General features: G+C 52.2%; 41 protein-coding genes, 1 tRNA gene and 3 rRNA genes. 25 read left to right on the top strand and 20 right to left on the bottom strand.

The window, feature by feature from the left end:
• The 4 genes from ABVM99_RS23280 to rrf (ABVM99_RS23265) all read left to right on the top strand — a co-directional run.
• Nucleotides 1-691 (top strand): 23S ribosomal RNA (locus tag ABVM99_RS23280); the annotation flags it as partial.
• Between the two features lie 195 nt (nt 692-886).
• Nucleotides 887-1,002, top strand: a 5S ribosomal RNA gene (gene rrf / locus ABVM99_RS23275).
• A 14-nt stretch (nt 1,003-1,016) separates the two neighbouring features.
• Nucleotides 1,017-1,092 (top strand) — tRNA-Thr (locus ABVM99_RS23270).
• 39 nt (nt 1,093-1,131) lie between these two features.
• Nucleotides 1,132-1,247: ribosomal RNA gene (rrf, locus tag ABVM99_RS23265) — 5S ribosomal RNA — on the top strand.
• 784 nt (nt 1,248-2,031) lie between these two features.
• Here rrf (ABVM99_RS23265) and ABVM99_RS23260 read toward each other — a convergent pair.
• From ABVM99_RS23260 to ABVM99_RS23250, 3 genes are all read right to left on the bottom strand, one after another.
• Nucleotides 2,032-2,253 carry a membrane protein gene (locus ABVM99_RS23260; RefSeq protein ID WP_000825645.1) on the bottom strand — a complete coding sequence of 74 codons (222 nt, stop codon included), beginning with the start codon at nt 2,251-2,253 and terminating at the stop codon, nt 2,032-2,034.
• A 236-nt stretch (nt 2,254-2,489) separates the two neighbouring features.
• Nucleotides 2,490-5,603, bottom strand: coding sequence for an efflux RND transporter permease subunit (locus ABVM99_RS23255; protein WP_001273283.1), 3,114 nt, complete (start codon nt 5,601-5,603; stop codon nt 2,490-2,492).
• Between the two features lie 11 nt (nt 5,604-5,614).
• A complete protein-coding gene (locus ABVM99_RS23250) occupies nt 5,615-6,772 on the bottom strand; it encodes an efflux RND transporter periplasmic adaptor subunit (RefSeq protein ID WP_023194503.1) in 1,158 nt (385 codons plus the stop codon).
• Nucleotides 6,773-7,185: 413 nt separating this feature from the next.
• Between ABVM99_RS23250 and envR the strand changes: the two genes are divergently transcribed.
• Nucleotides 7,186-7,848, top strand: coding sequence for an acrEF/envCD operon transcriptional regulator (envR, locus tag ABVM99_RS23245; protein ID WP_001085721.1), 663 nt, complete (start codon nt 7,186-7,188; stop codon nt 7,846-7,848).
• Nucleotides 7,849-7,850: 2 nt separating this feature from the next.
• Here envR and ABVM99_RS23240 read toward each other — a convergent pair whose 3' ends face one another.
• From ABVM99_RS23240 to ABVM99_RS23180, 13 genes are all read right to left on the bottom strand, one after another.
• Nucleotides 7,851-9,950 carry a bifunctional diguanylate cyclase/phosphodiesterase gene (locus tag ABVM99_RS23240; RefSeq protein WP_001145336.1) on the bottom strand — a complete coding sequence of 700 codons (2,100 nt, stop codon included), beginning with the start codon at nt 9,948-9,950 and terminating at the stop codon, nt 7,851-7,853.
• A 149-nt stretch (nt 9,951-10,099) separates the two neighbouring features.
• A complete protein-coding gene (locus ABVM99_RS23235) occupies nt 10,100-10,264 on the bottom strand; it encodes a DUF2556 family protein (RefSeq protein ID WP_000620015.1) in 165 nt (54 codons plus the stop codon).
• Between the two features lie 82 nt (nt 10,265-10,346).
• The gene (gene yhdJ / locus ABVM99_RS23230) at nt 10,347-11,231 is read right to left on the bottom strand and encodes an adenine-specific DNA-methyltransferase (RefSeq protein ID WP_023194502.1); all 885 of its coding nucleotides are present in this window, start codon (nt 11,229-11,231) and stop codon (nt 10,347-10,349) included.
• Between the two features lie 85 nt (nt 11,232-11,316).
• Nucleotides 11,317-11,613: a DNA-binding transcriptional regulator Fis gene (gene fis / locus ABVM99_RS23225; RefSeq protein ID WP_000462905.1), complete on the bottom strand. Its 297-nt coding sequence runs from the start codon at nt 11,611-11,613 to the stop codon at nt 11,317-11,319.
• 25 nt (nt 11,614-11,638) lie between these two features.
• A complete protein-coding gene (gene dusB, locus ABVM99_RS23220; RefSeq protein ID WP_001219664.1) occupies nt 11,639-12,604 on the bottom strand; it encodes a tRNA dihydrouridine synthase DusB in 966 nt (321 codons plus the stop codon).
• A 661-nt stretch (nt 12,605-13,265) separates the two neighbouring features.
• Nucleotides 13,266-14,147 carry a 50S ribosomal protein L11 methyltransferase gene (gene prmA, locus ABVM99_RS23215; RefSeq protein ID WP_001145851.1) on the bottom strand — a complete coding sequence of 294 codons (882 nt, stop codon included), beginning with the start codon at nt 14,145-14,147 and terminating at the stop codon, nt 13,266-13,268.
• An 11-nt stretch (nt 14,148-14,158) separates the two neighbouring features.
• Nucleotides 14,159-15,610, bottom strand: coding sequence for a sodium/pantothenate symporter (gene panF, locus ABVM99_RS23210; RefSeq protein ID WP_001175684.1), 1,452 nt, complete (start codon nt 15,608-15,610; stop codon nt 14,159-14,161).
• Entirely contained in the window at nt 15,600-15,842 is a 243-nt protein-coding gene (locus ABVM99_RS23205; RefSeq protein WP_000340016.1) for a YhdT family protein, read from the bottom strand. Before ABVM99_RS23205 ends, panF begins: the two co-directional genes overlap by 11 nt.
• A 108-nt stretch (nt 15,843-15,950) precedes the next feature.
• Nucleotides 15,951-17,300 carry an acetyl-CoA carboxylase biotin carboxylase subunit gene (gene accC, locus ABVM99_RS23200; protein WP_023194501.1) on the bottom strand — a complete coding sequence of 450 codons (1,350 nt, stop codon included), beginning with the start codon at nt 17,298-17,300 and terminating at the stop codon, nt 15,951-15,953.
• Between the two features lie 10 nt (nt 17,301-17,310).
• Nucleotides 17,311-17,781, bottom strand: coding sequence for an acetyl-CoA carboxylase biotin carboxyl carrier protein (gene accB, locus ABVM99_RS23195; RefSeq protein WP_000354626.1), 471 nt, complete (start codon nt 17,779-17,781; stop codon nt 17,311-17,313).
• A 392-nt stretch (nt 17,782-18,173) separates the two neighbouring features.
• Nucleotides 18,174-18,773 (bottom strand): protein-methionine-sulfoxide reductase heme-binding subunit MsrQ, encoded by a 600-nt coding sequence (gene msrQ / locus ABVM99_RS23190; RefSeq protein WP_001240053.1) that lies wholly within the window; start codon nt 18,771-18,773, stop codon nt 18,174-18,176.
• Nucleotides 18,774-19,778: a protein-methionine-sulfoxide reductase catalytic subunit MsrP gene (gene msrP, locus ABVM99_RS23185; RefSeq protein WP_000723876.1), complete on the bottom strand. Its 1,005-nt coding sequence runs from the start codon at nt 19,776-19,778 to the stop codon at nt 18,774-18,776.
• Nucleotides 19,779-19,890: 112 nt separating this feature from the next.
• Nucleotides 19,891-20,865 carry an MDR family oxidoreductase gene (locus tag ABVM99_RS23180; RefSeq protein WP_001148246.1) on the bottom strand — a complete coding sequence of 325 codons (975 nt, stop codon included), beginning with the start codon at nt 20,863-20,865 and terminating at the stop codon, nt 19,891-19,893.
• Between the two features lie 203 nt (nt 20,866-21,068).
• On the opposite strand from ABVM99_RS23180, the gene csrD reads away from it, so the two are divergent.
• The 8 genes from csrD to tldD all read left to right on the top strand — a co-directional run bounded on the left by csrD (nt 21,069) and on the right by tldD (nt 33,530).
• Entirely contained in the window at nt 21,069-23,009 is a 1,941-nt protein-coding gene (csrD, locus tag ABVM99_RS23175; protein WP_001241381.1) for an RNase E specificity factor CsrD, read from the top strand.
• Between the two features lie 307 nt (nt 23,010-23,316).
• Nucleotides 23,317-24,360 carry a rod shape-determining protein MreB gene (gene mreB, locus ABVM99_RS23170; protein WP_000913396.1) on the top strand — a complete coding sequence of 348 codons (1,044 nt, stop codon included), beginning with the start codon at nt 23,317-23,319 and terminating at the stop codon, nt 24,358-24,360.
• Nucleotides 24,361-24,424: 64 nt separating this feature from the next.
• Nucleotides 24,425-25,477: a rod shape-determining protein MreC gene (gene mreC / locus ABVM99_RS23165; protein ID WP_000802536.1), complete on the top strand. Its 1,053-nt coding sequence runs from the start codon at nt 24,425-24,427 to the stop codon at nt 25,475-25,477.
• A gap of 2 nt (nt 25,478-25,479) precedes the next feature.
• Nucleotides 25,480-25,968: a rod shape-determining protein MreD gene (gene mreD / locus ABVM99_RS23160; protein ID WP_000179403.1), complete on the top strand. Its 489-nt coding sequence runs from the start codon at nt 25,480-25,482 to the stop codon at nt 25,966-25,968.
• Nucleotides 25,969-25,976: 8 nt separating this feature from the next.
• Nucleotides 25,977-26,570, top strand: a complete 594-nt coding sequence (locus ABVM99_RS23155; protein WP_023194500.1) for a nucleoside triphosphate pyrophosphatase — start codon at nt 25,977-25,979, stop codon at nt 26,568-26,570.
• Nucleotides 26,560-28,029 carry a ribonuclease G gene (gene rng, locus ABVM99_RS23150; RefSeq protein ID WP_000123188.1) on the top strand — a complete coding sequence of 490 codons (1,470 nt, stop codon included), beginning with the start codon at nt 26,560-26,562 and terminating at the stop codon, nt 28,027-28,029. The genes ABVM99_RS23155 and rng overlap by 11 nt, the downstream gene beginning before the upstream one ends.
• A gap of 110 nt (nt 28,030-28,139) precedes the next feature.
• Nucleotides 28,140-31,940, top strand: a complete 3,801-nt coding sequence (gene yhdP, locus ABVM99_RS23145) for an AsmA2 domain-containing protein YhdP (protein WP_023194499.1) — start codon at nt 28,140-28,142, stop codon at nt 31,938-31,940.
• A 144-nt stretch (nt 31,941-32,084) separates the two neighbouring features.
• Nucleotides 32,085-33,530, top strand: a complete 1,446-nt coding sequence (gene tldD / locus ABVM99_RS23140; RefSeq protein ID WP_000055940.1) for a metalloprotease TldD — start codon at nt 32,085-32,087, stop codon at nt 33,528-33,530.
• Nucleotides 33,531-33,651: 121 nt separating this feature from the next.
• On the opposite strand, the gene aaeR is transcribed toward tldD, so the two are convergent.
• The gene (gene aaeR / locus ABVM99_RS23135; RefSeq protein WP_023194498.1) at nt 33,652-34,581 is read right to left on the bottom strand and encodes an HTH-type transcriptional activator AaeR; all 930 of its coding nucleotides are present in this window, start codon (nt 34,579-34,581) and stop codon (nt 33,652-33,654) included.
• A 181-nt stretch (nt 34,582-34,762) separates the two neighbouring features.
• On the opposite strand from aaeR, the gene aaeX reads away from it, so the two are divergent.
• The 4 genes from aaeX to ABVM99_RS23115 all read left to right on the top strand — a co-directional run bounded on the left by aaeX (nt 34,763) and on the right by ABVM99_RS23115 (nt 38,323).
• A complete protein-coding gene (gene aaeX / locus ABVM99_RS23130; RefSeq protein ID WP_000051840.1) occupies nt 34,763-34,966 on the top strand; it encodes a p-hydroxybenzoic acid efflux pump operon protein AaeX in 204 nt (67 codons plus the stop codon).
• 7 nt (nt 34,967-34,973) lie between these two features.
• On the top strand, nt 34,974-35,906 hold the full coding sequence (aaeA, locus tag ABVM99_RS23125; protein WP_000855134.1) for a p-hydroxybenzoic acid efflux pump subunit AaeA: 933 nt from the start codon (nt 34,974-34,976) through the stop codon (nt 35,904-35,906).
• A 5-nt stretch (nt 35,907-35,911) separates the two neighbouring features.
• Complete coding sequence (gene aaeB / locus ABVM99_RS23120; RefSeq protein ID WP_023194497.1) at nt 35,912-37,879, top strand: p-hydroxybenzoic acid efflux pump subunit AaeB; 1,968 nt, start codon at nt 35,912-35,914, stop codon at nt 37,877-37,879.
• A 171-nt stretch (nt 37,880-38,050) separates the two neighbouring features.
• Nucleotides 38,051-38,323 (top strand): barnase inhibitor, encoded by a 273-nt coding sequence (locus tag ABVM99_RS23115; RefSeq protein ID WP_023194496.1) that lies wholly within the window; start codon nt 38,051-38,053, stop codon nt 38,321-38,323.
• A gap of 59 nt (nt 38,324-38,382) precedes the next feature.
• Here ABVM99_RS23115 and yhcN-B read toward each other — a convergent pair whose 3' ends face one another.
• The 3 genes from yhcN-B to argR form a co-directional block, all read right to left on the bottom strand.
• Nucleotides 38,383-38,649 carry a DUF1471 family stress response protein YhcN-B gene (gene yhcN-B, locus ABVM99_RS23110; RefSeq protein ID WP_000853277.1) on the bottom strand — a complete coding sequence of 89 codons (267 nt, stop codon included), beginning with the start codon at nt 38,647-38,649 and terminating at the stop codon, nt 38,383-38,385.
• Between the two features lie 103 nt (nt 38,650-38,752).
• Entirely contained in the window at nt 38,753-39,016 is a 264-nt protein-coding gene (yhcN, locus tag ABVM99_RS23105; RefSeq protein WP_000695693.1) for a peroxide/acid stress response protein YhcN, read from the bottom strand.
• A 364-nt stretch (nt 39,017-39,380) separates the two neighbouring features.
• A complete protein-coding gene (gene argR, locus ABVM99_RS23100) occupies nt 39,381-39,851 on the bottom strand; it encodes a transcriptional regulator ArgR (protein ID WP_001257852.1) in 471 nt (156 codons plus the stop codon).
• A gap of 414 nt (nt 39,852-40,265) precedes the next feature.
• Here argR and mdh point away from each other — a divergent pair, with 414 nt between their 5' ends.
• The 8 genes from mdh to ABVM99_RS23060 all read left to right on the top strand — a co-directional run.
• Nucleotides 40,266-41,204, top strand: coding sequence for a malate dehydrogenase (gene mdh, locus ABVM99_RS23095; protein WP_000861586.1), 939 nt, complete (start codon nt 40,266-40,268; stop codon nt 41,202-41,204).
• Nucleotides 41,205-41,323: 119 nt separating this feature from the next.
• Complete coding sequence (locus ABVM99_RS23090) at nt 41,324-41,953, top strand: GntR family transcriptional regulator (RefSeq protein ID WP_000723776.1); 630 nt, start codon at nt 41,324-41,326, stop codon at nt 41,951-41,953.
• Nucleotides 41,940-42,605 (top strand): GntR family transcriptional regulator, encoded by a 666-nt coding sequence (locus ABVM99_RS23085; RefSeq protein ID WP_001171581.1) that lies wholly within the window; start codon nt 41,940-41,942, stop codon nt 42,603-42,605. The genes ABVM99_RS23090 and ABVM99_RS23085 overlap by 14 nt, the downstream gene beginning before the upstream one ends.
• A 210-nt stretch (nt 42,606-42,815) precedes the next feature.
• Nucleotides 42,816-44,084, top strand: a complete 1,269-nt coding sequence (locus ABVM99_RS23080) for an SLC13 family permease (protein ID WP_017441461.1) — start codon at nt 42,816-42,818, stop codon at nt 44,082-44,084.
• Nucleotides 44,085-44,116: 32 nt separating this feature from the next.
• Nucleotides 44,117-45,016 (top strand): L(+)-tartrate dehydratase subunit alpha, encoded by a 900-nt coding sequence (gene ttdA, locus ABVM99_RS23075; protein WP_000045349.1) that lies wholly within the window; start codon nt 44,117-44,119, stop codon nt 45,014-45,016.
• On the top strand, nt 45,016-45,633 hold the full coding sequence (gene ttdB, locus ABVM99_RS23070; RefSeq protein ID WP_000162406.1) for a L(+)-tartrate dehydratase subunit beta: 618 nt from the start codon (nt 45,016-45,018) through the stop codon (nt 45,631-45,633). The genes ttdA and ttdB overlap by 1 nt, the downstream gene beginning before the upstream one ends.
• A 155-nt stretch (nt 45,634-45,788) precedes the next feature.
• The gene (locus tag ABVM99_RS23065) at nt 45,789-46,031 is read left to right on the top strand and encodes an oxaloacetate decarboxylase subunit gamma (RefSeq protein WP_000180123.1); all 243 of its coding nucleotides are present in this window, start codon (nt 45,789-45,791) and stop codon (nt 46,029-46,031) included.
• A gap of 15 nt (nt 46,032-46,046) precedes the next feature.
• A partial coding sequence (locus ABVM99_RS23060) for a pyruvate carboxylase subunit B (protein ID WP_393927400.1) occupies nt 46,047-46,903 on the top strand: 857 nt, incomplete at its 3' end.

Below are 46,903 nucleotides of genomic sequence, written 5' to 3'. Positions count from 1 at the left end.
CCGGGTTGCGGACAGTGTCTGGTGGGTAGTTTGACTGGGGCGGTCTCCTCCTAAAGAGTAACGGAGGAGCACGAAGGTTGGCTAATCCTGGTCGGACATCAGGAGGTTAGTGCAATGGCATAAGCCAGCTTGACTGCGAGCGTGACGGCGCGAGCAGGTGCGAAAGCAGGTCATAGTGATCCGGTGGTTCTGAATGGAAGGGCCATCGCTCAACGGATAAAAGGTACTCCGGGGATAACAGGCTGATACCGCCCAAGAGTTCATATCGACGGCGGTGTTTGGCACCTCGATGTCGGCTCATCACATCCTGGGGCTGAAGTAGGTCCCAAGGGTATGGCTGTTCGCCATTTAAAGTGGTACGCGAGCTGGGTTTAGAACGTCGTGAGACAGTTCGGTCCCTATCTGCCGTGGGCGCTGGAGAACTGAGGGGGGCTGCTCCTAGTACGAGAGGACCGGAGTGGACGCATCACTGGTGTTCGGGTTGTCATGCCAATGGCACTGCCCGGTAGCTAAATGCGGAAGAGATAAGTGCTGAAAGCATCTAAGCACGAAACTTGCCCCGAGATGAGTTCTCCCTGAGACTTAGAGTCTCCTGAAGGAACGTTGAAGACGACGACGTTGATAGGCCGGGTGTGTAAGCGCAGCGATGCGTTGAGCTAACCGGTACTAATGAACCGTGAGGCTTAACCTTACAACGCCGAAGATGTTTTGGCGGTTGAGAAGACAACAATTTTCAGCTCAGATTCAGAGTCCGAAGGATTTTGCGCTGAGACAAGGCGGCAAACGCGGCGACGGAAGGAGCATACAGAAGTATGTGACTGACGTTCGCAAGAGCAGCCAACGCCGTATCAGCGTAAAAGACACAGGACAGAGCACAAAGGATTTGCCTGGCGGCACTAGCGCGGTGGTCCCACCTGACCCCATGCCGAACTCAGAAGTGAAACGCCGTAGCGCCGATGGTAGTGTGGGGTCTCCCCATGCAAGAGTAGGGAACTGCCAGGCATCAAATTTAGTGTGCTGATATGGCTCAGTTGGTAGAGCGCACCCTTGGTAAGGGTGAGGTCCCCAGTTCGACTCTGGGTATCAGCACCACTTAATACGGTTAAAGTTCGGCATTTGAAAAAGAATTTGTCTGGCGGCAGTAGCGCGGTGGTCCCACCTGACCCCATGCCGAACTCAGAAGTGAAACGCCGTAGCGCCGATGGTAGTGTGGGGTCTCCCCATGCGAGAGTAGGGAACTGCCAGACATCAAATAAAACAAAAGGCTCAGTCGAAAGACTGGGCCTTTTGTTTTATCTGTTGTTTGTCGGTGAGTAGTCTCCTGAGGAGGACAAATCCGCCGGGAGCGGATTTGAACGTTGCGCAGCAACGGCCTGTAGGGGGGCGGGCAGGACGCCCGCCATAAACTGCCAGACATCAAATAAAGCAAAGGGCCCAATCGAAAGATTGGGCCTTTTTGCATTTATCTCTCTATGGAAAAAGTTATCGGTTAATGGCGCCGACGCGTTTTAAACATCTTCGTAGAGTGGATAAAAACCGTTTTAGTAAACGTGATTTCCCGCCATATATCCGCCTGAACCATCGAATGTGAACCGTGCTGAAGTAGATGTACAAACGGCTTTTACTTACGCCTCTAATAAGCAATAGAGATATTCGCTGAGGACTAAGAATCTGGCCCATTAGGCTATTTTATTTGCCAGTTTGGCCCTGGGGCAGTGCTCAAAATCCTCATGTATTACGTGTATGCTCCGGTTTATATCCAGACTGTCTGTAATAATTTACGCCTAATGACCACGCGCTAAGTCTTACTGTATAAAGCGTGTTTGTAATGCGGCTTACGATGCTATCAAGCTACAATTTTGTCTGCATCGGACAAGGAATAGAATAAATACCATCGGGATGGGCGAGTAAGAAAAGAGAGCGTTTTATCGTGTTAACTTTCGGGGGATAGGCTGAACAGATTACGTCGCTGAGTATCCTTACGACCTTTATATTATTACTGAAAGCGCGGCATTGCCGCGCCTGCATGTATCATTTAGAAAGCGCAATGATACCCATCGTCAACCCTGCTACCGCCGCAGCGCCGCCAGCAATAGCGCCTGCTGTCTCCCAGTTATCCTGCGTTGTACCTTTCATACATGTATTGGTATGAACCAGTCGCCCTTGATCGTCATAAACCGGTACGCAGGGAGAATCATGTGCACAACCTGCCAATAAGGTGGTAAGCAATGCAACTGGAATTAGTCTTTTCATGGTGTTACCTCATTAATCAGCGTTTCGCGAAGTACAGCAACGTAAATGCTGGCTCTAACCGCTGCGAAAACGAGAGTTATTTTACCACCACAGAAAAAATGGCCGACATGAGGAATCATCTCAATTCATGTGAATTGTAAAAACTATGGAGAATGCAGAGGTAAGCGGAGAGGGGGAATAGCGGAGATAAAGACATACCGTTTAAAAAGGCGTCCGAAGACGCCTCTGTTTACCGGTTAATCATGATGGCGATTAAATCGGCGTTTTACAACAACGAAGAATACTGGCACGAAGAAGATAGCTAATAAGGTTGCGGTTAACATTCCCCCCATAACCCCTGTGCCTACTGCGTTCTGTGCACCACTACCTGCGCCACGACTGATAACTAACGGCATTACCCCGAGAATAAAGGCCAGCGAGGTCATTAGAATAGGACGTAAACGCATACGGGATGCTTCCAGCGTCGCTTCAATCAATCCACGTCCTTCTTTCTCCATGAGATCTTTGGCGAACTCGACAATCAGGATGGCGTTTTTAGCAGAAAGGCCAATAGTGGTTAACAAGCCAACCTGGAAGTAAACGTCATTGTTCAGACCGCGCAATGACGCTGCAAGCAGAGCGCCAACCACGCCGAGCGGTACGACCAGCATTACCGAGAACGGAATTGACCAGCTTTCATACAGAGCGGCAAGGCAGAGGAAAACGACAATGAGTGAGATTGCGTACAGCGCCGGCGCCTGGTTACCTGACAACCGTTCCTGATACGACATACCTGTCCAGTCATAGCCAATACCGTTTGGCAGCTGTGAAGCCAGGTTTTCCATTAACGACATGGCTTCACCGGTACTTCGTCCGGGCGCTGCTTCACCGAGCAGTTCCATTGACGGCATCCCGTTATAGCGTTCCAGGCGTGGCGAACCATAAATCCACCGTGCTGAGCTAAAGGTAGAGAAGGGCACCATCTCGCCATTAGCGCTGCGAACATAAAGATTGTTGATATCTCCCGGCAGCATACGGAACTGAGCGTCAGCCTGAACGTATACTTTTTTCACTCGTCCGCGATCGATAAAGTCGTTAACGTAATAGCCGCCCAACGCCGCGGAGATGGTTTCGTTGATATCAGACAGCGAAACACCGAGCGCCTGCGCTTTTTCTTGATCGACATCCAGCTTGAACTGTGGCGTGTCTTCCAGCCCGTTCGGGCGTACGCGCACTAATAGGTCAGGATGCTTCGCGACCATACCCAGGAGTTGATTACGCGCTTTTGTTAACGCATCGTGACCGAGTCCTCCCTGATCAATCAGTTCAAAGTCGAAACCTGTCGCGGTACCTAACTCGACAATTGCTGGCATGTTGAAGGGGAACACCAACCCGTCGCGAATCTGGCTGAAGGCGCGTGTCGCTCTGGCGATAACGGCTTCGACGCTATTTTCTTCACCGTTACGCTCTTCCCAGGGTTTAAGGCTGACAAATGCCATCCCTGAGTTTTGTCCCTGACCGCTAAAGCTAAAGCCGTTTACGGTAAACACGCTTTCGACGTTCGCTTTTTCATTATTCAGGTAGTAATGAGTGACTTGATCCAGCACTTTCTGCGTACGTTCTTGCGTAGCGCCAGAGGGGAGCTGAATCATGGTCAGGAATACCCCCTGATCTTCTTCCGGCAGGAAGGAGGTCGGGAGGCGTAAAAACAGAACCGCCATTCCGACTACAATAAGTAGATAGATAATGAGATAGCGACCCGTATTACGCACGATGCCGCTTACGCTGTTAGTATAGTGGTTAACGCTGTGGTCAAACCTGGTATTGAACCAGCCAAAGAAGCCGCTTTTTTTCTCGTGATGTTCAGCAGATACGGGTTTAAGCAGCGTAGCGCATAGCGCTGGCGTCAGAATCAACGCAACCAGAACGGATAGCGCCATTGCTGAAACAATAGTAATAGAGAACTGGCGATAAATTGCCCCGGTCGAGCCGCCAAAAAAGGCCATCGGGATGAATACCGCAGACAGTACCATCGCGATACCAACCAGCGCTCCCTGAATCTGCGACATGGATTTTTCCGTCGCCTCTCGGGGAGAAAGGTTATCCTCCATCATTACACGTTCAACGTTTTCTACGACCACTATCGCATCATCAACCAACAGCCCTATCGCCAGTACCATGCCGAACATCGTCAGGGTATTGATGGAATAGCCAAAGGCGGCGAGTACCGCAAAAGTGCCTAGCAACACGACAGGAACAGCGATGGTAGGAATCAGGGTTGCCCGGATATTCTGTAAGAACAGATACATTACCAGGAACACCAGAATAATCGCTTCAAACAGCGTTTTTACCACTTCGTGGATAGATATTTTTACGAAGGGCGTTGTGTCATAAGGATAAACCACCTTCATCCCCTGAGGGAAGAAAGGCTGCAGTTCCGCCAGTTTCGCTTTGATTGCGGTTGCGGTATCCAGCGCGTTAGCGCCGGTCGCCAGTTTAATACCGAGACCGGAGGCCGGTTTACCGTTAATGCGCGCTACAACGTTATAGTTTTCACCGCCAAGCTCAATACGCGCGACATCTTTGAGATGGACGACAGAGCCGTCGGTATTGACGCGCAACGTAACTTTGCCGAACTCTTCCGGATCTTTCAGACGCGTTTGGGCGATGATTGAGGCGTTAAGCTGCTGGCCCGGTAATGCTGGCGTACCGCCCAGTTGGCCTGCCGCAATCTGGTCGTTCTGTACTTTTAACTGGTTGATGACGTCAACTGGCGTGAGTTGGTATTTATTTAGCAGATTCGCATCCAGCCAGATACGCATGGCGTACTGTGCGCCAAAGAGCTGAACGTCGCCCACACCATTCAGACGGCTGATAGAATCCTTAATGTTAGAGGCGACATAGTCAGAGATGTCGTCCTGGGTAGTGTTCGGATTATCCGAGACGAACCCGGCGACCATCAAAAAGCTGCTGCTGGACTTTTCAACGCTAATCCCCTGCTGCTGGACTTCTTGCGGCAGTAAAGGCGTGGCGAGCTGCAATTTATTTTGCACCTGAACCTGCGCGATATCCGGATCGGTTCCGGACTGGAAGGTCAGGGTGATGGTCACGCTACCAGCAGAGTCGCTGGTAGAGGACATATACATCAGGTTATCGATACCGTTCATATTTTGTTCGATAACCTGAGTGACCGTATCCTGTACCGTCTGCGCATCCGCGCCAGGATAGGTTGCAGAAATAGAAACCGCTGGCGGCGCAATGGTTGGATACTGCGCAACGGGAAGTTGCATTATTGCCAGTGCGCCAGCCATCATCAGGATAATGGCCAGAACCCAGGCGAAAATAGGACGTCTAATAAAAAAGTTTGCCATGTACGGTTACCTTATTGCGCCGTTTTCGCTGCAGGAGCATCGGTAGTGGCTTTCACCTGGACGCCCGGTCGCGCTTTTTGTAAGCCGCTGACGATGACTTTATCGCCCGGTTTTAACCCTTCGCTGATGAGCCATTTATCGCCAATAGCCTGCGCCGCCACGACATTGCGGGCTTCGACCTGGCTTTTATCGTTAACCACCATCACCATTGCGTCGCCGCGCGGCGTGCGGGTCACGCCCTGCTGGGGGACAAGGATGGCATTGGGCTGGACGCCTTCATCAATGCGTGCGCGAACAAACATACCGGGAAGCAGACTGTGTTGCGGGTTAGGGAAAACCGCCCTGAGCGTGATAGAGCCGGTGCTTTCATCTACGGTAACGTCGGAAAATTGCAGCGTGCCTTTAATCGGGTAGACCTGACCATTTTCCATTACCAGTTGAACCGTGCTACTGGCGCTGTCTTTATGCAGGTTACCTTGTTCGACGGATTGCTTGAGTCGCATAAAGTCGTTGCTTGATTGCGTCACGTCGACATAAATCGGGTCGAGTTGCTGCACGGTAGCCAGTTCAGTTGACTGACCATTAGTCACCAGCGCGCCTTCAGTCACATTAGATTTTCCTATACGGCCGCTGATGGGTGAGGTGACTTTGGTATACGCAAGGTTAATACGCGCGCTTTCAACAGCGGCTTTTGCCGCCACAACGGCGGCATCGGCCTGGCGGGCGTCGGCAATCGCCTGATCATATTCCTGTTGGCTGATATATTTTGTGCCGACCAGTGGAACATAGCGTTTGACCGTCAGGTGCGCGATAGCCGTAGCCGCTTCGCTTTTAGCAAGTTCGCCTTTAGCGCTGTCATAATCGGCCTGATAAGTGGCAGGATCGATCTGATAAAGCGACTGCCCGGCCTCTACATCGCTACCTTCGGTGAAGTTTCTTTTAAGCACGATCCCGCTCACCTGGGGGCGAACCTCCGCAATGCGAAATGCGGACGTACGTCCGGGAAGTTCGGTCGTTACGGCTAGCGGCGCTGTTTCGACCACATGGACGGTGACTTGCGGCTCGCCGGCATGAGCCTGGGTATCTCCCTGGTCATTACAACCGGCCAGCAGCGCAGCAGAGAATATGATGAATGAGGGCAGGAGTGAAAACCTGGCATGTTTCGTCATTACTGTTCCTTAAAAAACCGAAAGCTCGTTATTCACCGGATAACGGTAAGGCGTTAACGCGCGAAAAATAGAATAGCAGTGGGGTATCCTACAAATTATTAGCTTGTGATGTAAGCAATACTTATTTTGGGATGGGGTTCACGGCACATAAAAGCAAAAAAAAAGAACTATTCCCTGTCGTTTCATAATGTCCCGATTAGTAAAATCATGATGTTGAATAACATAATTAGAAATATATATTTTATATGAATATGTTTTATTAATTTATTTGTTTTTATTATTGATTTGGCGATATTGTGCGAAATAAAAATGGCTGTCTCTCGTCTGACTAAAAAGGACATGGTAAAGTTGTTTTTTGTGCTGAGTATTTTATCAGCGTATTTATCGTTTTTATGGTCCAGGATATCTTAATTATGGCGAAGAAAACGAAGGCGGATGCGCTTAAAACGCGGCAACATTTGATTGAAACCGCTATTGCGCAGTTCGCTTTGCGCGGCGTTGCCAACACGACGTTGAATGATATCGCTGATGCCGCTGATGTCACGCGGGGCGCCATCTACTGGCACTTTGAGAATAAAACGCAGTTGTTTAATGAGGTTTGGTTACAGCAACCACCTTTACGCGAACTTATTCAGGATAGGCTTACGGGATGCTGGAATGATAATCCTTTACAGGATCTACGAGAGAAATTTATTGCAGCCTTACAATATATTGCGGCAGTGCCTCGTCAGCAGGCATTAATGCAGATTTTATATCATAAATGTGAATTCCATAATGGTATGATATCGGAACAGGCCATTCGGGAGAAGATTGGTTTCCATCATCAGTCGCTGCTTGAAGTATTACAGCGATGTATGGATAAAAAGCTGATCTCAGGCAGTCTTGATCTGGATGTCATATTAATTATTCTGCATGGTAGTTTTAGCGGAATAGTAAAGAACTGGTTAATGAATCCCACAAGTTATGATCTTTATAAGCAGGCGCCTGCATTAGTCGATAATGTATTAAAAATGCTAAGCCCGGATGGCAGTGTGAGGCAATTAATGCCAAATGAACAACAGGCGGAAGAAGCCTGAGATTATTTTGAGTTGATATTATATATTGGCCTTGTGAATATATTGGCAGAGTCCCGAATATCGCGAGCAATTTCCTCTGCCGTACGCGGCTTGCCAAGCAGGAACCCCTGAAGCGTATGGCATCCTAACTGGGTCAAAAATTGTTGCTGTGTTTCATTTTCTACCCCTTCTGCCACAATTTGCAGATTTAACGCTTTCGCCAGCGCGACAATAGCCGCAACAATAGTCGCGCCGTCGCCTGCCTCGCTGAGTTCATGTACGAAAGCGCGATCAATTTTTAGTTCGCACGCCGGAAGACGTTTCAGATAGAGAAGGCTGGAATAACCGGTGCCAAAGTCGTCAATAGAGGCCTTAACCCCCATTTCCGTTAATCTGGTGAGTATAGCGACGCTTTGCTCTGGCTTGTTCATCGCCGTGGTTTCGGTGATTTCCAGAATCAATAAATCGGGACGGATACTGTGTCGGGCCAGGCTCCGCGTAATGGTGTCCACAAGCCCGGGCTGCTCAAATTGTAAGGCGGACAGATTTACCGCCACTGACCATAAGGCGTATCCCTGTAAGTGCCACTCGCGGAGCTGTCGACACGCCTCGTCTATCACCCAGCTACCGATAGTGACGATAAGACCCGTTTTTTCCGCCAGCGGTAAAAACTGGTCAGGATTCAGTACGCCTTGTTTTGGATGATACCAGCGCAACAGGGCCTCAAATCCTACAATGGGGCCGGCAGGAGCCTGAAATTTAGGCTGATACACCAGCCTGAGCTCTTGTCTTTCCAGCGCCAGCCACAGGTCATTCATTAGCTGAAGTTGGGTTTGCGCCAGCATATTCATTGATGGCTGAAAGAAATGGTATCCGTTACGCCCCGTATGTTTCGTGTGGTACATTGCGGCATCGGCGTTGAACATCAGTTCCCGTTCGTTTTTTCCGTCCAGCGGATAGAGCGCTATTCCCACGCTAAGGGTGACGACCAGTTCGTACGGATCTATCGTAAAGGGCGCATCTATCGAATGTACCAGCGCGCTGGCAAGGGAAGCCGCTTCGTCAGGCGCGCTGACTTCTGCAAGCAGCACAAATTCGTCGCCGCCAATCCGCGCCAGGGTAAACTGCCCGCTCAGCGGTTGGTTCAGACGATGCGTGACCGCTACCAGTAGCTTATCGCCGATATCATGACCATAAGCGTCATTAACGGCTTTAAAGCCATCCAGATCCATAAACAGTAGCGCGAAAGACGAGCTTTCCCGATTCGCTTTGCTGATGGCCTGTTCCAGACGATCCTCAAGGAGTACCCGGTTTGGTAAACGGGTGAGCGTATCATGCAGCGCCAACTGCGCCAGTTCCTGGTTCGCCTGCGCCAGCGAAGAGGCAAGTAGTGCGGTGCGGGCCTGAAGCCGGGCGTCAAATAAAGAAACCAGCAGAGTAATGCCCAGGATAGTCAGCGCGACCACGCTGACAAGAACAGCCAGCCAGTTGCTATCGACGCCACGATGCTCCATCGGCCAGTTTTGGGGAAAGTGTGCGGCCTTCATGCCGGCGTAATGCATGCCGGCGATAGCTATCCCCATTAATACCGCAGCGCCTGCTCGCCTCAGGGCGACATCTGTTCCCTCATGACGCAGGCGGAACGTGAGCCACAGCGCGCCGCAGGACGCCAGTAGCGCGATAATGATAGAGAGGGCAACCCATGCGCTATTCCAGACGATAATGGAAGCAAATTGCAGCGCCGCCATCCCGGTATAATGCATTGCGCTGATGCCCAGTCCCATCACCAGCGCGCCCGGCAGTAAACGGCGCAGGCGTAGTTTTTCAGCGCTAACCAGCCATAGCGCAAACAGGGAGGAGCCGATCGCGATCAGCATGGAGAGGCCGGTGAGGAACGGATCGAAGCGCATGTTCATCGCGTGATCCATCGCCAGCATCCCGACAAAATGCATCGCCCAAATACCGACGCCCAGCGCGAAGCCGCCGCCCATTAGCCATATTCTGGCGTTTGATCGGGCGCTTCCGGCTACGCGTCCGGCCATATTTAATGCGGTATAGGACGCAAAAATAGCGACAGCAAATGAAACCGCCACAAGGATGTGGTTGTACTCACTAACCGGCATGTATCATTAGCTCATTGGTTATGCAGGAAAAAAAAGGACGAGACAGTATCACCCCTTCTTTTATCCTCAACGTGTTTTAATTCCCTGTTTTTATAAGGGATAAAAGAAATCCGGGTGATAAATAATCATAGGTTAAATCGCCCGGTTCGCTACTCCAGATCGGTACAATTGATCAATTTGAGAGGGTTAACCGAATCCATGTTTCGGCACTTATCCTGTTCAGTTGCCATCAATTCGATCCATTGCATCAAAAGCGCATCAAAAAGAAAAACGGAGACGGCAAAAACAACCAGCCACCAATACTTACGTATCATCGTCAAATCCTGTGTATTCATGCCCATGCGTGCTGGGAATATACATGAAATTTTGACGCTGAAAAGCGGACTTACAATGCTTTTACTTCTCTGAAGATAGCGCGTTTATCCCGACATTTCGCTGCTTTTTGGACAGGTTTTGTGTTTTTCTCTTTTTGACTTTTGCAAGTTCATTTTCTGAATAATGCGAAGTGACGCTCAATCTTCTGAGCCCCATTTTTACGTACTCATTATTGAGTTCAATACCGATAAACTTACGACCTGACACCGCTGCGACAGCGCCTGTGGTGAAACTGCCCGCGAAAGGGTCCAATACGGTATCGCTCGGGTTAGAAGAGGCCAGTATGATCCGTTTTAACAGCGCGCTGGGCTTTTGCGTAGGATGGTTTTCATATTCATCCATCAGATAACGTACGCGAGGAAATGACCAGACGTTGCCCGGCACTTTTTTCTGATTGTATGGTTGGGGCGGGTTTTTTCGATAATCGATTAGCGCGCGCTTGGCGCCCGTGGTGGTCTCGACCAGAATCGCGTCACGGTTAAAGGTATAGCTTTTCGGGTTTTTTACCATCATCAGGATCGGTTCATACATAGAACCAAAGTATTTTTTCGCCTGCACCCCGGAACTATCATAGGACCAGACGATACGGCTTTTGATGGTAAAAAGCGTTCGGCATTTGAGATCGATATACGGCATATTTTCTGTGCTATTCATGATGTACATGGTGCCGTGTTTCTTCAGTACGCGGTGGCATTCATCAATGCATTCATACAGCCAGGCCAGAAAAGACGCTTCGTCCCAGGATTCCACCATACCGTCGAAATCTTTTCCGATATTGTAAGGTGGATCGGCAAAAATTAAGTCAATGCTTTCAGAAGGCAGTTTTTTAAGTTCTGTTAGCGCGTCACCGTGAATAATCTTCTTCGATTCATCGCCAAAGTACTGAGGTTCACATTCCGCTTTCATGACCAAATTCCATGTGATGCGTATAAAAAAGGCGCTTCCCCATGCCGAGTAGCGCCTTTTTAAACAAGCAGTTAGCTAATCGAAATTAGTTCATGCCGTATTTTTTTAATTTTTTACGCAGCGTACCACGGTTGATGCCCATCATCAGAGCAGCACGGGTCTGGTTACCACGGGTGTATTGCATCACCATGTCCAACAGGGGCTGTTCTACTTCAGCCAGTACCAGCTCATACAGGTCATTAACGTCCTGACCATTCAGTTGAGCAAAATAGTTCTTCAGTGCCTGTTTAACCGAGTCACGCAGGGGTTTTTGGGTTACCTGATCCTGAGAGTTAACGGTAGAAACGGTCAGTACGTCAGAATTTACGCGTTGTTCGAACATAGTTCTGTCAGCTCTTTATTTCTGTTTACGCAAAATTTTCGAAGTATGCCTCCAACGCCTCCAGCTGTTCGCTGGCGTCCTCAATAGCGTTGAATGTGCGCCGAAACTGGTCGTCTGGAGCGTGCTCCTGGAGATACCAGGAGACGTGTTTACGCGCGATTCGGTACCCTTTTGCCTGACCGTAAAAGTCATGCAGTTCCCGAACATGCGTGCAAAGCAAGCGCTTTACCTCTGCCAGCGGCAGCGGCGGAAGCAGCTCCCCAGTGTCCAGATAATGCTGGATTTCCCGAAAGATCCAGGGTCTTCCCTGAGCTGCGCGGCCTATCATCAGGGCATCCGCCCCTGTATAGTCGAGAACAGCTCTGGCTTTATGCGGGTTAGTAATGTCGCCATTCGCGATAATCGGAATGGAAACTTTCTGCTTAACTGCCCGAATACTGTCGTATTCAGCTTCTCCGTTGAACAAACAGGCGCGGGTGCGGCCATGGATGGTCAGAGCCTGAATACCACAATCTTCAGCCAGTTGGGCAATCTCTACGCAGTTACGGTGTTCCGGCGCCCAGCCGGTGCGAATCTTGAGAGTCACAGGAACGTCCACTGCGTTTACGACCCCGATGAGTATAGACTTCACTAAATCCGGGTACTGCAAGAGGGCTGAACCTGCCAGCTTACGATTCACTTTCTTCGCCGGGCACCCCATATTGATATCAATAATCTGGGCGCCGCTTTCCACGTTAATACGTGCGGCATCGGCCATCTCAACAGGGTCGCTACCGGCAATTTGCACCGTGCGAATTCCTGGCTCATCAACGTGCACCATCCGTAAACGAGATTTATCGCTTTCCCACACTTGCGGGTTAGAAGACATCATCTCGGATACTGTCAATCCTGCTCCCATCTCATAGCACAGCGTCCGGAAAGGTCTGTCAGTAATGCCAGCCATGGGCGCTGCGATCAGGCGATTTCTGAGCTGATATTGTCCGATGCGCATGAGTTAAGAAATGACCATACTGTGACTGCAAGGCGGCGTATATTACGCATTTTTTGCACGAGATGAAAGGCCAAACTTTGAACAATCCACTGTTGTAGATCAATGAATCGTGCTTAAAAACAGCAAAATAAATTTATAATTCAGTAAAATCATAGGGTTATTTATTGTCGGCGGTTTTGTACGCGCTTACAAATTCCCGTAACTTCTCTCTATTTCTTCGTCCAGAAACAAGATAAGCGGAATAATCTGCTTTTTTTATAAGCTAATTACCCCAAATGAATGGGATCGCCGTCTCGTTTCAGGACAAGATCACTTCCCGCTGCGCGTGACTTTTCTCCATTGCCAGTCGGAAGGGGGCGCACAGACGCGCTTTTGTGTTCATGAACGGCACGCATAAATTTTTCCAGCTGCGCTGAAGAGAGGGCTAGCGGATGCTGCAGAACAACCCGGATAGCATTTACTAAGTACGAGGGCGATGGCTGCGACCCGTTAAAACGCCAGTACCTTTTGTTCGCTGGTAGCTGCTGATCATCCAGACGGATAGTGACAAAGAAGTTATTTCAGGCATTCATTTGATGAATTTAATGATGTCTCGGTGCCTGAAAGGCGTTAAGGCAGTTGTGTGGAGAAAAGCGTGGCCGGGCGACCACGCTGACAAGAATTATTTCTTACGGCCAGTAATGCGGCACCACTCTTCTTTTTCGACGACCGGGTCGAGAGTGAAAAGCTCGGCGTAAGCATCACAGACGCTTTCCGCCTGGCTGGCGAGAATACCTGAAAGCCCCAGCAGACCGCCCTCAACGGGCAGTACGCTGATTAACGGGGCCAGTTCGCGTAATGGGCCTGCCAGGATGTTAGCGACGACCACGTCGGCTTTCATGGCTTCTGGCTGGTCTTTCGGCAGGTACAGCTCCAGCCGGTCAGACACGCCGTTGCGTTCGGCATTATCGCGACTGGCCTGAATAGCTTGTGGATCGATATCAATACCAATCGCCTTTGCTGCTCCCAGTTTCAGCGCGGCAATCGCCAGAATGCCTGAACCGCAGCCAAAGTCGATCACGGTTTTGCCGTTGAGATCGAGCCCGTCCAGCCATTGCAGACATAAAGAGGTGGTGGGGTGCGTACCCGTACCGAACGCCAGTCCCGGGTCGAGCATCACGTTGACGGCATTCTCGTCCGGAATGTCACGCCAGCTGGGACAAATCCACAGACGCTCGCCAAAACGCATCGGATGGAAATTATCCATCCATTCGCGTTCCCAGTCTTTATCTTCCAGTTGTTCGATTTTATGGGTAAATCCGGCACCCAGCAGCGGATGTTGCTCCAGAATCGCGACAACGTCTTTCATGTCGGTTTCGGCGTCGAACAGACCGATCACATCGGTATCGCCCCACAGACGGGTTTCGCCCGGCAACGGCTCAAAAACCGGCGTATCGTGCGTATCCTGAAAGGTAATGGAAACGGCGCCCGCTTCCATCAGCGCATCACTCAGCTCTTCAGCATTCGCGCCGGTGGTATTCAGTTTCAATTGGATCCATGGCATGGCAAAACTCTTTATTTATCAGTAGACAATACGGTGGCTTGCGAAGCGGAAGAGCCGAATCGGTTTCCGATCAGAAAAGCCAATAAACTTAACAGTAACGCGGGCACAATCGGATGAAAGCCCAGGTACTGAATATTAAATGTGGCAAGCAGGGCATATAGCACGCCGCCCACGATCATGGCGCTTAGCGCACCTGCCGCGTTTGCCCGCTCCCAGTAAAGGCCCAATACCAGCGGCCATAAGAACACAGCTTCCAGGCCGCCAAACGCCAGCAGGTTGAGCCAAATGATCATCTCTGGCGGTTTCCATGCTGCCAGCAGCAACAGCGCGCCTAGCAGTAATGTAATCGCTGCCGACATACGCTTCAGCCGGATCTCATTTTGCATCTGATCGGGGCGCAGGTTGAGATAGAGATCTTTAATGATCGTCGCGGAACTTTGCAGCAGTTGGGCATTAATTGTTGACATGATCGCCGCCATTGGCGCAGCGAGGAAGATCCCGGCGGCAAACGGCGGCAAAACTTTCACCATTAGCGTTGGGATCACCAGATCCGGCACCGTCAGATCCGGAAGCACCGCGCGACCCAGCGCGCCGGCAAGGTGCATCCCGAACATTAAAATCGCCACGACAATCGTACCGATAATAATGCCCCGGTGTACCGCTTTACTGTCTTTATAGGAGATGCAGCGCACCGCCGTATGCGGCAGGCCAATCACACCAAAACAGACCAGTACCCAAAAAGAGGTCATAAAGGCGGGAGAAAGTATGTCATCGGCGCCCTGCGGCGTTACCAGTTTGGGGTCGAGAGCGTGCAGCGTGTCAACGGCCTGACTTAGACCGCCCGCCGCATGCACCACGCCCACCAGCAGCACTATCGTGCCGACCAGCATCACCAGGCCCTGTAGCGTATCGTTAAGTACGCTGGCGCGAAAGCCGCCAAACGCCGTATAGAGTGCGATACTGACGCCAAATATTAGCAGGCCGGTTTCGTAGGGAATTCCCGCCGCGGTTTCCAGCAGTCGCGCGCCGCCGATAAATTGTACGGTCATTGCACCAATAAACGCGACCAATAAACTCAGGCTTGCCAACCACACCAGCAGGCGGCTTTGGTAACGCGCGAATAGCATATCGTTAAGCGTGACGGCATTATAGCGACGCGCCAGGATAGCGAATTTTTTACCCAGAATACCCAGTGAAAGCCAGACGGCGGGAAGCTGGATCATCGCCAGCAAGACCCAGCCCAGACCGTATTTATAAGCCGCGCCGGGACCGCCGATAAATGAACTGGCGCTAATATAGGTGGCGGTAAGCGTCATCGCGAGCACGATCCCGCCCATCGAACGGCTGCCAAGAAAATATTCGTTTAAAAAAGTGCCGGCGGTACGCTTGCGCATAGCGTAAATCGAGACCCCGAAGACCACGATCAGATAGGCTACCAGCGGTAGAATGACCTCAAGCTGCATCGTCATCCTCCAGCGGAATATCGCGATAAATGAATTTCACCATCGCCCAGCACAGCAAAATAAAGACCAGCGGCGTCAATAAGCAGGCCATCTCGAACCAGTGCGGCAGACCGGTAATTCCCGGCGAGTCTCCAGGTAAGTAAGCAGCCACTAACCATGCCGCCAGATAGCAAAGGGTCAGCCACAGCGCCCAGCGCGCCTCTTTATGGGCCTGAACAAAACGAGCGTCCATTTTTTGTCCCTTATGGGTGAAGAAAGCGGGAATTGTACATGATGGGGCATCGCTATCCCCAGAAATAAAAAAGGCCGGATTCACCGGCCTTTTGAGATTAACGTGCGATTACTTTTCCTGAAGACCGAGTTTTTTCTCCAGATAGTGGATGTTGGTTCCACCGTGCTGGAAGTGCTCGTCATTCATGATGCGGGTCTGCAGATCGATATTGGTTTTGATACCATCGATAATCAGTTCCTGCAGGGCATTTTTCATACGGGCAATCGCCACGTCGCGGTTTTCACCGTAGCAGATGAGTTTGCCGATCATGGAATCATAGTACGGCGGCACCGTGTAGCCCGCGTAGATATGAGATTCCCAGCGAACGCCAAAGCCGCCAGGCGCATGGAAGCGCGTGATTTTGCCAGGGCTTGGCAGGAAGGTGTTCGGATCTTCGGCATTGATACGGCATTCTACCGCATGGCCTCGAACGACAACTTCGTCCTGTATGATCGACAGCGGCTGACCCGCCGCGATGCGCAACTGCTCTTTGATCAAATCGACGCCGGTAATCATTTCAGTCACCGGGTGTTCAACCTGAATACGGGTGTTCATTTCGATGAAATAGAACTCGCCGTTTTCGAACAGGAATTCGAACGTCCCTGCGCCGCGATAGCCGATGTCTACGCACGCTTTCGCGCAGCGTTCGCCGATATAGCGACGCAGTTCCGGCGTAATGCCTGGCGCCGGGGCTTCTTCAACCACTTTCTGGTGGCGACGCTGCATGGAACAGTCGCGTTCCGCCAGATAGATAGCGTTGCCCTGGCCGTCCGCCAGCACCTGAATTTCGATGTGGCGTGGATTTTCCAGGTATTTTTCCATGTATACCATGTCGTTGCTGAAAGCCGCTTTCGCTTCCGCTTTGGTCATGGAGATGGACTGCGCCAGTTCAGCATCGCTACGAACCACGCGCATACCGCGGCCGCCGCCGCCACCGGACGCTTTGATGATCACCGGATAGCCAATACGTTTGGCATGAGCGCGGTTCGCATTCATATCGTCGCCCAGCGGGCCGTCAGATCCTGGTACGGTCGGCACGCCCGCTTTTTTCATCGCGGTAATCGCGGACACTTTATCGCCCATCAGGCGGATGGTGTCCGCTTTCGGGCCGATAAAGATAAAGCCGGAGCGTTCAACCTGCTCGGCAAAATTGGCGTTCTCAGAAAGGAAGCCGTAACCCGGGTGGATTGCCACCGCGCCGGTGATTTCAGCGGCGCTAATGATAGCCGGGATGTTCAGATAACTTTTTACGGACGGTGCCGGGCCAATACAGACCGTCTCATCCGCCAGCAATACGTGTTTTAAATCGCGATCCGCGCTTGAGTGCACAGCGACGGTCTTGATGCCGAGTTCTTTACAGGCTCGAAGAATACGTAGTGCGATCTCGCCGCGGTTGGCGATGACAATTTTATCCAACATGTTCGCCTCGTTACTCGATGACGACCAGTGGCTCGTCAAATTCTACCGGTTGACCACTTTCGACCAGAATCGCTTTCACAGTACCTGCTTTGTCAGCTTCGATCTGGTTCATCATTTTCATGGCTTCAACGATGCACAGGGTATCGCCCACGTTCACTTTCTGGCCCACTTCGATGAACGCTTTCGCGTCCGGGCTTGGGGTGCGGTAGAAAGTACCAACCATTGGGGAGCGTACGATGTGACCACTGATTTCCGCTGCGGCAGGCGCTTCCATTGCTGGAGTAGCCGCTGGCGCGACAGCGTTAGACAGAGCGGGTTGCTGCATCATCGGCGCCGCATAAGCCTGCTGCATCACCGGAAAACCGGCGTTTGCCGTTGTGCGGCTGATGCGAACAGATTCTTCGCCTTCAGAAATTTCCAGTTCGGAGATACCTGATTCTTCAACCAGCTCGATCAGTTTTTTAATCTTACGAATATCCATGAGTGGGTTCCGTACTCTTTGTTTAGTGTGATTGTGACAGGCGTTTTAGCGCCGTCTGTAAAGCATGTGAATGACTGCCGCGGGTAAAATACCGCGCATCTTTGATTTGCCTGTTATGCCGTAGCACCCGAAGGTGAAATTCATGATTTGCCAGTCATTGTGTGGCTATCTTCTGCCATTTTCGGGCAAAAAACAAAATATACCTTCATTGCTCGATTGTCACCCTTTCTGCGAACGAAAATCGCCATTGGGGAATGTAAAGTCGCACATTATAACTATTTCGTCGCAATTGGCAGCTAAATACTGGTCTTATCAGGGAAGATAATCAACCCGAAACATAAAAAGGACATTACCTGTTTTGCGTTTTGCAATCGACCGCACAGTTCACCAAACTAGCGCCACCACTGGCGAAACTTCCGGTAACGCAACGCTAAAAGGGCTAACGCTAATGCTGCGTAGATGACCGGTTGCGGTGATAAAATCTTTACCGACCACAGGTAATGTATGGGAGCCAGGATCGCGACAAGATAGACGACGTTATGCAGTGTTTGCCAGCGTTTGCCCAATTTACGCTGCGCAAATTGCGTTGAGGTCAACGTCAGCGCCAATAACACCAGCCAGCTAATAATCCCAAGCGTCAAATAAGGGCGTGAAATCAACTCGCTTCCTAACAACGCCAGGTTATGTATCCCCAGTTCCAGTAAGGCATAGCTGGTTAAATGCAGCGTAGCCCAAACGAAACACCATAATCCTAACAGGCGGCGTGTGCGTATCAATAATGGCTGTTTAGCGTAGCGCGCCAGCGGTGAAACCAGCAAGGTGGCGAGCAAAAATTTGAGCGCGGTTCTGCCGGTAAAGTGTTGGATATCCTTTACCGGGTCTGCGCTGAGTCCACCGTGATTTATCGCCCAAAAGAGCCACAGAAGCGGCAAAAAACCGGCAAGATGCAGACAAACTTTTAGCCAGGTTATCTGTTTTGCTGTCAGACGCACTTAAAAATTCTCCCGCAAATTGAGACCGCGATACAGCGAAGCGACTTCATTGGCATAGCCGTTAAACAGCAGCGTCGGCTGCCTTTGCACATCAAGGATACCGCCTGAACCAATAAAGCGTTCGGTAGCCTGAGACCAGCGTGGATGATCCACATGCGGGTTCACATTGGCGTAAAAACCATATTCGTTGGGAGCCGACAAATTCCAGGTGGTTGGCGGACGTTCGCGGGTGAGTTTAATGCTGACAATAGATTTAATACCTTTAAAACCATACTTCCATGGAACGATGAGTCGAATAGGCGCGCCGTTTTGCGGGGGTAACGCCTTACCATAGACGCCAACGGTCATCAGAGTCAGCGGATGCATGGCTTCGTCCAGACGTAGCCCTTCGACATAAGGGTATTTCAGTCCGCCGCCAATAAAGCGATCTTTCTGTCCTGGCATATCATCCGGCGCGTATAGCGTTTCGAATGCCACATATTTAGCGTGGCTGGTGGGCTGTGCCTGCGCGAGTAGCTTATATAAAGGGAAACCAATCCACGGCACGACCATGGACCACGCTTCGACGCAGCGCATTCGATAGATACGCTCTTCTAATGGGAAACGATGTGTTAAATCGTCATAATCCAGCGTAAATGGCTTCGCGACTTCCCCGCTGATTTTCAACGTCCACGGTTCGGTTTTCAGACTTCCGGCATTGGCCGCCGGGTCGGCTTTATCAAGGCCAAACTCATAGAAATTGTTGTAGCCCGTCACCTTATCTTCCGGCGTTAACGCTAAATCGCTTCGCCAGGCGGCAGGCTGACTAAACTCAAGTGGTTTACCGGCAGGCGCTTTCGGACGATCGTTGCCTTTAAACCAACTGAAGAGATCGGCCTGCGCCGTTGAGGGTAAGGATAAGGCGGCCGCGCTGATGCCTAATGCTTTTAGCACCTGTCGGCGCTGCATAAAAAAAGCCGATTCCGCAGTCACATCGGCTTCTGTTAATGGACGTATCTTTTTCATCACAGACTCCCGGTCTACCCACCACAACATGGCGTGTAGTGAATATGACAGGGAGTGTGTCAATGTGTAAAAATAAATAGTTAATTAAGTGTAAATTTTTTTATACGTGACGTTATTTTATCTTCACCAGCGTACGGCCCTGAACCTGATTATTGATGATGGCATCGGCGAACTTCGGCGCATCCGCCAGCGTAATCTCTGTGGCGGCCTGAGCATAGAACGATTCCGGCAGATCCTTAACCAAACGCGCCCAGGCTTCTGCGCGACGTGCCGGTGGGGTCATCACCGAGTCCACCCCTTGCAAACGCACATTACGCAGAATGAATGGCATAACGGTGGTCGGCAGCGCGAAGCCGCCCGCCAGGCCGCAGGCGGCCACGCAACCGCCATAGTTCATCTGTGCCAGCACTTTCGCCAGCACTTTATCGCCAACGGTATCAATTGCACCGGCCCACAGCTGTTTTTCCAACGGGCGAGATTCAGCAAACTCATCGCGGCTGAGAATACGGTTAGCTCCCAGGCTCTTAAGATAGCCGTGGGTGCTTTCACGTCCTGATACTGCTGCAACCTGATAGCCCAGCTTATGCAGTAATGCAACGGCAGTGCTGCCCACGCCGCCGCTGGCGCCGGTGACGACAACCTCACCGTCTTGCGGGCGAATACCTGCATCTTCAAGCGCCATGACGCACAGCATGGCGGTAAAACCGGCGGTGCCGATGATCATGGCGTTACGGCTGCTCAGTCCCGCAGGCAGCGCGACCAGCCAGTCGCCTTTAACGCGTGCGCGTTCGGCCAGGCCGCCCCAGTGGTTTTCGCCCACGCCCCAGCCAGTCAGTAGTACTTCCTGGCCTGCATGAAAGCGAGGATCTTCGCTTGCGTGAACGGTGCCGGCGAAATCAATACCAGGAATCATCGGAAAATGACGGATAATTTTCCCTTTTCCGGTGATAGCCAGAGCATCTTTATAATTCAGGCTGGACCAGTGGACATCCACCGTCACATCACCTGCCGGCAGTTGACTCTCTTCGAGATGTTGCACGGATGCGAGGGTTTTACCGTCCTGCTGTTCTAAGATCAACGCCTGCATAACCTGTCCTCACTTTACATGGTAGATTGGAAAAATAGCTACGAAGACTATACTCGCTAATTAAAACGTGATGCCGATGCAACGCAATAAATTGCCAGATAGATCCATTTTGGTAGTATGCCTGCTTCATTGCGCGCCGTGGCGAATTCCGCCTTCAGATTCGCTTTTTCATACTGTTTATAACCGTCGGAGTTAACTCAAGGATGCGATTAACGACGAAATTCTCAGCTTTTATCACGCTGCTCACGGGGTTAACGATCTTCGTGACTCTGATAGGTTGCTCGCTAAGCTTTTATAACGCCGTACAGTATAAGTATGTCAGCCGTGTGCAGGCGACGGCGACAGCCATTGATACGCACCTGGTGACCCATGATATTGTCTCGCTGACGCCGCAAATCGACGAGCTCATGATCGCTTCCGATATTGTGCGTGTCGATCTGTTGCAGGGGGAGCGCAGCGTCTACAGCCATTCTCGCGCCAGAGGTTATCGGCCAGCCGGCACCAGCGACATGTATCGCGAGCTGGTCGTACCGCTGATAAAACATCCAGGAATGTCGCTACGTCTGGTTTACCAGGACCCGATGGGTAACTATTTTCACTCACTGATCACCACGGCGCCGCTGACGCTGGCGATCGGTTTTATCGTTCTGATTTTGTTTTTATCGGTGCGCTGGCTGCAGCGGCAGCTTTCCGGGCAAGAGCTTCTGGAAATTCGCTCAACGCGCATTCTGAACGGCGAACGCGGGGCGAATGTCCGGGGTTCTGTTTACGAATGGCCAGCGCGCACCAGTAGCGCGCTTGATGTATTGCTTTCCGAAATTCAGTTTGCTCACGAACAGCGTAGTCGCCTGGACACCCTCATTCGCTCCTACGCCGCGCAGGACACCAAAACCGGACTCGGTAACCGTCTGTTCTTTGATAACCAACTGGCGACGCTGCTGGAAGATCAGGAAAAAGTGGGAGTGCATGGCGTGGTGATGATGATCCGCTTGCCAGATTTCAATCTTCTGCGCGACAGCCTGGGAGGCAATCAGGCGGAAGAGCAGATGTTTATGCTTATCAATCTGCTATCGACATTTATTATGCGTTACCCAGGCTCGCTGCTGGCGCGTTATCACCGCAGCGACTTTGCCGTGCTGCTACCGCATCGAACGCTGAAAGAAGCGGAAAGTATTGCCGGACAGCTTTTAAAAGCTGTCGATGCGCTACCGGCTAACAAAATGCTCGATCGTGACGATATGGTACATATCGGCATTTGCGCCTGGCGCAGCGGACAGTCCACCGAGCAGGTGATGGAACATGCTGAAGCCGCGGCGCGGAATGCCGCCCTGCAGGGGGGAAATAGCTGGGCTATCTACGACGACACTCTGCCGGAAAAAGGGCGCGGCAATGTACGCTGGCGCACATTGATTGAGCAGATGCTGAACCGGGGCGGACCGCGACTTTATCAAAAACCGGCGGTCACGCGAGAAGGTCGCGTACATCATCGGGAATTGATGTGTCGCATCTATGACGGTAAAGAAGAGGTGAGCTCGGCGGAGTATATGCCGATGGTGTTGCAATTTGGTTTATCGGAAGAGTATGACAGATTACAAATTAGCCGCCTGATTACGTTGCTGGGCTACTGGCCGGATGAAAATCTGGCAATGCAGTTGACGGTTGAGTCGCTGATTCGTCCGCGTTTTCAGCGCTGGTTGCGCGATACGTTAATGCAGTGTGAAAAATCACAGCGAAATCGCATAATTATTGAACTTGCGGAGGCAGATGTTTGTCAACACATCAGCCGGTTACAACCCATCCTTCGCTTAGTCAATGCGCTTGGCGTTCGGGTGGCGGTGACACAGGCGGGTTTGACGCTGGTTAGCACGAGCTGGATTAAAGCGCTCAATGTGGAATTACTCAAGCTGCATCCGAGTCTGGTCAGAAACATTGAGAAGCGAACGGAAAACCAGCTTCTGGTTCAAAGTCTGGTAGAGGCCTGCGCGGGTACGCCTACGCAGGTTTACGCGACGGGCGTCCGTTCGCGCGGCGAGTGGCAGACGCTGACAAAACGCGGCGTGGCTGGCGGGCAGGGTGATTTTTTTGCCTCCTCCCAACTACTTGACACAAACGTGAAAAAATATTCGCAAAGATACTCGGTTTAACCTGCCGTTTAATTTGTTTTCACGTAGAATAACGCGCGCTGCGCCTCATGGGGGTGTGCTTGTCTGCTCGCCAGATTGTTGCAGCAAATATGCAGGTGAATGACCTTTGACAGGTTGCAAACGAAGGCGAGGATTGCTGCTGATTTTTTCAGCCCTTAGGGACTCAGGCCGAGATTTGTAACAAAGGAAACGAACTGCACTAATTTTCACCGTAGCAGATGATTTTTGCGCCTTGTCGCTGCTGCGTGTGGTTGGTAAAGTAAGCGGATTTTGTTTTCCGCCCCAGCTTTCAGGATTATCCCTTAGTATGTTGAAAAAATTTCGTGGCATGTTTTCCAATGACCTGTCCATTGACCTGGGTACCGCGAATACCCTCATTTATGTAAAAGGACAAGGCATCGTATTGAATGAGCCTTCCGTTGTGGCCATTCGTCAGGATCGTGCCGGTTCGCCGAAAAGCGTGGCTGCAGTCGGTCATGATGCGAAGCAGATGCTGGGCCGTACGCCGGGCAATATCGCTGCGATCCGTCCGATGAAAGACGGCGTTATCGCTGACTTCTTTGTGACCGAAAAAATGCTCCAGCACTTTATTAAACAAGTGCACAGCAACAGCTTTATGCGCCCAAGCCCGCGCGTACTGGTATGCGTGCCGGTCGGCGCGACGCAGGTAGAACGTCGCGCGATTCGTGAATCCGCTCAGGGCGCAGGCGCCCGTGAAGTCTTTTTGATCGAAGAGCCGATGGCGGCCGCGATCGGCGCAGGTCTGCCAGTTTCTGAAGCAACCGGTTCAATGGTTGTGGATATCGGTGGTGGTACCACTGAAGTTGCCGTTATCTCCCTGAACGGCGTGGTTTACTCTTCTTCTGTCCGTATTGGTGGTGATCGCTTCGACGAAGCCATCATTAATTACGTTCGTCGTAACTACGGTTCTCTGATCGGTGAAGCCACCGCAGAACGTATTAAACACGAAATCGGTTCCGCTTATCCGGGCGACGAAGTCCGCGAGATTGAAGTGCGTGGCCGTAACCTGGCGGAAGGCGTTCCACGCGGCTTTACTCTGAACTCAAACGAGATTCTGGAAGCGTTGCAGGAACCGTTGACCGGTATCGTCAGCGCGGTAATGGTGGCGCTGGAACAGTGTCCGCCGGAGCTGGCGTCAGACATCTCCGAGCGTGGTATGGTGCTCACCGGCGGCGGCGCGCTGCTGCGTAACCTTGACCGTCTGTTAATGGAAGAGACGGGCATTCCTGTCGTGGTTGCTGAAGATCCGCTGACCTGTGTGGCGCGCGGCGGCGGCAAGGCGCTGGAAATGATCGATATGCACGGCGGCGACCTGTTCAGCGAAGAGTAGTTGGATACGGGCAGGATTATCCCTGGATTATCCTGCCTCTCCGACGCGAGAATACGCATAGCCTATGAAGCCAATTTTTAGCCGTGGCCCGTCGCTACAGATTCGCCTTATTCTGGCGGTGCTGGTGGCGCTCGGCGTTATCATTGCCGACAGCCGCCTGGGGACGTTCAGTCAAATCCGAACGTACATGGACACTGCCGTCAGTCCTTTCTATTTTATTTCAAACGGCCCTCGTGAACTGCTCGACAGCGTGTCACAAACGCTGGCTTCTCGCGACCAGCTTGAGCTGGAAAACCGGGCGCTGCGCCAGGAATTACTGCTAAAAAACAGCGATCTGCTGATGCTGGGGCAGTACAAACAGGAGAACGCGCGGTTGCGCGAGCTGCTGGGGTCGCCGCTGCGTCAGGACGAGCAGAAAATGGTGACGCAGGTTATTTCAACGGTTAACGATCCTTACAGCGATCAGGTCGTTATCGATAAAGGCAGCGTTAATGGCGTATATGAAGGTCAACCGGTCATTAGCGACAAAGGTGTCGTAGGGCAGGTTGTCGCCGTGGCGAAACTGACCAGCCGCGTGTTGCTGATTTGCGATGCGACTCATGCGCTGCCGATTCAGGTACTGCGCAATGACATCCGCGTGATTGCCGCCGGTAACGGCTGTACTGACGATCTTCAGCTTGAACATCTGCCCGCCAATACCGATATTCGCGTCGGCGATGTGCTGGTAACGTCCGGACTTGGTGGGCGTTTCCCGGAAGGGTATCCGGTGGCGGTGGTCTCCTCCGTCAAGCTGGACACTCAGCGCGCCTATACCGTCATTCAGGCACGTCCAACCGCGGGTTTGCAGCGTTTACGCTATCTGCTGCTGTTGTGGGGAGCCGATCGTAACGGCGCCAATCCGATGACGCCGGAAGAGGTTCACCGCGTCGCCAATGAGCGCCTGATGCAGATGATGCCGCAGGTGTTGCCTTCTCCGGATGCGATGGGGCCGCCGGCGCCAGTGCCGGATCCGGCGACGGGGATTACTCAGCCATCTGCGGGCCAGGCTGCGCCGGTATCAACGCAACCATCGCCTTCGGGCGCGACCACGCCGCCTGCGCGTGCGCCGGGAGGGTAATGGTGGCGAGCTATCGTAGCCAGGGGCGCTGGGTTATCTGGCTCTCTTTTCTTATTGCGTTGTTGCTGCAAATCATGCCCTGGCCGGACGACATCATTGTTTTCCGGCCAAACTGGGTTTTGCTCATCTTACTGTACTGGATTCTGGCCCTGCCGCACCGCGTAAATGTGGGGACGGGATTTGTGATGGGTGCCATACTTGATCTCATCAGCGGTTCCACACTTGGCGTGCGCGCTCTGTCGATGAGTATTGTCGCCTACCTGGTCGCTCTGAAATTCCAGCTCTTCCGTAACCTGGCGCTCTGGCAGCAGGCGCTGGTGGTAATGTTGCTTTCACTGGCCGTGGACATTATTGTTTTCTGGGCCGAGTTTTTAGTGATCAACGTCTCTTTCAGACCGGAAGTGTTCTGGAGTAGTGTAGTCAATGGCGTGCTGTGGCCCTGGCTCTTTTTGCTGATGCGTAAAGTACGCCAGCAGTTTGCTGTGCAATAAAGGTCGATATGACAACTCTGTATCTTGCTTCCGGTTCCCCGCGTCGCCAGGAATTATTGACTCAACTTGGATTTTCATTCGAGCAGGTCGTGCCTGGTATTGAAGAGCAACGGCGTGCTCAGGAAAGCGCGCAGCAGTATGTTGTTCGGCTGGCGCGCGAAAAGGCGCAGGCTGGCGTGGCGCTGGTTCCCCGTGATCTGCCGGTGTTGGGCGCGGATACGATAGTCTTGTTAAACGGCGAGGTGCTGGAAAAGCCGCGCGACGCCGCTCATGCCGCAGAAATGCTGCGTTTGCTTTCCGGAAATACGCATCAGGTGATGACTGCTGTTGCGCTTGCGGACTCGCAGCAGACGCTGGATTGTCTGGTGGTAACGGAGGTGACTTTCCGCACGCTTTCTGCGCAGGATATTACTGGCTATGTCGCCAGCGGCGAGCCTTTAGATAAAGCAGGTGCATACGGTATTCAGGGGCGGGGTGGCTGTTTTGTCAGGAAGATAAATGGCAGCTATCACGCCGTGGTCGGCTTACCGCTGGTTGAAACGTATGAGTTGTTGAGTCATTTTAACGCACTGCGTGATAAAAGGGATAAACATGACGGCTGAATTGTTGGTAAACGTAACGCCATCGGAAACGCGCGTGGCGTACATTGATGGCGGTATTCTTCAGGAAATCCATATTGAGCGCGAAGCGCGACGCGGAATCGTAGGCAATATCTACAAAGGTCGTGTAAGTCGTGTACTTCCAGGTATGCAGGCGGCTTTTGTAGATATTGGGCTGGATAAAGCCGCATTTCTTCACGCTTCCGATATTATGCCGCATACCGAATGCGTGGCGGGCGACGAGCAAAAACAGTTTACGGTGCGCGATATCTCCGAACTGGTGCGTCAGGGACAGGATCTGATGGTGCAGGTAGTGAAAGATCCGCTCGGCACGAAAGGCGCGCGTTTGACCACGGACATCACGTTGCCCTCCCGTTACCTTGTTTTTATGCCCGGCGCGTCACACGTTGGCGTTTCCCAGCGCATCGAAAGCGAAAGTGAACGCGAGCGCCTGAAAAAGGTGGTGGCGGAATACTGCGACGAACAGGGCGGGTTTATTATCCGTACCGCGGCGGAAGGCGTATGTGAAGAGGATCTCGCGTCTGATGCCGCCTATCTCAAGCGCGTCTGGACGAAAGTCATGGAGCGCAAAAAGCGTCCGCAAACGCGCTACCAGATGTATGGCGAACTGGCGCTGGCGCAGCGCGTGCTGCGCGATTTCGCCGATGCGCAGTTGGACCGAATTCGCGTCGACTCACGTCTGACCTATGAGTCGCTGCTGGAGTTTACCGCAGAATACATCCCGGAAATGACCAGTAAGCTGGAGCATTACAGTGGCCATCAGCCGATCTTCGATCTTTATGACGTGGAAAATGAGATCCAGCGCGCGTTGGAGCGTAAGGTTGAACTCAAGTCCGGCGGTTATCTGATTATTGACCAAACCGAAGCGATGACGACGGTAGATATCAATACCGGCGCGTTTGTTGGACACCGTAATCTCGACGACACCATTTTTAATACCAATATTGAAGCGACTCAGGCCATTGCCCGCCAGCTACGCCTGCGTAATCTGGGCGGCATTATCATTATCGATTTTATCGACATGAATAATGAAGATCATCGCCGCCGGGTGCTGCATTCGCTGGAACAGGCGTTAAGTAAGGATCGCGTGAAAACCAGTATTAACGGTTTTTCGCCGCTGGGACTGGTGGAAATGACCCGTAAACGGACTCGTGAAAGTGTGGAACATGTGCTTTGTAACGAATGTCCAACCTGTCATGGCCGCGGGACGGTAAAAACGGTGGAAACCGTCTGCTATGAGATCATGCGTGAAATTGTACGTGTTCATCACGCTTATGACTCCGATCGCTTCCTGGTTTATGCTTCTCCTGCGGTGGCGGAAGCGCTGAAAGGCGAAGAATCACACGCGCTGGCGGAAGTCGAAATCTTTGTCGGCAAACAGGTTAAAGTTCAGGTCGAACCGCTTTATAACCAGGAGCAGTTTGACGTCGTAATGATGTAATTGAGTAGTAGCACCAGCGCATGTAGGCCGGATAAGGCGCAAGCGCCGCCATCCGGCAATATACCTTCAAGGGGTGTGAGTCGTATTTTTTGGCAGACAAGGAGAGACGCGTGAGGCGATTGCCGGGGATTTTATTGCTCACTGGAGCCGCGCTCATCGTCATTGCAGCGCTGCTGGTTAGCGGGCTGCGCCTGGCGTTGCCTCATCTTGACGCCTGGCGTCCAGCTATCCTGAATAAGATTGAGTCTGTGACCGGCGTGCCGGTGGCCGCCAGCCAACTCTCCGCAAGCTGGCAAAATTTTGGCCCTACGCTGGAAGCGCATAATATTCATGCCGCCCTGAAAGATGGCGGCGAACTGTCGATAAAACGCGTTACGCTGGCGCTGGACGTCTGGCAAAGCCTGTTGCATATGCGCTGGCAGTTTCGCGACCTGACCTTCTGGCAACTCAATTTCCGCACCAACACGCCTCTTCAAAGCAGCGACGGCGAAGGCATCGAAACCAGCCGTTTAAGCGATCTTTTCCTGCGGCAGTTCGATCATTTCGATCTGCGCGATAGCCAAATCAGTTTTCTGACGCTTTCCGGACAACGCGCGGAGCTGGCGATCCCACAGCTTACCTGGCTAAACGGCAAAGAGCGGCACCGCGCCGAAGGCGAGGTCAGTCTCTCCAGCCTGACCGGGCAGCACGGCGTGATGCAGGTGCGGATGGATTTACGCGATGACGACGGTTTGCTGAATAACGGCAGAGTCTGGTTACAGGCCGACGATATTGACGTCAAGCCGTGGCTGGGCAAATGGATGCAGGATAATGTGGCGCTCCAGACGGCGCGTTTCAGTCTGGAAGGCTGGATGACGCTCAGTAAAGGTGAAATCGCCGGAGGAGACGTCTGGCTGAAACAGGGCGGCGCAAGCTGGCTGGGCGATAACACGACGCACACGCTGTCTGTCGATAACCTGACGGCGCAGATTAGCCGCGAGCAGCCGGGCTGGCAGTTTTATATTCCGGACACACGGATTACGCTTGATGGTAAACCCTGGCCGAGCGGAGCCTTAACCGTGGCCTGGCTCCCGCAGCAGGACGTCGGCGGCGAGAATCACACACGTAGCGATGAGCTACGCATTCGCGCCAGTAATCTTGAACTGGCGGGGCTGGAAGCATTACGTCCGCTGGCGGCTAAACTGTCGCCTGTGCTGGGCGAAATATGGCAGGCTACGCAGCCGAGCGGAAAGATCGCCACACTGGCGCTGGATATTCCGCTACAGGCGACCGAAAAAACGCGTTTTCAGGCATCGTGGGAAAATCTTGCCTGGAAACAGTGGAAGCTGTTGCCCGGCGCGGAACATTTTTCCGGTACGCTGGCGGGAAGCGTAGAAGACGGGCAGATGAAGGTTGCGATGCAGCAGGCTAAGATGCCCTATGAAACCGTTTTTCGCGCGCCGCTGGAAATTGAAAACGGCGTCGCGACGCTTAGCTGGTTGAAGAATGAGAACGGCTTTCAGCTTGGTGGCCGCGACATTGACGTCAAAGCAAAGGCGGTACATGCGCGCGGCGGGTTCCGCTATCTGCAACCGACGGGCGACGAACCGTGGCTGGGTATTCTGGCCGGAATCAGTACCGATGATGGATCTCAGGCGTGGCGCTATTTTCCGGAAAACCTGATGGGCAAAGCGCTGGTCGATTACCTTAGCGGCGCGATTCAGGGCGGCGAGGCGGATAACGCCACGTTGGTTTACGGTGGTAACCCGCACCTCTTTCCCTATAAGCATAACGAAGGTCAGTTTGAAGTGCTGGTGCCGCTGCGCAATGCGACGTTTGCCTTTCAACCCGACTGGCCGGCGCTAAAAAATCTCAACATTGAACTGGATTTCCTGAACGACGGTCTGTGGATGCGTTCGGATAGCGTCGATTTGGGCGGGGTGAAGGCCAGCAAACTCGCGGCGGCGATTCCGGATTATTCCAAAGAGAAACTGCTCATTGATGCCGATATTAACGGGCCGGGAAAAGCCGTTGGGCCTTATTTTGACGAGACGCCGCTAAAAGACTCGCTTGGCTCGACGCTGGCGGAGCTCCAGTTAGATGGCGATGTGAATGCTCGCTTACATCTTGATATTCCGCTGGACGGAGAACAGGTTACCGCCGAGGGCGATGTCTCGTTGCGTAATAACAGTCTGTTTATTAAGCCGCTAAACAGCACGCTCAAAAATCTGAACGGTAAATTCAGCTTTGTGAATGGCGCGCTAAAAAGCGGGCCGCTGACGGCAAACTGGTTTAATCAGCCGCTTAACCTGGATTTCAGTACGACGGAAGGGGCAAAAGCCTATCAGGTCGCCGTCAACCTGAACGGTAACTGGCAGCCAACGCGTATGGGCGTCTTACCGCCGCAACTGAATGACGCCCTGAGCGGCAGCGTGACGTGGAATGGTAAAGTCGGCATCGATCTTCCGTATCACGCTGACACCACTTATCACATCGAGCTGAACGGCGATCTGAGAAATGTGAGCAGTTACTTACCTTCTCCGCTAAATAAACCCGCAGGCGAAGCCATTCCGGTGAACATTCAGGCTGACGGCAACCTGAAAAGTTTTGCGCTAACGGGGAGCGCAGGGAGTAAAAATCACTTTAACAGCCGCTGGTTATTAAATCAGAAGCTGACGTTGGATCGGGCTATCTGGACGACGGACAGCCGGACGATTCCGCCATTACCTGCTCAACAAGGCGTTGAACTCAATCTGCCGGCGCTGGATGGCGCGCAATGGCTGGCGTTATTCCAGAAAGGCGCGGCGGATAACGTGAGCAGTTCGGCCGAGTTTCCTCAACGCGTCACGTTGCGTACTCCCGCGCTATCGCTGGGCGGCCAGCAGTGGAACAATTTGAGCGTCGTTTCAGCCCCCTCGCTGAACGGAACAAAAATTGAAGCGCAGGGCCGTGAGGTGAACGCCACGCTGCTCATGCGCAACCATGCGCCGTGGCTGGCGAACATTAAGTACCTGTACTACAACCCTGGCGTCGCAAAAACGCACGCCTCGTCACCAACGCCGACATCGCCGTTGGCTTCGGCGAACACGATTAGCTTCCGCGGCTGGCCGGACTTACAGCTTCGCTGCGAAGAGTGCTGGCTGTGGGGGCAAAAATATGGGCGTATTGATGGCGATTTCGCCATCAAAGGCAATACGCTGACTCTGGCGAATGGCCTGATCGATACCGGATTCGCCCGTTTGAAAGCGAACGGCGAGTGGGTGAATGCGCCGGGTAATGAACGAACCTCGCTGAAAGGTAGCCTGCATGGTAGTAACCTCGACACGGCTGCCGGGTTCTTCGGTATCTCGACGCCAATCCAGAACGCGTCTTTTAACGTAGATTACGATCTGCACTGGCGAAACCCGCCCTGGCAACCTGAGGAAGCCACGCTCAACGGGATTTTACGTACGCGTCTGGGCAAAGGCGAGTTTACTGATCTTAGTAGCGGTCATGCCGGACAGTTACTGCGGCTGCTCAGTTTTGATGCGTTGCTGCGTAAGCTGCGGTTTGACTTCAGAGATACCTTTAGCGAGGGCTTCTATTTCGACTCTATTCATAGTACCGCGTGGATTAAAGATGGCGTCCTGCATACTGACGATACGCTGGTGGATGGGCTGGAAGCGGATATTGCAATGAAAGGTTCTGTTGATCTGGTGCGTCGTCGTCTTGATATGGAGGCCGTTGTCGCGCCGGAAATTTCCGCCACCGTGGGCGTCGCCGCCGCGTTTGCCGTTAACCCGATTGTCGGCGCGGCGGTATTTGCCGCCAGTAAAGTGTTGGGGCCGCTATGGAGCAAGGTCTCCATTTTGCGATATCGCATTACCGGTCCGGTCGATGCGCCGCAGATCAACGAAGTTCTGCGCCAACCGATAAAAGAAAGCCAGCAATGATTTGACGGGGGCGAGGAATTGCCCCACTCTCAGTAAATAGTCATGCCGGACGGCGCTGCGTTTATCCGGTTTGTACAATCTAACAACGTAGTCCGGATAAGGCGTGAACCGCCATCCGGCAGAAATCAACGAGTAGCAAAAACGATGAGTCTGAACCTGGTAAGTGAACAATTGCTAGCGGCGAATGGCCTGAACCATCAGGATCTGTTCGCTATTTTGGGCCAACTGGCCGAACGCCGTCTTGATTATGGCGACCTCTATTTTCAGTCGAGCTATCACGAATCCTGGGTTTTAGAAGACCGCATCATTAAAGATGGTTCATATAATATCGACCAGGGCGTTGGCGTTCGCGCCATTAGCGGCGAAAAAACCGGTTTTGCTTATGCTGACCAGATAAGCCTCCTGGCGCTGGAGCAGAGTGCGCAGGCAGCGCGAACCATTGTACGAGAGAACGGCGAAGGCAAGGTAAAAACGCTCGCCGCCGTAGCGCATCAGCCGCTCTACACCACCCTTGATCCGCTGCAAAGTATGAGCCGCGAAGAGAAGCTGGATATCCTCAGACGCGTTGATAAAGTGGCGCGAGAAGCCGATAAACGCGTGCAGGAAGTTAACGCCAGCCTGACCGGCGTATATGAATTAATCCTCGTGGCGGCGACCGACGGGACGCTGGCGGCGGATGTCCGTCCACTGGTGCGGTTGTCCGTTAGCGTGCAGGTGGAAGAAGACGGTAAACGCGAGCGCGGCGCCAGCGGCGGCGGCGGTCGCTTTGGTTATGAGTATTTTCTTGCCGATCTCGACGGCGAGGTTCGCGCCGACGCGTGGGCGAAAGAAGCGGTACGCATGGCGCTGGTTAATCTCTCCGCGGTCGCTGCGCCAGCGGGGACGTTACCGGTGGTTCTGGGCGCCGGGTGGCCGGGCGTATTGCTGCACGAAGCGGTCGGTCACGGGCTGGAAGGTGATTTTAACCGTCGTGGGACATCTGTGTTTAGCGGTCAGATCGGCGAGCAGGTTGCCTCCGCGCTTTGCACCGTAGTGGACGACGGCACAATGATGAACCGTCGCGGCTCCGTTGCTATCGATGATGAAGGTACGCCAGGCCAGTACAACGTATTGATTGAAAATGGCGTGCTGAAAGGATACATGCAGGACAAGCTGAACGCGCGCCTGATGGGCGCTGCGCCGACCGGTAACGGGCGTCGCGAATCTTATGCGCATCTGCCGATGCCGCGTATGACGAATACCTATATGTTGGCGGGGCAGTCAACGCCGCAGGAAATTATCGAATCCGTTGAGTACGGCATCTATGCGCCTAACTTTGGCGGCGGTCAGGTGGATATCACCTCCGGCAAGTTTGTGTTCTCTACCTCGGAAGCGTATCTGATTGAAAACGGCAAAGTCACGACGCCGGTGAAGGGCGCGACGTTAATTGGATCAGGCATTGAAACGATGCAACAGATCTCCATGGTCGGCAATGACCTTAAGCTGGATAACGGGGTGGGGGTTTGCGGTAAAGAGGGGCAAAGTCTGCCGGTAGGCGTAGGCCAGCCGACGCTGAAAGTCGATAACCTGACGGTTGGCGGCACCGCATAACTGTCCGCCTTATCAGGCCTGTGGTATGTGCCCCCAGGCCTGATAAGCGCAGCGCCATCAGGCAATGTCTGCGTCGGGTGGCATCTGGCCTACAATCGTCTTCAGCAATTACCCGGTGTTTTTATTTTTCTTTCCCTCGCCCGTGCATCCCCTGAAACAGGTGTGCGACATCGACAAAATAGTCAGTTAACGCGTTAATCACTACCTGCACTTTAAGCGGCAGCTTATCTTTTTCGGTGTACAGCGCGTACACCGGACGAGGATCGGACTGATAGCGAGGCAGCAGGATCTCCAGATCGCCACGATTGATCTCATCGATCACCCACATCAGCGGCACATAGGCGATTCCGGTTCCGGCGGTCAGCCAGCGTACCAGCGTCATCGGATCGTTAGTGACGAACCGCCCCTGTGGAATCAGTCGGGTAGAAATTCCTTCCGGCGCGATAAGTTCAAACTCATTATCCGGGCGCACGCTATATTCCAGCCAGGAATGGCTACTGAGATCGGCGGGTTTTTCCGGGACGCCGTACTGAGCGAGGTAGGGCTTGGCGGCGCACACAACCATCGGCATCGCGCCGAGTCGACGGGAAAACAGGCTGGAGTCTTGCAGCGCGCCCACGCGGATCACCACGTCCAGCCCGTCGGCAATTAAATCCGGGGCCGGAATTCCTGTCATCAGATTGACCGCCAGACCGGGATACTCTTTTAATAATTTTGCGGTAAGCCCGGCCAGCACATTTTGCGCCATGGTTGAAGAACAGCCGATACGCAATGTACCGATAGGCGTGTTATTAAAAGCGTAAAGCTGCTCGTGAACATCCTGCACTTCATGCAGCATACGACGACAGCCCTGATAATAGATTTTTCCAGCTTCGGTGAGCCCAATGCTGCGTGTGCTGCGGTTGAGCAATTTAACCTGAAGCTCATCTTCCAGTTTCGCCACAGTCTGGCTGATGGACGATACGCTCATTTGCAGCTGTCTGGCTGCGGCGGTAAAAGAGCCAAACTCGACAACTTTGGCGAATACCGACATTCGTTTTAATCGTTCCATTATTCACTCTGGCTTAAAAGTGATTTAGATCACATAATATAGATAACAGCATAACAATTACGTTAATATACTATTATTCGAATAAGAGCTATGTCGCTCTCGCCTGGCGTCTCTTGCCCTTCTCTGCGGCGATGTAGCTTAACAATCTATCGCCTGCTCTCTCTCAGAAATCAAGGTCAACATGAGTCTGTTTCCCGTTATCGTGGTGTTTGGTCTTTCCTTCCCACCGATATTTTTCGAATTGCTTTTGTCACTGGCTATTTTTTGGCTGGTGCGTCGGATGCTTGTGCCGACGGGTATCTATGATTTTGTCTGGCATCCGGCTTTGTTCAATACCGCGCTGTATTGTTGTCTGTTTTATTTAATATCGCGCCTGTTCGTTTGAGGTTGAAGTGAAAACACTAACAAGAAAACTCTCCCGTACGGCCATTACCCTCGTACTGGTTATTCTGGCCTTTATCGCCATTTTCCGCGCCTGGGTGTATTACACCGAATCTCCCTGGACGCGCGACGCGCGTTTTAGCGCCGATGTCGTCGCTATTGCCCCGGATGTCGCGGGCCTGATTACCCATGTAAACGTGCATGATAACCAACTGGTGAAAAAGGATCAGGTCCTGTTTACCATCGATCAGCCACGCTATCAAAAAGCGCTGGCGGAAGCGGAAGCTGATGTAGCCTATTATCAGGTCCTGGCGCAGGAAAAACGCCAGGAAGCCGGTCGCCGTAATCGCCTCGGCGTACAGGCGATGTCCCGGGAAGAGATCGATCAGGCGAACAATGTCTTGCAGACTGTACTGCATCAACTGGCTAAAGCCCAGGCGACGCGCGATCTGGCTAAACTCGATCTGGAACGCACCGTCATTCGCGCGCCTGCCGACGGCTGGGTGACTAACCTTAATGTTTATGCCGGTGAATTTATTACCCGCGGTTCCACAGCCGTCGCCCTGGTGAAAAAGAACTCTTTTTACGTGCAGGCCTATATGGAAGAGACCAAGCTGGAAGGCGTGCGTCCGGGATATCGTGCCGAAATCACGCCGCTTGGCAGCAACCGGGTATTAAAAGGTACCGTCGATAGCGTGGCGGCAGGGGTAACGAATGCCAGCAGTACCAGCGATGCGAAAGGGATGGCGACGATAGACTCTAACCTCGAATGGGTGCGTCTGGCCCAGCGTGTCCCGGTGCGCATCCGGCTTGACGAGCAGCAGGGGAATTTGTGGCCTGCCGGTACGACGGCAACCGTCGTGATCACCGGTAAGCAGGATCGTGACGCAAGCCAGGACTCCTTCTTCCGTAAACTGGCGCACCGGCTGCGCGAATTCGGTTAATCGTCATGGGCATTTTCTCCATTGCCAACCAGCACATTCGTTTTGCGGTAAAGCTGGCGTGCGCCATTGTGCTGGCATTATTTATCGGCTTCCATTTTCAACTGGAGACGCCGCGTTGGGCGGTGCTGACCGCCGCGATCGTGGCGGCAGGCCCGGCATTTGCCGCCGGCGGGGAACCCTATTCCGGCGCTATCCGTTATCGCGGAATGTTGCGTATTATCGGGACGTTTATTGGCTGTATCGCCGCGCTTATCATTATTATCTCTATGATCCGCGCGCCGCTATTAATGATTCTGGTGTGCTGTGTCTGGGCCGGTTTTTGTACCTGGATCTCCTCTTTAGTACGGATCGAAAACTCTTATGCGTGGGGACTGTCAGGTTATACTGCGCTGATCATTGTGATTACCATTCAGACGGAGCCGCTGCTCACGCCACAATTTGCGCTTGAGCGCTGTAGCGAAATCGTTATCGGCATTGGCTGTGCTATTTTAGCGGATCTGCTTTTCTCGCCGCGATCGATAAAGCAGGAGGTTGATCGCGAACTGGACAGTTTACTGGTAGCGCAATATCAGCTAATGCAACTTTGTATTAAGCATGGCGACAGCGAAGAAGTCGACAACGCCTGGGGCGATCTGGTGCGACGCACGGCGGCGCTGGAGGGGATGCGAAGTAATCTGAATATGGAATCTTCGCGCTGGGTACGCGCTAACCGCCGCCTGAAAGCGTTGAATACGCTTTCGCTCACGCTGATTACGCAATCCTGTGAAACTTATCTTATTCAAAACACGCGGCCGGAACTGATTACCGATACATTCCGGGAACTGTTCGAGACGCCGGTTGAAACGGTACAGGACGTCCACAGGCAGTTAAAACGGATGCGGCGTGTCATTGTCTGGACCGGTGAGCGCGAAACGCCCGTCACGCTTTATAGCTGGGTAGGCGCTGCGACGCGCTATCTGCTGCTTAAACGCGGCGTGATCAGCAACACCAAAATCAGCGCGACGGAAGAAGAGATCCTGCAAGGCGAGCCCGTAGTTAAAGTGGAATCCGCTGAACGCCACCATGCGATGGTGAACTTCTGGCGCACCACGCTTTCCTGCATTCTGGGGACATTATTCTGGCTATGGACCGGCTGGACATCGGGTAATGGCGCGATGGTGATGATTGCCGTGGTGACCTCGCTGGCGATGCGTTTACCCAATCCGCGCATGGTCTGCATTGATTTTATTTATGGCACTCTGGCGGCGTTGCCGCTGGGATTGCTCTATTTACTGGTGATTATTCCCAATACGCAGCAAAGTATGCTGTTGTTATGTTTGAGCCTGGCGGTATTGGGGTTCTTTATCGGCATTGAGGTTCAGAAACGGCGTCTGGGGTCGATGGGGGCGCTGGCCAGTACGATTAACATTATTGTGTTGGATAATCCGATGACGTTCCATTTCAGCCAGTTCCTCGACAGCGCGTTGGGGCAAATTGTCGGCTGTATGCTGGCGTTTATCGTCATCCTGCTGGTGCGTGATAAATCCAAAGATCGAACCGGTCGCGTGCTGCTTAATCAGTTTGTTTCCGCTGCGGTCTCGGCAATGACGACCAACGTGGTACGTCGTAAAGAAAACCGTCTGCCTGCGTTATATCAGCAACTCTTTTTGCTGATGAATAAATTCCCTGGCGATTTGCCGAAGTTTCGCCTGGCGCTAACGATGATCATTGCTCATCAACGTCTGCGCGACGCGCCGATACCGGTTAATGAAGATCTGTCAGTGTTCCACCGTCAGCTTCGTCGTACCGCAGACCATGTTATTTCCGCCGGAAGCGATGATAAACGGCGACGCTACTTTGGTCAGTTGCTGGATGAGCTGGATATCTATCAGGAGAAATTACGTATCTGGGAGGCGCCGCCGCAGGTGACGGAACCGGTTAAACGCCTGACGGGCATGTTACATAAATACCAGAACGCGCTTACCGATAGCTAACCCACAAGAACCGATGCCAAAAGCGTCGGTTTTTTTATGACTATACTTATTTGAGATACAAAAACAGCGCAAGAGTGCTCCGGGGCTAAAAGCGTTTCTGGAAGTGAAACCTCTGCATAATGATGCTTAGTAGTAAAACAGACAATTGTCTGTCGGGGATGGTGGCTGGCTATGAATGTCTATACTTTTGATTTTAGTGATATTAAAAACCAAAGCGATTTTTATCGCGAGTTTACGCAGACGTTTGGTCTTGCCAGTGAGAAAGTAAGCGATCTTGATACATTATGGGATGCGGTAATGAGCGATATCTTACCTCTACCGCTAGAGATTGAGTTCGTTCACCTGCCTGATAAACTGCGCAGGCGCTACGGGGCGCTGATTTTACTCTTTGATGAAGCGGAAGAGGAGCTGGAGGGGCGGCTACGGTTTAATGTCCGGCATTGAAAAAGCATAAAAAAGCCCCCGACAGGCGGGGGCAAGTCGTCGGGTTAGACGACGAGGGTTTACTTATACAACTCGGCGGTGGCGTGCCAGTTATCACCTTCTTTTAATTCGATGATGCGATAGCTATTAGCGCCTGCTTTTTCGGCTTTAGCGACGATCTCCTGGCGCATGTCCATTGGCGTACTGCCAATCTGCGAGACGGAAATGGTGCCCATCGGTTGCAGATTCTGCGCCTGTTCCGCGTTAACCTGGTGTACTGCGGCATTTGCGCCGAAAGAGAGCAGAGTGGCCAGGCCGAGTGATGCGATAATGTATTTCGTTTTCATGGTCTTTTATTCCTTTATAGGGTCAACCTCGCGGATTAATGGGCTTTTCTTATGCGATATCTCCGCGAAGTAACGACACGTTATATGCGATGGCAGGTGAATTTTATTTGTACAGTTCGGCAGTGGCGTGCCAGTTGCTGCCGCTACGCGCTTCGGTAATGTGGTAGGCCGTAGCGCCTTGTTCATCCGCTTTTTTGCTCAGCATGGCGTTCATATCCATAGGCGATGAGCCGATAGCGCTGACTGAAACCGATCCGATTGCTTCACGGTTTTGCGCTTGCTCTGCGCTGATAGGTTCTGCGGCGAAAGCGCCAAAAGAGAGAACGGACAGAATGCTTAATGTTGCAACAGTGGTTTTGATTTTCATGATTTTTACCTCGTCGAATTCCTTTACTGGGGTCTTTGTTTCGTGACCCTCATCACAAAATTAAGTATACACTAATCACGCGATTAATTAATACCACGCTAATTGTTTCTGCTTTTTAAAGACATTAAAAATTTTATTTTTTATAACGTTATGGAATTAAAATTGCTGTTTTTCGCCGCTGTCGTTTGAAAAATAAAAGAAAATCAATAGGTTAAAAAATTTGACATTTTGTGCGTTTTTTTGATTTGTCATTCATGTGGTGAATGTTTAAGGGCATGATTTGCCAAATGATAGCCGTACAGGAAAGCGGCGAGGGGAGAGGACAAAAAGGTGCCTCCGCCGTACGACGACGGAGGAAGTGGGACTAAAGCTCTTGTTCAAAAAGTTCCAGAATGGCTTCGTACAGATCTCTTACGGAAAAGCCGCTGGCAGGCGTAGTGAAGATAGTATCGTCGCCGGCAATCGTACCGAGAATACCTTCTGCTTTCCCCAGTGAATCCAGCAGGCGTGCAATGAGTTGTGCCGCGCCGGGGCTGGTATGAATCACCACGACAGCGTCGTTATAGTCGATATCCAGCACCAGATTTTTCAACGGACTGGATGTTGTTGGGACGCCCAGTTCAGCCGGAAGACAGTACACCATTTCCATTTTTGCGTTACGTGTACGCACTGCGCCGAACTTAGTCAACATGCGCGAGACCTTGGACTGATTGATATTTTCAAAGCCCTGATCCTGCAACGCGAGGACGATTTCGCCCTGTGAGCTGAATTTTTCTTCTTTGAGGAGCGCTTTAAACGCTCTTACTAGTTCTTCTTGTTTAGCCGAGCTTCGCATAAGTCACCCGTAATATGGCGGTAGAAACAACATTATTGTGCATACAGATGAATTTTTATGCAAACAGTCTGCCTTGTTTAAGGCTGAAATAATGTTATGAAAGAGCGGAATTTTATCAAATTTCGTTATCAAGAAACATGCCTGTGTCACGCCTCGCAAATAAGATTAAAAGTAAATTAATTGTTATCAAAATGATGTTGTTTTGAGAGGATAGTAGGGTATATTGTCACCACCTGTAGGAACGTTGCTCTCTGGTTGCAGCCGATCCGGATTACGCAAATTAAATGCATAAAAGCCAAAATTGCGCGACTCCGCATTCTTGATGAGTGAGGATTGTAATCATTGAATTTGTGAATTAAGGTCGCCGCCGCGGAGCAATAGACACTTAGCTAATCATATAATAAGGAGTTTAGGATGAAAGTCGCAGTCCTCGGCGCTGCTGGTGGTATCGGTCAGGCGCTGGCATTACTTTTAAAAAACCAACTGCCTTCAGGTTCAGAACTCTCCCTGTACGACATCGCTCCAGTAACTCCCGGTGTGGCCGTTGATTTGAGCCATATCCCCACCGCTGTAAAAATCAAAGGTTTCTCCGGTGAAGACGCAACCCCGGCGCTTGAAGGCGCTGACGTAGTACTGATTTCTGCGGGTGTGGCGCGTAAGCCGGGTATGGACCGTTCCGACCTGTTTAACGTTAACGCCGGCATCGTGAAAAACCTGGTGCAGCAGATCGCTAAAACCTGCCCGAAAGCGTGCGTGGGCATTATCACCAACCCGGTGAACACCACCGTTGCGATTGCGGCGGAAGTGCTGAAAAAAGCAGGCGTATACGACAAAAACAAACTGTTTGGCGTCACCACGCTGGATATCATCCGCTCTAATACCTTTGTTGCAGAGCTGAAAGGTAAGCTGCCAACGGAAGTTGAAGTCCCGGTGATTGGCGGGCACTCCGGCGTGACGATTCTGCCGCTGCTGTCGCAGATTCCAGGCGTAAGTTTTACCGAACAAGAAGCGGCCGAGCTGACTAAACGTATTCAGAACGCCGGTACTGAAGTCGTCGAGGCGAAAGCCGGCGGCGGATCGGCAACCCTCTCTATGGGTCAGGCTGCCGCACGTTTCGGTCTTTCTCTGGTTCGCGCTCTGCAGGGCGAAAAAGGCGTGGTGGAATGCGCCTATGTGGAAGGAGACGGTCAGTATGCCCGTTTCTTCTCTCAGCCGCTGCTGCTGGGTAAAAACGGTGTAGAAGAGCGTAAATCCATCGGCACACTGAGCGCTTTCGAGCAACATTCGCTGGACGCTATGCTGGATACGCTGAAAAAAGATATTCAGTTGGGTGAAGATTTTATTAATAAATAAGCTGTTCCTGCCCGATGCCGGGGCTTTTGCTCCGGCTTCTTTGACTGTAAACAAGCCACGAAATCAAGCACTAAATCTGCTAAACTCCTCACGTCTTATCGGTTATTAACGAGAACGTCGTGAAAAAGATCCAAAGAACGCAAACCCGCGATCACATTACGCAAATGCTTCGCTATGAAATTCTTTCCGGCAATATAAAAGCGGGAGAAGAACTCGCGCAGGAAAGTATTGCGGAGCAGCTTGGTCTTTCACGAATGCCGGTTCGAGAAGCGCTACAGTCACTCGAACAGGAAGGTTTTTTAATCCGACTGCCCAACAGGCACATGCAGGTCGCGCATCTTGAGGCCGATCGCGTGAGTCATATTTTTCGCGTGATTGCCGCGATGGCCGCCGAAATGTTTTCGCTGATACCCAGCGAAGTAGGCGATGCCCTCCTGATACGTGCGCAAGCGCTGGCTGTCGCAGAAGACAAATCCTGCGAACTGGAGTGTCATGCGATGCTGATTTCTTATGTGAATAACCGCTATCTGGAAAAGGTGTATCAGCAGTTCCTGGACGGTTATGTCTCTTATGTTATTTTGCATCTGAAAAAAGATAATCAGGAGTCGGCGCAGCTTTTCGCTGAACTGGCTGACGTCATACGCCAGGGGCGGCGTGATGAGATTGGGCAAGTTATGCAGCGTTATTTCCTCTCTTTAGCAGAAATAATGCGTCAACATATGAAGGACTGGGAAAGTGCAGAAGCCTAAGTTAGGGAAGATTAAGCTTCTTTCAGCGAAAGAACAGGTCGCGGCAGTGCTGCGTAAAGCGATTCTTTCGAGGGAGTTAGTGGAAGGGCAGGAGATTACGTTAGAAGGCATTGCCGGAATGGTCGGCGTGTCCAGTATGCCAGTGCGCGAGGCGTTTCAGATTCTGGCGGCGGATGGGCTGATAAAAGTGCGCCCTAATAAAGGGGCGGTGGTGTTGGGCATCAATGAACAAACGATCCGTGAACACTATGAAATTCGCGCGCTGTTAGAAAGTGAGGCGGTGGCTAAAGCTTCTCGTCCTGGCACCGATATCTCGCGGATAGCCCAGGTGCATTATGCCGCTGAAAAGGCTCTCGCGGAAAATAACTCGGCGGAATACTCCGACCTGAATCAGGCATTTCATATGGAAATATGGAATGTTGCTGGCAACGAAAAAATGAAAATGTTGCTCTGTAATATGTGGAACGGCCTGTCGATGGGGCATAAGGTCACCGAAGAAGAGTATGCCGTGATTTCCATTCAGGAACATAAAAGTATTCTGCAAGCTCTTGAACTTCATGATGAAACATTGGCACGCCAGCGCATGCGCGAACACATTATTCGCTCGATGGAGAATATGCTGACCCGCTATGTTGGTGACCCTTCTGCCTGATCTTTTCGCCTGCGTGAGCATCGCAGGCGCTTCAACCAATTCTTCAATTCTATTAATCACGTCCAGTAACGATCTAACCACGATCTTGATGTAGATCCCACTCCTGCATCTTTCCTGAGAAACGATTTGACTTAGTTTTTGTATGGGAATAATTTCTCCCTGTCAACATTGGATACAATATCATATATCATTGATTGGATAATTATAAATATGGAACCCATTACCCTTACCTTATGTTTATTGGTGTTCGCTATCGTCATGTTTGTATGGGAAAAAGTGCCACTGGCCGTCACTTCCATGATTGTCTGCGTGGCCTTAGTGATCACCGGAGTTCTGAATATCAAACAGGCCTTTGCTGGCTTTATCGACACTAACGTCATCCTCTTTGTCGCGATGTTTATCGTGGGCGGCGCGTTGTTCGAGACCGGTATGGCAAACAAAGTGGGCGGCGTCATCACGCGCTTCGCGAAAACAGAAAAACAGCTGATCTTCACCATTATGGTGGTGGTGGGTTTGATGTCTGGCGTCCTCTCTAACACCGGTACCGCTGCGGTTTTGATTCCGGTGGTGATCGGCGTGGCGGCAAAATCGGGCTTCTCGCGTTCTCGTCTACTGATGCCGCTGGTTTTCGCCGCTGCGTTGGGCGGTAACCTGTCGTTAATTGGCGCGCCGGGAAATCTTATCGCGCAGTCTGCGCTACAGAATATTGGCGGCGGCTTTGGCTTTTTTGAATACGCAAAAATCGGTCTCCCGATGCTCATCTGCGGCATTCTCTACTTCCTGACTATTGGCTATCGCTTTCTGCCGAATAATGCGACCGGCGGTGAGGTGGGGAGCGTCGGGGAGCAACGTGACTACAGCCATGTTCCACAGTGGAAACAACGGCTCTCACTGGTGGTGTTGATCGCAACGATCCTCGGCATGATCTTTGAGAAGAAGATCGGTGTCAGCCTGGCCGTGACCGGTTGTATTGGCGCTCTTGTGCTGGTAGTAAGCGGCGTACTCACGGAAAAACAGGCCTATAAAGCCATTGATTCACAGACTATTTTTATCTTTGGCGGCACCCTGGCGCTGGCAAAAGCGCTGGAAATGACCGGGGCAGGCAAGCTGGTTGCGGACTATGTAATCGGCATGCTGGGGCAAAACTCCTCACCGCTCATGTTGCTGATCGCCGTTTTCGCCTTATCCGTTGTGATGACCAACTTTATGTCCAATACCGCAACGACAGCGCTATTGGTGCCGGTGAGTTTGTCCATTGCCGCAGGCATGGGGGCCGACCCGCGTGCGGTTCTGATGGCGACGGTCATTGGCGGTTCCTGCGCCTACGCAACCCCTATCGGTATGCCTGCCAACATGATGGTGCTCTCCGCGGGTGGCTATAAATTTGTCGACTACGCTAAGGCCGGTATCCCCCTGATTATCGTTTCAACCATTGTCAGCTTGATCCTGCTGCCAATCCTTTTCCCTTTTCATCCGTAATTAACGGAAGCTGTTCTGACTAAGGAGCATTTATGAGCAAAAGTGAACAGATATCCCATATGACCGACGTTATGGCCAAGTTTGTGGGATATACCGGCAAAGTTTTGCCTGATGATGTCACTGCAAAACTGGAAGATTTGCATAAGAAAGAGACCAGTAAACTGGCCGACGTCATCTTTACTACCATGATTGAGAACCAGCGTCTGGCGAAAGAGCTGGATCGACCTTCCTGCCAGGACACCGGTGTCATTCAGTTTCTGGTGGAGTGCGGGACGAACTTTCCGCTGATTGGCGAGCTGGAAGCGTTGTTGCGTGAGGCGGTGATCAAAGCAACTGTAGATTCTCCGCTGCGCCACAACAGCGTAGAAACTTTTGATGAATACAACACCGGTAAAAACGTGGGTAAAGGTACGCCGACGGTCTTCTGGGAAATCGTTCCCAATTCCGATCAGTGCAGCATTTATACCTATATGGCAGGCGGTGGTTGTTCTCTGCCGGGGAAAGCGATGGTGCTGATGCCGGGTGCAGGCTATGAAGGTGTGACCCGCTTTGTACTGGATGTGATGACCAGCTACGGCCTCAACGCGTGTCCGCCGCTGCTGGTTGGCGTGGGCGTAGCGACCTCTGTTGAAACGGCGGCACTGCTATCGAAAAAAGCGCTGATGCGTCCGATCGGTTCGCATAACGAGAATGAGCGTGCAGCCTCGCTGGAAAAAATGCTGGAAGATGGCATTAACAAAATTGGCCTGGGGCCGCAGGGGATGTCCGGTAATACCTCCGTTATGGGCGTGAACATTGAAAACACCGCGCGTCATCCTTCTACCATCGGCGTAGCGGTAAACGTCGGCTGCTGGTCGCACCGTAAAGGGCACATCGTTTTCGATAAAGATTTGAATTACACCATTACGTCTCACAGCGGAGTGAATTTCTGATGACTAAAAAAATCCTGACTACGCCAATTAAAGATGAAGATTTAGCGGATATTAAGGCTGGCGATATTATTTATCTCAACGGTCATATTGTTACCTGCCGTGACGTAGCCCATCGCCGTTTAATTGAAGGTGGTCGCGAACTTCCGGTAGATGTTCGCGGCGGCGCTATTTTACACGCTGGCCCAATTGTCCGCCCAATTAAAGGCGAAGACGATAAGTTTGAAATGGTCTCCGTTGGCCCAACCACCAGCATGCGTATGGAGAAATTCGAAAAAGAGTTTATTGCGCAGACTGGCGTGAAATTAATTGTGGGTAAAGGCGGTATGGGTAAAGGTACCGAAGAGGGCTGTGCTGAACACAAAGCGCTGCACTGCGTATTCCCTGCCGGTTGTGCGGTTGTAGCCGCCGTGTGCGTGGAAGAAATTGAAGATGCCCAATGGCGCGATCTGGGGATGCCGGAAACGCTGTGGGTCTGTCGGGTTAAAGAGTTTGGCCCGCTGATTGTTTCTATTGATACCCATGGGAATAATTTGTTTGAACAGAACAAAATTATTTTTAATCAGCGTAAAGAGCTCATCGCTGATGAAATATGCCAGAACGTAAGTTTTATCAAATAAACCTGATTACGTAAATTGCACGATAATGGTGGTAATACGTTATGACGATAATAATAACCAAGGGCTCTGGCCGGGGCGGCTCAGGGAAATCCACCCTTATTATTTCATCGTCATAAATAGCCCCATTATCGTGCCTCCTGCCTGAAGGCTATTTTATGACTAATGCAGCTCTGCTATTAGGTGAAGGCTTCACCCTGATGTTCCTCGGCATGGGGTTCGTGCTGGCGTTTCTGTTCCTGCTGATTTTCGCCATTCGCGGCATGTCCGCCGTGATTACTCGCTTCTTCCCGGAGCCCGTCGCCGCGCCCGCACCGCGCGCCGTTCCCGTCGTGGACGACTTCACCCGCTTAAAGCCGGTGATTGCCGCCGCCATTCACCATCACCGCCTTAACGCTTAATTCCCGGAGGGATCCATGACTATTGCCATTACCGACGTCGTCCTGCGTGACGCCCACCAGTCTCTGTTCGCCACCCGCCTGCGTCTTGACGATATGCTGCCGATTGCCGCTCAGCTTGACGACGTGGGCTACGGCTCCCTCGAATGCTGGGGCGGCGCCACCTTTGACGCTTGCATCCGTTTCCTCGGCGAGGACCCGTGGCTGCGCCTGCGCGAGCTGAAAAAAGCCATGCCCAAAACCCCGCTGCAGATGCTGCTGCGCGGCCAGAACCTGCTCGGCTACCGCCACTACGCCGATGACGTGGTCGCCCGCTTTGTCGAACGCGCCGTCAAAAACGGCATGGACGTCTTCCGCGTCTTCGACGCCATGAACGACCCGCGCAATATGAAATCCGCATTACAGGCGGTGCGCAGCCACGGCGCGCACGCCCAGGGGACCCTGAGTTACACCACCAGCCCGGCGCACACGCTGCAGACCTGGCTGGATTTAACGGAGCAACTGCTGGAAACCGGCGTCGACTCGATTGCCATCAAGGATATGTCCGGCATTCTCACTCCGATGGCGGCGTATGAGCTGGTGAGCGAAATCAAAAAACGTTTTGAGGTGCGCCTGCACCTGCACTGTCACGCCACCACCGGGATGGCGGAGATGGCCCTGCTGAAGGCTATCGAGGCGGGTGTTGACGGCGTGGACACGGCAATTTCCTCCATGAGCGCCACCTACGGCCACCCGGCCACCGAAGCGCTGGTGGCGACGTTGGCAGGTACTGAGCACGACACCGGGCTGGATATCCTGAAGCTGGAAAATATCGCCGCATACTTCCGCGAGGTGCGCAAAAAGTATCACGCCTTTGAAGGCCAGCTGAAGGGCTA

The sequence above is a fragment of the Salmonella sp. SJTUF15591 genome (assembly GCF_043356435.1).
GTDB classification, from domain to species: Bacteria; Pseudomonadota; Gammaproteobacteria; order Enterobacterales; family Enterobacteriaceae; genus Salmonella; species Salmonella enterica.
The sequence above is the reverse complement of the archived record's forward strand: the minus strand, read 5'-3'. Positions and strand labels throughout refer to the sequence as shown.

What these genes read in the sequence shown, in the direction of transcription:
- ABVM99_RS23260 (WP_000825645.1), bottom strand. Translation starts at nt 2,253, where the DNA reads ATGAAAAGACTAATTCCAGTTGCATTGCTTACCACCTTATTGGCAGGT.
- ABVM99_RS23255 (WP_001273283.1), bottom strand. Translation starts at nt 5,603, where the DNA reads ATGGCAAACTTTTTTATTAGACGTCCTATTTTCGCCTGGGTTCTGGCC.
- ABVM99_RS23250 (WP_023194503.1), bottom strand. Translation starts at nt 6,772, where the DNA reads ATGACGAAACATGCCAGGTTTTCACTCCTGCCCTCATTCATCATATTC.
- envR (WP_001085721.1), top strand. Translation starts at nt 7,186, where the DNA reads ATGGCGAAGAAAACGAAGGCGGATGCGCTTAAAACGCGGCAACATTTG.
- ABVM99_RS23240 (WP_001145336.1), bottom strand. Translation starts at nt 9,950, where the DNA reads ATGCCGGTTAGTGAGTACAACCACATCCTTGTGGCGGTTTCATTTGCT.
- ABVM99_RS23235 (WP_000620015.1), bottom strand. Translation starts at nt 10,264, where the DNA reads ATGATACGTAAGTATTGGTGGCTGGTTGTTTTTGCCGTCTCCGTTTTT.
- yhdJ (WP_023194502.1), bottom strand. Translation starts at nt 11,231, where the DNA reads ATGAAAGCGGAATGTGAACCTCAGTACTTTGGCGATGAATCGAAGAAG.
- fis (WP_000462905.1), bottom strand. Translation starts at nt 11,613, where the DNA reads ATGTTCGAACAACGCGTAAATTCTGACGTACTGACCGTTTCTACCGTT.
- dusB (WP_001219664.1), bottom strand. Translation starts at nt 12,604, where the DNA reads ATGCGCATCGGACAATATCAGCTCAGAAATCGCCTGATCGCAGCGCCC.
- prmA (WP_001145851.1), bottom strand. Translation starts at nt 14,147, where the DNA reads ATGCCATGGATCCAATTGAAACTGAATACCACCGGCGCGAATGCTGAA.
- panF (WP_001175684.1), bottom strand. Translation starts at nt 15,610, where the DNA reads ATGCAGCTTGAGGTCATTCTACCGCTGGTAGCCTATCTGATCGTGGTC.
- ABVM99_RS23205 (WP_000340016.1), bottom strand. Translation starts at nt 15,842, where the DNA reads ATGGACGCTCGTTTTGTTCAGGCCCATAAAGAGGCGCGCTGGGCGCTG.
- accC (WP_023194501.1), bottom strand. Translation starts at nt 17,300, where the DNA reads ATGTTGGATAAAATTGTCATCGCCAACCGCGGCGAGATCGCACTACGT.
- accB (WP_000354626.1), bottom strand. Translation starts at nt 17,781, where the DNA reads ATGGATATTCGTAAGATTAAAAAACTGATCGAGCTGGTTGAAGAATCA.
- msrP (WP_000723876.1), bottom strand. Translation starts at nt 19,778, where the DNA reads ATGAAAAAGATACGTCCATTAACAGAAGCCGATGTGACTGCGGAATCG.
- ABVM99_RS23180 (WP_001148246.1), bottom strand. Translation starts at nt 20,865, where the DNA reads ATGCAGGCGTTGATCTTAGAACAGCAGGACGGTAAAACCCTCGCATCC.
- csrD (WP_001241381.1), top strand. Translation starts at nt 21,069, where the DNA reads ATGCGATTAACGACGAAATTCTCAGCTTTTATCACGCTGCTCACGGGG.
- mreB (WP_000913396.1), top strand. Translation starts at nt 23,317, where the DNA reads ATGTTGAAAAAATTTCGTGGCATGTTTTCCAATGACCTGTCCATTGAC.
- mreC (WP_000802536.1), top strand. Translation starts at nt 24,425, where the DNA reads ATGAAGCCAATTTTTAGCCGTGGCCCGTCGCTACAGATTCGCCTTATT.
- ABVM99_RS23155 (WP_023194500.1), top strand. Translation starts at nt 25,977, where the DNA reads ATGACAACTCTGTATCTTGCTTCCGGTTCCCCGCGTCGCCAGGAATTA.
- rng (WP_000123188.1), top strand. Translation starts at nt 26,560, where the DNA reads ATGACGGCTGAATTGTTGGTAAACGTAACGCCATCGGAAACGCGCGTG.
- tldD (WP_000055940.1), top strand. Translation starts at nt 32,085, where the DNA reads ATGAGTCTGAACCTGGTAAGTGAACAATTGCTAGCGGCGAATGGCCTG.
- aaeR (WP_023194498.1), bottom strand. Translation starts at nt 34,581, where the DNA reads ATGGAACGATTAAAACGAATGTCGGTATTCGCCAAAGTTGTCGAGTTT.
- aaeX (WP_000051840.1), top strand. Translation starts at nt 34,763, where the DNA reads ATGAGTCTGTTTCCCGTTATCGTGGTGTTTGGTCTTTCCTTCCCACCG.
- aaeB (WP_023194497.1), top strand. Translation starts at nt 35,912, where the DNA reads ATGGGCATTTTCTCCATTGCCAACCAGCACATTCGTTTTGCGGTAAAG.
- ABVM99_RS23115 (WP_023194496.1), top strand. Translation starts at nt 38,051, where the DNA reads ATGAATGTCTATACTTTTGATTTTAGTGATATTAAAAACCAAAGCGAT.
- yhcN-B (WP_000853277.1), bottom strand. Translation starts at nt 38,649, where the DNA reads ATGAAAACGAAATACATTATCGCATCACTCGGCCTGGCCACTCTGCTC.
- yhcN (WP_000695693.1), bottom strand. Translation starts at nt 39,016, where the DNA reads ATGAAAATCAAAACCACTGTTGCAACATTAAGCATTCTGTCCGTTCTC.
- argR (WP_001257852.1), bottom strand. Translation starts at nt 39,851, where the DNA reads ATGCGAAGCTCGGCTAAACAAGAAGAACTAGTAAGAGCGTTTAAAGCG.
- mdh (WP_000861586.1), top strand. Translation starts at nt 40,266, where the DNA reads ATGAAAGTCGCAGTCCTCGGCGCTGCTGGTGGTATCGGTCAGGCGCTG.
- ABVM99_RS23080 (WP_017441461.1), top strand. Translation starts at nt 42,816, where the DNA reads ATGGAACCCATTACCCTTACCTTATGTTTATTGGTGTTCGCTATCGTC.
- ttdA (WP_000045349.1), top strand. Translation starts at nt 44,117, where the DNA reads ATGAGCAAAAGTGAACAGATATCCCATATGACCGACGTTATGGCCAAG.
- ttdB (WP_000162406.1), top strand. Translation starts at nt 45,016, where the DNA reads ATGACTAAAAAAATCCTGACTACGCCAATTAAAGATGAAGATTTAGCG.
- ABVM99_RS23065 (WP_000180123.1), top strand. Translation starts at nt 45,789, where the DNA reads ATGACTAATGCAGCTCTGCTATTAGGTGAAGGCTTCACCCTGATGTTC.